A 57,671-nucleotide genomic window follows, 5' to 3' on the forward strand; every position below is an offset into this window, starting at 1 on the left:
CGATTTGTCACGCTATGCGGCCAACGTGCGTCTGGAATATACAAATAGGGAGAAAAAATCATCAAAAGAACGAATTTTTATCCAATATTTTTGTAAATAAATGCGTAATGATAATTATTTTCGGTAAGTGTTCCGGTAGAAAAAAATTAGAAAATTATCGCGCTAAAAAAACGAATTTATAGAGGTTCCCAATAGATAAAAAGTGGTTGGTATACGACCGACTCTTTCACAGTTATTGATTTTCTTGGCAATGGCTTCAGCAATATCAGTAAGGTCATTGCTACTTTTGTATTTTAAACTGGCTATCGCTATGGTGCTACTACGCTCTTTGGGTAATTTTCCATCTTTTACAAATTTAACATCCCATTCTTGTCCATTCCGACTGGCTTTATATAAGCCAGGTTTTTGACGCCGTTGTTGTAATTCCGAATAATTGAAATCCGCTTCTAATTCAGTAATGTGAAAATAGTTATCTTCTTGTTTCTCTACCGTAGCCCTAACACCGGGAAAGACCATACGGTAAAGCTTATATCCTTCTTTTGAGGTAGAAGTTGAATCGATATACAACGCATTGATGTCAATGCGGCCTTTCGCTAGGGTATTTAGCCCGTTGACGGCTACGATGGCCCAAGAATGATCTCTGCTGGCTTCTTTTACCAGTGATTCATAAACAGTGCGGTGTGCATCAGACATACGCACGTATTTTCCACCGGGGTGGTTGGCAGAGAGCTTGTTCCCTGCGGTTTTTTTGCGAAACATGTTTAGTCCTTTTTATTAAATAATGCAATGGATATCGGCTTTTAAACCCAATACGTATCCAGGCCCTATGGGTGTGACAGGTGCTTTGTGCTCTCTAAAACAAAAAGGAGAGTATTTAATAAGATTTCTCATAATGCCTTTTAAAATTGTCCCTAAATAAAAAGCCCAGATTAAACTGGGCTGAAGAGCTGCATTGTTTAATGATTAATTTTGTTCCTCAGAATGCTCTAAGAGATCCGCCGCCGCGCCCGTTTGTTTTAACCAATCATCTGGGTGCATAGGAAAATTCAGAGGGGCAAACTCTTTAGTTAAACTCATATCTGGGCACTGAGCCTTAACCGCTTCAAATTGTTTGAGTGATTCTCCTTGGAGCTTGAAATCAATGGAGTTAATGATATCCTCTATTAGTCTCCATATGTCGGTATCATATATCTTTTCATTTTCTGGTAGTTCGATGTTCTTGAGTCCAAACCTAAACCAAATGCTGCAAATAAAATTATTACTTATTGGGAAAACCAATTCATGAATTAAAGTTGTGTACGCAACATTAGGTTCAATGTTAAAGCGTGCACATGGAACGGGGAAATTACTATATGGGGTCCAATTAGTCGGTCCTTTATATAAAGCTCGAGTTTTATCATCTTCTTCAGCCTTTCCCCATTTGTCAGCTAAATAATGAGCAAGTGTATGTTCGAATGCCCTTGGGTGAAATAATGAAATATTTTCGTGTAATTTAGTTGGTTGATAGATATCTAAATTAAAGTGGAGTCTCGCCATTTCGCCTGTAAACCAAGGCCCAAAGAATCCCCATTTTTGATATGCATAATTATGATTGACAAAAGGTTTATTTGAATTGGATTCAATATATGGTTGTCCATTTTTCTCAGGGCCGACAGTGCATAATCTACTATATGATGAATGTTTTGCATAATGTAGAGGCAGCTTTATTTGGCATTTGTTTTCTCCTAGATTAAATGTTCTGTTAAAGGAAAATTCCATTCCTGGGCCGATAGGGGTAATTGGAGAGGTTTGCTCTCTAAAACAAAAAGGAGAATATTTTATTAAATTACGCATAGCTTATTTTTTATTTCCAATATGTTTTTTGTGAAAACCTGGAGAAATAAATTGAACAAGAGAGTCAGCTGTTTTTAATGCTTTCTCCTGAGCTACTATAACAGGAACTGCTATTGCTAAAAAAGTTCCCACTGCGGGAGCAATAGCGGTAACGGTAGCGCCAGCCATAGCACCTACAGTGGCGATAGTAGTTCCTCCTACTAAGAGAGACGCTGCGCCATAACCGGTTTTGTACAGCGTATAACGATCCATCCATGCCTTTAGTTTGCTATAGCTATGCCCATTCTTTCTTTCTTCTAATCTCCTATTAATGGATTTAAGTTCATCCATATTTCCTACATAGCTTAAAACATGTGCCTTTTTATATTTTCGATCGACATCCATTTTTATTCTGAAAGCTTGCTCGACGCCTACGTCTGGATTGCTATAAGGCCAAACCATAAAGAAACTCTGACTGGCATTACCAGAATCTTTTCCCAACTTAAATCCTGTATCTGCCAAAGCTTTCATAGCTTGTGTGAGAACGATGGATCCATGTCTTTCAGAGCACCAAGTTACGCTCGGAATTTTTCTAGAATTATACATGGTTTTTGCGAGGGCCATGCTTGACTCAATTGTATCAGTTATGTTGAGAGGGTGACGAGCTTCTTTTAAGCTTATATTTCCTCGCAAAGTTTTTCCTTGACGAGGAGTAAGATGGATATCAAAGCCATCTCGTTTTAATTGGTCGCCAGTAGTGCCTGGCATTTCAGATACCTGATCGTATACTGCTTCTGCAATATCATTCAATTCCATTGAATTAGAATAATCAGTATCTGCAATAGCAACGAGTCTTCCTTTTTCGTTTGTAACCTCTCCACTTTTCTTTGATCGGACAATCCATTGCCTGCCATCCCAATAAGCTTCGTGTATCCCAGGCTTTTTATTTTGTGCGTGTAATTCATCATAATCTAGACTTGCCGTCAAAGCGGTAATATAAAAAGTATCATCTGGTCTTTTTTCGGTAGTAGCTGTTATTCCTGGTAGTATCATTTCATATTCTTCATGACCTCCATTTTGATAGGTGGCTTTAGAAACGAAAAGATTGTTCTTATCGATAGTCCCAGTGGTTAAGGAATTAAGGCCATTCACAGCAACAACGGCCCAATAGTTGTTTTGACGGGCTTTGATAACTAGTGCTTCGTATATGCCGCGATACTCATCGCTCATGTAAACGTGCTTACCGCCATGGTGGCCTGCGACAAGCTTTTTTCCAGCAGATTTTTGGCTAAACATTAGTTCATCCTTTTACATTTCATTTTACGGACTGTTAAAGACTCACACGAAGTGAGTGGCGTCATTTCCCAAGACGAAGAGTGAATTATTAGAATGCTGTAAATTCACCACTGAAATAAGGTGGCAGAGACAGGGTAAATTACCGGAAAGATCGTTCAAAAAACAGGCTCTTTTAGGGCAGTTTTGCTATAGATAAACCAAAATCGAGAACGGTTCTCATTGTTTTATGTTTGTCGCGTAGAGAGACGGTTATTTAAGACGCCATTGAGAATAAGGCGATAGAAAGGCTGTGACTGCGAGGGAGGATTACTCCCCTCCCCCCAGTGATTTAGCGATGTTTTCCAGCTCTTCGGCTGAATTCATAATGTTTTCCATGGTTTCGATAAGTTTGTTTTCGTCCAATTGTAAGGCTGCCAACAATTCCCGGTCGATAGGTTCGGCTGGCATATTGCCGATGCTGCGTTGGCTTAAGAGCGTTTGTGTTAAGCACATCAAATTGGCATAAACGCTGTGCTCACCTCGGTAGGCTGGGTTATTTTGATGGCGTAATGCTACCACCACTTCTTCAGGCATATTCCACACTTCCATCAGCCATGAGGCTAATTCAGCACGGGTAACACCTAAATGATGTTTTTCGATGATTTGCTGATTGACATGGGGATTGGATTCCCAGGCATTCACCAACTGGTGGTAATGAGGTGGAAAGATTTCAGCAATAATGAGATAGCCAAAGTTGTGGAGCAGACCAGACAGATAGGCCAGCCCAAAGCCGGGGCGACTTTGGCGAGGCATGGCGGTGACCAAGCCTTCCATCGTGGCGGCAGCGTAAACGGCAGATTTCCAATAAGGGGGTGAGCCATAGGGGCCGGTGCGAGGAATGGTTAGGGTTTTACTTAACGCAATTCCCAGGGCCAAGTTAAGCACCATGTCAAAACCCAATACCCGCACGATGGCATCATGGATGGAGCGAATTTTACCGGGGGCAGAGTAATAGGGGCTGGACGCCCAACTTACCACTTGTGCCGCCAAGCTTGGGTCTGTTTCGACGATGGCGGAAAGGTCGCTGATGTCGGCGTTGGGGTCTACCCGCAATTTGATTATCTTTTGAGCCGTTTCTGGCAATGGTGGCAGCTCTAGAGTGTCTTCCAAGCGTCGTTTGATGCGCAGTTGCGTAAAATTGGTGACGGCTTGAAAAATGTTTTTTTCGGAATCGTCTTTATTGGGCGTGGTTTCCAGCGCCTCAATGGGGCTGGCAATGTCGAGTGTTTGGGCGTTATCACTGAGCATCGATTGCAATGCATCGGCTTCGACTTTCAGTAGATGAGGCGATTTTCCCGTATCCATCAAGATGGCATCGGCCTTGGTTAGGCGGGTGTCGATGATGGTTTCTAAACCACTGATATTGGGAATGGCGGGAATACCATCCAGTTTTTTGGATGTGAGAAACCGTTCAACTTCGGCGGGTTTAACGGCTTGCAGTTGTCTTCCGGTTAATTGCATCAATCGTTGTACGTCTAACAGACAGTTGCCCGGTAAGACCACCTGCAATTTATTGCCATCCTGATCCTGTAACAGCACGGCTCGGGCAACGCCATCTTGGCGCATGTAATGATCCCTGAAGTTAGGGTCTTCGGCTTGTTCTTTGGAAAGTTTGGTCACGGTAAATGCTACTTCTCTCGATTCCAGGTGCTTTCTGATGTTGCTAGGAAAGTGCACGTATAGGCCCTCAAAAGCGTTAAGGCGTTACAACCTCGCTTCATTGTAGTGTAGACGACATGTAAGACTAATTGTAAAGGGATGCCGTTTTGTCATGAAAAGTTGAAAGTGTGCTCAATTAATGATCATTTCAGACGGCAGCGAATGAATTATGACCTCAGAAAGGTATGAGTGTCATTTAAACCTTGTTGTTATAAGTTTTTATTTCAGTGTTGCCTGTTATCCGATGAAAACAGTATCAAATCAAATAATTTTCTTATTGATAAAGGTTAAACATGCCAAATTCTTGGCTGCGACCAAACCAACGCTCGATGATGTAGAAACCATCGTTGCTGGTTCTAAGCACTTTGAGACGCTCTTTGCCGGTTTTGGAGAGCGGTGGGCTGTAGAGCAATACGCAATGACTCTCGATACTGCCTCTCCCTACTCGGCCCCGCCATTGGTGAAGTTGGGCGAGTCCCAATCGCTCTGGGTTGTCGATAATCATCAAGCTGGCGTTGTGGGTACATTCACCCCCACTTCAATCACCGTAGTGGCCACTAGAACATGGGTTTCACCGGCGGCAAATCGTTGCATTACTTCGTCTTTTTCTTGCGGGCTCATCCGCCCGTGAACGAGCCCAACTTGTAGGCCGATCAGTTGTGAGCACAGTTGCTCCCAGGTGCGCTCAGCGGCTTCGCGAGTTATTCAAATAATTGAACTGTTCAAGCCACCGCCACAGACGGATGATGACTGTAAAAACTTGAGCTTGGACCTATGAAAACTATGGGACAGTAGTGGTGTTATATACTTTTTATTTTTAATTGTTGATAATCCAGACAAGTGGTATTTATCTGTCTGAGTACAGTTAAAATTTTTAATGATTACATATTTATTACTATTAAATAGTGGTGTGTGGAGATTGGTGTGACGAAAAAATTATGAGATCGTTACAGGTGATTTAAATTCAGACGGACTTGTTGATATTTATATTAGAGAAAATCCACAAATTATTCTCCTGCATGGAGATGTTTCAATTCCAATTGTTCTTCCTGCAAATATAACTGAATTTGTACTACAGCAGAACTCGAACGATGGATATGATTTAGTTTCAGGTTTTGATTCTCTTCAGAGGCAAAAAATAAGCGAATGGAAAGCTGATTCACGGATTACTTATCTTCTAAGTGATCTAAATTTTGATGGTTACAATGATATTGTTATTAAAGGAATTGGTGAAGCAGGTATCGGTTCATATGATCAGATTATATTTACAGATTCGTTAAGTAATCAGTTACCAAAACATATCCGTTCAATAGATGAAGATTATCGTTCATTTATTGAAGATACTTATCGTTGGATTGAAAACCAATCTTATTTTAATAATGCTTCACTCGAAAACGGATGGTATAGCATTGAGGAAGGAGAAGCTAGTTTGGCTTGGTGGAGTGCTTCATATCTGAGGTTTTGGGGTTTTAGCTTAACGAGTAATGGACAAACTCTAGTTCAGCGTGATGAAGATCCTTTCGATCAGTCTATACAGCTAAATGCCTGTATTTGGGTTGATTGTTTCTTTGATGTGAATGAAGGCGTTTGGAGAATGTTGGTTAGCGTTCAAGAACTTACTTTAATCTATGATGATTTTTATCAGAATTTTAACCATAGTGCATTAGCTTTTGGATTTGAACAAAAAAATGGATTAGAGAATTTGATTGACATTATTAATGCGAAAATGGAAGTCGAAATCGGTGGAGCTGAAATTACCTTAGTTGGACATGAAGATGACTTTGATTTAACTGAAGTTTTTTGGCAAGACTTGTTAATGAGAATTGTATTGCACGATAATTTTTGTGCAATTTCCAATAATAATGCTTGTACTACGGTTGAAGATGTAACGAGAGTAGATATGATTGTGGAGAGAAAAATAGAAGGAAATTATTTTTCCGGAACTTGTAAATCCAATATTGATTATACTAGCGGTGAGTATGAGTTGAGCGGATCAAATGGAGTATTGTTGACGGGTTATACCCTTGAGCGTGGGGGTCCCGATTCAGATACTCCAGCATTTAATTCCGATGTTTGCACTAATACTCCAAAACGCATCCCTGCCGGAAGCTACAATTTTACTGTGGGAAGTACAAGACGATATACAAATATTCCTATTATTGATAGTTCCAGTTTTGGTAGAACAGGCATATTAGTTCATAACTCTGCAGGTGCATATGGTACTATTGGCTGCATATTAGTAGGCAAAACATCAAGCGCTTCAGGTGTTTTTGCAGGCAATGCAAGTCAGTCATCTCTTCAAGCTTTAAACGAAATTAGTCAGGCATTAACTTATTCTACAAGTGGAGCTGATAAATTTTTATTTAAATATGGAGTGCTAACAGTTGAAAATAATATCAACTAAAGCGTTAAAATATACCCTAGGTTTTTTGGCTGGTCTGCTGTCCTTTTCTTTGTTTGCGGACCCGCCACCTAGTTCATATATAGGGTTTGAGTTAACCGTTACCACACAGGATCAAGTCTTTGCTGAGTTATCCGCAACGAAGGAGACACGTCTTCTCACGGACCCAAAAATGAGAGGATATTGTTACCTCTCGAATAATGGTGTTTATGCGGCATTTGGGTTTAACCCCAACAGGGAAATTGAAACTATTGAGATTTCCGAGGAGATTTTGGGCGCAAGCTGTAAATTGATTGATAAACCTCTTGCGGCGTGTCTCGGAGAGCTTTGTTTGGGGCAAAATCGGAAAGACGTTCAGGCAAAAGTGAAGGAGCGCATAACCCGCATTGACGACCCTGCAAATAGCACTTTGGAAGCGATTTTCTATCAATACTCTATGCCATTGAGTGAGGAGCAGCAGCGAAGATTCAACGACGAATATAGCGAAGCTTATGTACTCCACAATATTTGGTTGAAATTTGATCGTGACTCTTTGGTTTATTTAGGGGCGATTAAAAAGCTCGATTTGCCTTGAGATTCGCCGGTTAAACATGAGCAAATTCCTGACTGCGCCCAAGCCATCGTTCGATGATGGCTTGAGCTTGTTGCGGGTGTTTCTGCCACAGAATTTGTGCGGTGTTTTTCACGGAGGTGAGTAGGTGGCCGTGTTGTTGTAAGTCGGCAATTTTGAATTGCAAATCTCCGGTTTGACGGGTGCCGAGGACTTCTCCGGGGCCGCGAATTTTGAGGTCTTGCTCGGCGATGTAGAAACCATCGTTGCTGGTTCTAAGCACTTTGAGACGCTCTTTGCCGGTTTTGGAGAGTGGTGGACTGTAGAGCAATACGCAATGACTCTCGATACTGCCTCTCCCTACCCGGCCCCGCAATTGGTGAAGTTGGGCGAGTCCCAATCGCTCTGGGTTATCGATAATCATCAAGCTGGCGTTGGGTACATTCACTCCCACTTCAATCACCGTAGTGGCCACTAGAACATGGGTTTCACCGGCGGCAAATCGTTGCATTACTTCGTCTTTTTCTTGCGGGCTCATCCGCCCGTGAACGAGCCCAACTTGTAGGCCGGTCAGTTGTGCGCACAGTTGCTCCCAAGTGCGCTCAGCGGCTTCGGCGGTGAGGGCTTCAGACTCTTCAATTAAAGTACACACCCAATAGGCTTGGCGCCCCTCGCCGCAGGCTTTGGCGATGCGCGCTATTACCTCATTTCGTCGTTCGTTGCTGATGACGGCGGTAGCAACGGGGGTGCGACCGGGAGGGAGTTCGTCGATCACAGAGACATCCAAATCCGCATAGGCGCTCATGGCTAAGGTGCGAGGAATGGGGGTGGCGGTCATGATCAGTTGATGGGGCTTGGCCACTTGCCCTTTGTGTTGCAATGACAAACGTTGGTGTACGCCAAAACGATGTTGTTCGTCAATCACGGTGAGGGCTAAGTCGGCAAACACCACGGCGTCTTGAAACAGGGCGTGAGTACCAATGGCCACTTGTAATTCCCCCGAGGCCAGTTGAGCCAAGGTGGTTTGCCTTTCTTTGGTTTTTTGTCGTCCACTGAGCCAACCCACTTGAATCCCTAGAGGCTCGAACCATTCTGTGAATTGTTGGCGATGTTGTTCTGCCAGAATTTCCGTTGGCGCCATGATAGCGGCTTGTCGCCCATCACCCACGGCTTGTAACGCTGCCAGAGCTGCGACAACGGTTTTACCGCTGCCCACATCCCCTTGCACTAAACGCAGCATAGGCTCGGGTTGTGCCATATCTTGGGTGATGTCAGCCCAGACTCGCTGTTGTGCGCCGGTGAGTGAGAAAGGCAGTTGTTCGAGAAAAGTCGAGGCCAAGGCCTTTGGATTTGGTAAGGGGTGAGCGGCTTGTGAGCGGGCTTTGAGTCGCGCTTGCCAGAGGCTCAAATTGTGGGCGAGCAGTTCTTCAAAAGCCAAACGTTGTTGAAATACATGGTCGCCAGTGGTTAACACATCAGAATTGGCCTCCACCGGAGGGCGATGTAAATATCGTAAGGCGTCGTTGAGCGGCGGAAATTGGAGGGGTGCCAAGAGCTCCGTTGGAATTAATTCGGCCACAGGGTGAGCCTCTACCCGCTCAAGGATTTGATCGGTCAGACTTCGCAATCGGGCTTGAGTGATGCCTTCGGTTGCTGGGTAGACGGGCGTGAGTGTGCTTTCCAGTGTGGCTCCATTGCGTGTTTCGAGCGTTTCGGTTTCAGGGTGATAAAACTCTAAGCCACTGGCGCCACGTCGGGTTTCACCGTATACCCGAAGGCGTGCGCCTTTTGTGAAGCGCTGTTTCTGCGCGGCGGTAAAATGAAAAAATCGGAGGCTGATGATGCCGGACTCGTCGCGTAATCGGCACAGCAAGCTGCGACGACGACCATAGCTTACCTCAGCAGACATCACCTCTCCTTCCACGACCGCGTAGGTACTTGGGCGCAGTGAGGCAATGGGGGTAAGGCGGGTGCGATCCATGTAACGTAGAGGCAGGTGGAAGAGTAGGTCTTTTAGTTGAAACACCCCCATTTTCGCGAGCTTCGCCGCAAATTGTTGGCCTACGCCCTTAAGTTCGGTGACGGGTTTTAAATAGGGGTTATCGGGGGATACCGTTGTGCTCATGCATAAAAGTTTCGTTTACAAAATCTGACACTGGTTGATGGCTTGCCGGAGCATATCAATCGCTTTATGGCGAGGAAAGCTGGCACGCCAGGCCAAGGCGACAATGCGTGTGGGTGGGTGGATATCAAATGATCGTGTTGTGAGTAAGTCGTTGCTGTAGAACCGATGGGTAGCCGCTGATGCCGGTAAAATGGTAATGCCGAGTCCAGAGGCAACCATATGACGTAAGGTTTCCAGTGAGCTGCCTTCGGCTGCGGTGCGTATTTTCGAGCGGCTGTTTTGATGGTTGTCTGGATTGCTGCGTAAGTTGGGACAGGCTTCAAAAATTTGATCGCGAAAACAATGCCCTTCCCCTAACAGTAAAATATTGTGCTGGTCTAATTGTTCACGGCTGACGGTTTCATAAGCCGCGAGTGGGTGGGTCTTTGGCATTAAAATGACGAAAGGTTCTTCATACAACGTTTGGGTGACGACGTCGGCTTCGGTAAACGGTAATGAGACAATGATCGCATCCAGTTCTCCATTACGAAGGCGCTGTCGTAAGGTGGCGGTATAACCCTCTTCTACATACAAAGGCATGTCTGGTGCACGCAGTTGCAATTCAGGAATAAAGTGCGGCAGTAAATACGGCCCGATGGTAAAAATCGCCCCAACCTGTAATGGGCTATTGAGTTGATCTTTACCCGCTGTGGCCATGTCTTTGATGGCAGAGGTTTGCTCAAGCACCAGTTGTGCCTGATTGACGATGGTTTCGCCAAGGGGAGTGGGTTTAACGCGAGTTTTGGAGCGCTCAAACAAGGCAACACCCAGTTCTTCTTCAAGTTTTTTAACGGCAATGCTTAAGGTGGGCTGGGAGACAAAACACTTTTCGGCGGCACGACCGAAATGTTGTTCTTGGGCCAGCGTTACGATGTACTTCAATTCTGTCAGCGTCATGGACCACTACCTAATGGGTCAGTAGGCTCTTTTTGGAAGACTGATGTTGCAAGCCTGGTTTTGGACATCTGGTTTTGAAAACTTGGTTTTGTAAACCCGAGCCCGGAAGACTAATCGAGCATGTCGTTTTTGGCTATGGATTCTACCAAATCGATTTATTTTGTATTGTATAAGATATCGCTAAATTTCAGTGGCGAATAGTCCATTCCATTATTGCCAGTTCAAAGAGGCTCTCTGATGGCGCAAAAATACGCACTTTTATTGGGTTGTGGAGACATCGCGACTCGCCTCGTTGCACAACATTCATATCGATTGCCTTATCAACAATTTGTCGGGGTGCGTCGTCGTCCAGAGAACATTCCTTCCCCCATTCTCCCGATTGGCGGAGATTTAACGGATAAGGCCATTTGGCATTCTCTTGTGGAGCGCTTTCCGTCACAGCATACCGATTTGGTGTTTACGCTCACACCGCCGGAGCGCTCTGATGAGGGTTACGCTAAAGGGTATGTTGAGCCGGTTGCGGTTATGTTAACGGTATTGGCTTCCACCGGTTGGTGCCCTCGGCGGGTGGTGTTTGTTTCCAGCACAAGTGTGTATGGGCAAAAAAATGGGGAGTGGGTGGATGAGTCGAGTGAAACGAAGCCTGAGCACTTTTCGGGTAAGCGCCTACTGGAGGCGGAAGCGTTATTGGAATCCTCTGAGTTTGAAACGGTGATGGTGCGTTTCTCAGGCATTTATGGACCGGGGCGTTTTCGATTATTGCAGCAAGTACAGGCCGGTGATGGTGGGTTACCAGAACCGCCGCAATTTACCAATCGTATTCATATTGATGATTGTGCTGGTGTGGTAGCCCATGTGTTATCCCTTGAGACGCCTGAGAGCCTTTACCTAGGGACAGACTCTGCCCCGGCGCCCATGTGGGAGGTAAAACAGTGGTTGGCGAAGGAAATGGGGTTGCCCCCAGGGCACTTGCAACACACGACACTCAGTCGTGCGTCCAAGCGTTGTCGTAACCAACGTTTACTCGACTCGGGGTATCAATTCATACATTCGAGTTACCAAAGTGGTTATCAACCGATTGTGAAAACGTTTCTGGAAGTGTGAGATGGGTGTCAGTCGTTCATTGGTATTAATATCAATTAAATAACCGCAATTAAATAACCGCAATGCCGTCCGCTTCAATCAATGAGCCCTTGGGTAATTGGTTGATACCAATGGCGGCACGGGCCGGGTAAGGTTCAGAAAAGTACTGAGCCATCACTTCATTGACGATGGGGAAATTATCCAAGTCGGTAAGATAGATATTGAGTTTCACAATGTTTTTCAGGCTGCCATCGGACGCTTCCATTACAGCACTGAGATTTTTAAAGACTTGATGAGCCTGTTCGGCGAAATCCTCAGAGACCAACGTCATGGTTTCAGGAACAAGGGGAATTTGGCCAGATAAATACACGGTGTTACTGGTTTTGACCGCTTGAGAATAAGTACCAATGGCGGCAGGTGCATTGTCGGTGTGGATAATGGCTTTATTGGTCATAATTATTTTTCCGTTATTGCGTCTACAACGTTTTTTAAACGGCAAATCTGAGTGACGCTTTTCATTGTGTTGGTTTAATTTTTAGAGCGAGCCACTCGAATGACGGAGTGCATTACCCGGACTCGTCGCATAATGTTGGCTAAATGTACCCGATTACTCACCGCTGCGGTCAACTGAACCGTCATATTGTGGGCATCGCGCTCGTTCACCTGAATTTTCTCAATACCAGCGCCCTGCTCTGAAATTCGAGTGGCCAAGCTGGCAATAATGCCGCGCTCGGATTTCACCTCTACCCGAATGCTCACTAAAAATTCTCCACTGACGGTCTCTGCCCAACTGATAGGGCTGATCGTATCCGGTTTACTATTGCGAATTTCCAATAAGTTTCGGCAGGACTCCTGATGCACTACCAAACCTTTACCGGCACTGGTGTGGGCGGCAATATTATCTCCAGGGATGGGGCGACAGCAGCGTGCGAAACTGATCATTAACCCATCAGCGGAGTCAATGGTCAGCGGGGCAAACATTTCGTGGCTGTCTTCTTCCGCGTGCTGGCTGGCCAGTAATTTCGCCACAGACGCCGCCGAGCGATTGCCCATGCCCACGGCTTCAAGTAGCGATTCCATCGAGCTTGCTGCTGAGTCTTTGACCAACTGTTGGGCTTGATCTTCCGTCAGTTTTTCCAAGCTCAAATTCACGCTTTTCAGTGCTTGGTTCACCATGCGCTGCCCCAATTCCACAGATTGATGACGACGCTGGCTTTTTAAGAAATGACGAATGGCACTGCGGGCTTTTCCAGAGACCACAAAATTCAGCCAATTCGGGTTGGGCTGGGCGTCTTCTGAGGTAATGATGGTAACGCGTTGTCCGCTCTGTAGTGCTTGCGACAAAGGCGCCAGTCGATCATTAATTCGACAGGCAATACAGCGATTACCAATATCGGTATGAACGGCGAAGGCAAAATCGACCGCCGTGGCACCGGCCGGGAGTTCGACGATTTTTCCTTTGGGTGTGAAAACATAGACTTCATCAGGGAAAAGGTCGATTTTGGCGTTCTCGATAAATTCTAACGAGTTGCCTGCTTGTTGCTGAATTTCCAGTAAGCCTTTCACCCATTTGCGAGCACGGCTGTGCCCCACTTGAATATCGTCGTCGTTGGCCTTGTACAACCAATGAGCGGCAATACCGTAGTTGGCCAACTCATCCATTTCTTTGGTGCGCAATTGCACTTCGATGGGCATACCGTGAATGCCCACCAAGACGGTGTGTAACGACTGATAACCATTGGCTTTGGGAATGGCGATGTAGTCTTTAAATTCTCCGACCACCGGCTTGTACAAATTGTGAATCGAGCCCAGCGCCCGGTAACAGGTATCCACTTGGTCGACGATAATGCGAAAGGCATAGACGTCCATAATTTCTTTGAACGACTTCTTCTTGCTGCGCATTTTTTGATAAATGCTGTAAAGGTGTTTTTCGCGGCCTTCCACAATGGCCACAATGCCGTCACGAGCCAAGCGAGTTTCGATGGCATCTTTAATGGTATGAACGAGTTCTTTTCGGTTACCTCGCACGGTATTTAAGGCGGCTTGCAAGCGGCTTGAGCGTAATGGATGTAATGCGTTAAAACCTAAATCTTCAAACTCAATGCGCATGTCATTCATGCCCAGTCGTGCAGCAATGGGGGCATAAATTTCCAATGTTTGACGAGCAATGCGGCGCTTTTTCTCTGGGCGTAGCGCGCCCAGTGTGCGCATGTTGTGAAGACGGTCGGCCAGTTTTACCAAAATAACGCGAATGTCTTTGGCCATGGCCAAAGTCATCTTACGGAAGTTTTCCGCTTCTTTTTCGGCTTGGGAAGAAAATTCAATTTGAGTCAGTTTACTCACACCGTCTACCAAATCGGCAACGGTTTCGCCAAATTGGCTTTGTAATGCGGGTTTGTTAATGGCGGTGTCTTCGATGACATCGTGCAACATGGCGGCCATGAGGCTTTGGTGATCCATGTGCATTTCAGCCAGAATTTGGGCAACGGTGAGGGGGTGAGTAACGTAGGGTTCGCCACTGGAGCGACGCTGCCCTTCATGGGCTTGTTCAGCGTACAAATACGACCGTCGGACAAGGTTCACTTGGTCGGGTTCAAGATAGGTGGACAGTCGCTGGCTTAATTTCTCAATGGTTCCCACAAATACACCTTATTTATCACGTGGCTTGTACAGAGAGTAAACGAAATAAGAACACCAAAAAAGGGACGAGTTACATAATCCACTGTGGATTATGTCATTCGCAGCGGGTGTGTGTATTTTTAGGACAATAAAGCCGTTTTGATGGCTATATGTGTCGTAGATAAGTCGATGGTGAAAAGTGTTTATTGGTTCGGTTGAAGCGGTTTGGGGGTAAAAACTTTGAGGGTAAAAACTTGGGGGATAAAAACAAAGAGCTGTAAAAAGGGAGTAGAAAGTAAAGCAGTGAAAAGTAAAGAGGAGAAAAGAATATGGTGCGCCCTAAAATGTAGAGCGCACGCGAAGAGAACAAGATTACGAGGTCAGTTCTGATAACTCGCTATCGGTAAAGCCATCGTCGGTTTCTTCCTTCTCATTCAATATGCTCGCATCAACATAGCCTTCTTCAATTTCGCGCAAGGCAATAACGGTTGGCTTGTCGTTTTCTTCTGGCACCATTGGGGTTTTTCCGCCCACCGCGATTTGGCGAGCGCGCTTGCTACCAACGATAACCAATTCAAAACGGTTATCGACGTGATCTAAACAGTCTTCTACGGTAATTCGGGCCATGGGTCTTCCAGTGTTTAATGGTTTAATGATCAAAGGTGTAATTTAAAGATTACACAAATTCAAAAAGGGCGCCAGTGTACGCAAATTGCGCAACTGGAACAACCAATACGACCAGCCTACGACAGTAATTGTTCCAGTAGGAGGGAGTGCCTAGCTTGCTGGTTGTCTAAGGTGAGACGCTGGGCACGAATAATGGCTTGTAAATCGTGCAATGCAATACCGAAGTCGTCATTCACCACCACATAATCGGCTTCGATGTAGTGTGTCATTTCATTAATGGCCTGCTCCATGCGGCGTTGAATAATGTCGGCTCCGTCCTGCCCGCGTCCGGTCAATCGTGATTCTAAGGCTTCACGAGACGGCGGGAGGATAAAAATACTCACGGTGTCTGGCATTTTAGCGCGTATCTGATCAGCGCCTTGCCAGTCGATTTCTAAGATGACATCCACACCGCTGTTGAGGGTGTCTTCCACCCATGATTGAGCTGTACCGTAGAGATTGCCAAACACTTCGGCGCTTTCTAAGAAACCGCCTTGTTCGACTAAAGAGAGGAATGCCTCTTTACTGACAAAATGGTAATTGACGCCGTTGGTCTCGCCAGGACGTTGCGTGCGTGTGGTATGGGATACAGAGACGTTGATTTGAGAATCGGCCTCGATCAAGGCTTTTACTAAGCTGGTTTTCCCAGCGCCGGAAGGAGCTGAGACCGTATAAAGGGTACCGCGACTGCTCATAATACGTTGTGTCCTGGGATTGAAAATAGCGAGATAAAGGCCGTCAAAAATGTTGTAAAACGAAAAAGCCTCGCAACCAATGGCGAGGCTTGAGGATCATTATACTGTAATTTGAGGTGATTCGCCTCTGCTGGCAGGCTCCGTTAACAAGCCTGAAATGTGGTAGATATGAGACGAGAGCGAGAGAGCTACTGAGCTTGCTGTAACCGAATATCGTCGTACAGTAATACGCTGTCTGGTTGAGAGTATAAGTCTGAACCTACCGTCAATTTTACGTAGCGCACATCCGGTGGGAAATAAAACTTCTCTTGGTTTTGAATAGCCAACTTACTATAGGTAACCCACTCCATTGGTGCTGATGACGCACTGGCCAACTGCAAGTGTGCATAAGGGCCCTGTGCTTTGGTGAAGTCTCGGGTGTAATACTCGATAAACAGATGGCCATACGTGCTACCAACATTGGTTTTTCCTCGGGCACTGAAGAAATAGGGTTGGCTGCTGTCGACAGCAAGAAATTCACTTTCAGCGTATTCATTGGGCGCAAATGCGTAAACGAAACCCGTCTCCGTATGAATGACAGACGCCGGTTCACCAGCCTGTTTCAACTCCCCAGTCATTAATAAAGGCAGGCTGTTGTCTTCTGCATTGAAGTGATAGTTCGTACGATTTTCAATAGACCCTTTGTATTCCAGATGAACGTTGTCTACGTAGCGTGCGGTTTTATCTGATGTGATGTCGTCAATCATGGGGGGGGCTGATAATACCGATAACAAGACAAAGTGTGTTTTCTCGCTCATGGAAAACAGTTGATGGCTTGAATAGGTCTGCAATGTGGTTTCTTTAAGAAATTGATGCTTCGCGCCTAATTCGGTAATGGACAAAAATCCAGTGGCAAATAGCCTGCCGGCTTCGTTTAGAAAACTGGCGGAGTATCGGTAAACACCTCCAGGTGAGACGGGTAGCATCCCGCTATTAATGCCCACCTGTTGATAAGGAGCAGGAGATAATGGTGTGTTTTGCACTATTTTTGGCAATCGATATGCGGTGCTGCCGCCCACCATTGTGGTTTCGGCATTGAGGAACCGATCCGAGTTTTCTTCACCATCAAACTGGTAGTGATTTTCACGAATTGCCCATTCAAGGGTGGTCTGTGGGCTGCTTTTTTGAAAGCTAATATAGTGAGCTGCTTGGTTTGGCCAGTCGTCTGCCACTTCAAAATAATCCTGGTGATATAAGCCATTTCCGCCAGCGTTTAGGGGTTCTGTCCGGGTATTCACGATGGTTTTGGGTTGGTCGGCAGAAGAGGAATCGGAACGTATTTCCGTGGTTTCGGTATAGACAATCACACCATTCCCTTCTCGTGACAAGTACTCCAGATTAAACCCAATTTCTCCGAATAGAGCGACTTTCGGGTTAAAAATATCGGTGCCCTGACTAATGCCTTCAATATCGCTGTGGTAGCTTAACTGTCCAACGTGGTCGCTGTAGAGTGTGACTTTGTATTCCATATCGCCTTGCCCAGAGATACCCCCTTGGTAAACTTGCTCCCACGTATTCAACCTCATTGAGGTTTCTTGACCTAAAGAAAGCCAGCGCGCTTCGTCGTTGTCGAAATCAATTTCATATTCGTCATCGTAAGGTGCGTTAGGAGGTCGCTTTTCAGCTGCCACTTCCAGGCGCAGCGAAGAGGTCATGGCGCTATGTTCGATGGTGCCTGCGGTTGCGGCTTGGTGGCATAGTGCAGTGAAGTGTACTGTGAAGAGGTATACAGTAAATAAAGCGTATTTCATCGGATCAGTCCTTGCTGGTGATTACCCAGTTGCATCGACATCATTGAGGTATGGAAAAACGAGCGGACATGCTGTGTCATGCCCACTGTTTTTGTTGTGCTTATTTTGTTGTTCCTATCTTTTTGTGCAGTTTTTTGTGCAGTGCCTATTAGAGAGAAAGTGAGATCTTTAGTGGATGATTACTTCAAACTCCTGGCCGGTTTCAAAGACAAACGCCCGCCCTGGGCAGCCAGTGGAAGGGTTAAAGTCATACCACCTAGCGTGTAAGTTATCGGGTGTTTTCGTGTAACCACAGCCACGGTTTTCATCGGGTTCATTTTTATTCCAATGCACTTCGCAATCGTTTTTCACAAACCCCGTTGAGGTGGCGACATAGCGACAATCACTTGGCCAGATACAGCTTAATGTCCATGTTCCAGCGCAACGAATGGCGCTGGTGTCTGTGGCGGCCAAATCGTTTTCTACCTTAATTTCGCCATTCTTTGAGTAAATTTCATCGGCGGTGGCAGACGCCACTCCCATGAACCCTAAAACTCCCATGAACCCTAAAATAGTTAACCCTAAAACAGACACTGATTGTTTGATAAAACGGCGCATAACCTAGAACTCCATTTTTATTGATGTATGACAGTGTTAAATACTGATTCGTCGCCGGATTGTGTTAGGCGACGATGGGAGTCTAAGGCCCGCCGTTACTGATGTGTTGGCGATGCTCGGTGTCTGATAGAGAATGCACGATATTTGATAAAACCTCTGAAATAGCAAAGCATCTCGCTACGTCGTGGGTTGGGCAATCGGTTGTGTGTGATGGGATTGTTCGGCGTACTGTTTGGGGGTGAGCCCAAAATAGGCTTTAAAACTGGATCCCATGTGAGAAGGGCTTGAAAACCCAGCGCTGAAGGCCGCTTCTTTCAGGGAGTGTCCTGAGGTGATGAAATGAGCTGCGGTTTCAATTCGCAATAGTTTCAGAATTTCTTGTGGTGTGTAACCAGAAATCCCTTTTAGTTTGCGTCGTAATTGCGACTCTGACAGGTGTAAATCTTGGCTCAGTTCTTTAACTCCGTATGCATTGTCGGATAAATTCTTTTTTAGTTTTTGAATGACGCGTTGCAGAAATTCTCGCTCTTGTGGCGCGCAATTCTGCATGACTTGGATGGAGGGTTTTGAGGCGTCATTAGGCGTGAGTTCAGAGTCATTCGCCGTGGCAGTGTGTGAAGAAGAGACGCCGATTGATGTACTAATCGGTGTACTAATAGATGTACTAAACGTACGTCGGAGCAGAGAACGTAATTGAATTAATGCATCGACCTTCACACGTAATAATTGCGGCTCATAAGGCTTGGTGATGTAGTCGTCGGCCAGAGACAAGAGCCCTTCGTTGTGGCTGGCACGATCATTTTTTGCGGTAAGCAAAATAATGGGAATATGTGAAAGCAATTCATGACGGCGACAACGACGAACCAACTCAAATCCACTTAACTGAGGCATCATCACATCCGAAATAATCAGATCAGGAAGCGTTTGCTGCGCATGTTCAAACGCCGTAATCGGATTTTGAAAGGTGTTGACTTCAAAGTGTGGTGAGAGCTGTTCATTAAGCTGTGCCAATAAATATTCGTTGTCATCCACGCAGTAAATCAGGTTGGTTTCTTTGTCATCGTATTGCTCAACGGCGTGTGAAGGTGGCTCTGGGCAAGGGTGTGTTGAAGAAACATCCAAACCGAGCAAAGGGGCGATATGCGCTTCATTGATCTGTTCCGTGTCGATATTATTAATCGATACAACAGGCGTTTTTTTAGAATGACGTAATGATTCTTTTGATTCGCTCGCTACGGGAAGGTGAACCGTCACGCGAGTATGTTGTTCATTTGAATCAATTGTGACGCCACCGCCACATTGTTCGGAGAGTTGTTTTACCAAGGGCAACCCTAAGCCTAAGCCAAAAGTATTGTTGTGCTCCCCTAGCCGTACATACCGCTCAAAGATCGCATTGAGTTTCTCGGGGTGAATTTTATTGCCAGTGTTGGTCACTGAAAAAGACCAAAATAGGGATGGCGAAGGGTTAAATGAGGATGCTGTTTTCACATAAGTTTCTACCGTAATGGCAGAGTCATTCGGAGAATACTTCACCGCATTGTTCAGTAAATTGGTGATGATGGTATCGAGCGTGTCTTTTTCAACCTCTACCACTGCCGATACATTTTGTTGTAGTTGCAATCGTTGTGGTGTAAGTAAACGAGCGTAGGCGTCACAATAAAATGCCACCCATTCATGGGCATAAAAGCGTTGTGTAGTGCGACTCCCCGTTTTTTCATAAGGTGTAGAAAGAGCAATCATGCTGTCGATTAACACATTCATTCGGTGAATAAACCGTTGCATTAAGGATGCTTTTTCTTGTCCTTCCCTCTGGCTTTTTACTGTGCCTAACATCAACGTGAGTGGTGTTTTAAGTTCATGAGCGACATTGGCCATAAACTCTTCTTTATAATGAAGTAGCTGCTCTAGCTGCGTGTTCTTAGATTCCAATTCAGAAGTTTGTGAGTCCACGCGTTCTTGTAATTTTCGGTTTGTGGCGATGATGTGGCGTTGACGGAGTTTTAAGATGAAAAACATGAACCCAACGTTGAGCGCGCCATACGTGAGCCAAGCGTACCAACGCATCCAAATTGGGGTTTCAATGTAAAAGCGAAATGATTGCGGCACGCCCCAAACGCCGGAGTTATTGCTCGCCTGTGCAGTCGCGGTGTATTGGCCTGGAGGTAAATTGGTATAACGAACTTGGCGTTGACCAGCCGGAAGCACTTGCGGCATCGAGTCATACCCAAGCAGTTGAAAACGAAAGCGATTATGCGCTGGGTTTGCCTTTGAAGAAGAGGCGAATTCGAAGCTGACGTTATTGTGCGTTGACGATACTTCGACAGTGTTGGTTAAACCTTTCGCAGAGATCGTGTGAGCCGGTGTATCGTTGTTGGTATCAAAAAATTCCGCAGATAAGGTTGTCGTTGCAAGATAGGCATTTTTTTTCAGCTGTGTGGGGGAAAAATAATTCAGCCCACGTTTGCCCCCAAAATACAACGTGCCTGATTGGCTTAAGTAACTCGCCCCGTGCACAAAGGCGCCGGGTTGAAGGCCATCGTGTTTTTCAAAATGCGTTAGTACACGGTTTTGTTCGAAATCGTAGATGGCCAGTTGGGTTTCGGTTGAAACCCAATACAGGTGCTCATCGACTCTCTCAATGCTCAGAATTTTACCAAGACCACTATCCGCACGAACTGGAGGAAGCCTTTGCCCTGTTTGTGTATCAATGCGCTGTAACCCTGTACTGGTGCCAAGAATAAGTTGATGAGTATTGGGGGTGTTTGCAATGGCGAAGACTTGTTGGTTATAGGGCGCTTTGTTCCTACTTGGTTGAGACTCGCCAGATTTTGTGGTGTCAGATATCAGCCGCCCACTGTGAGACAGTGATTCGTGAATATAAGCTACTCCTCCGGCTAACGATCCAATCCAAATCATTCCATCAGATGTTTGGGTGATGCTCATAATTGGGCCATTGGCGAGGGTATCGAATCGTTGAATTTCGAAACCCTGATCGTCATAAACAGCGACACTGTCTTGGTATCCCACCCACACGCGTTGTTGCCGATCTTCGAACAACGTTGAACTGTACCGCGTGATGATGTTCGACGATCGATCTTGCAAAGATTGAAACGAGTAACCCTCACTTGTCGGTAAGGTTGAGGGAAGAAATTGCGTACCCTGATCCGTAGCAACCCACAGCTGGTCCTTTCGAGTGATCAACATTGAGCGAATTCGATTGCTGCGCAGCCCACTGACCGATGGGTTTTGTATCGATAAATGTTCTGAAGGAATATTTTGCGAAGTGCGATGATTCGGAATTTTTAAAATCCCTTTTCCTATGGTGCTGATCCAGAAGTCATCATCGTTCTCGGCAAAATCGGAAATTTGCACATCACCGATGTTAGAAAAACCCGGTACGTTATTCCAATGCGCCGCTTGAGTGCGTAGCTCGGCGTAATACAAGCCGTCAAAGGTGGCGAGCCATATAATGCCTTCTTTATCGATATGAATATCTTGAATATTCAGAGATTGATTGGGGCGGTTAATGTCTGTATTGATCTCTATTTTTTTGAGAGTGTTATCGTGGTCGAGCAAAAATAAGCCCTGATTGCGTGTCGAGATCCAAACATTGTTGTCGTGGAAATAAAGATCTTGAACATAAGCTTTATTCAGTGCTCGGGCATGAGATGTGTCGTTAAGTTTGAGCGTTGTTGTTTCAAGAGATACCAACCCAGAAGTGATCGACTGATTGTTCACTTTCAACGGGCCCGCGCCATAAGAGGCTGCCCAAAATTTGCCAGTAGGTGAGGAGCTGATGGCGTAAATACCGTACTGCTCATCAGGAGCAATGGTTGGTTGTTTTAATTGTGTGAGGGTGTGGGTGTTTGTATCAAATTGAAATAATCCCTCGCCTTTATTCACAGACGCGATGAACACTGTATTGTCTGGACCAATGGCAACATCAATGTAGCTATTGCCACGGGTGCTCTCGACCCAAGTCAGTGGTTCATCATCAGAGTGCCAGACCAATAAACCTTCGGTGGTGGCGACCCAAAGTTTTCCCTCTTCATCTTCTGCTATCGACGCGCAGACGGCTTCTTTTTGATCCGTTGAATGGGTTTTATTCTTCGCGGTGGAAAAGGGAAAAACCGTGAAGTCATCGGAAGGCGAATTGAATCTCTGAATGGCCCCTGCTCCACATACCCACAGTTGATTTTGTCCGTCAACGAAGAGTTTTGTCGTCAAGTTATTGTGAAGGCTTTTTGGGTTATTCCATTCATTGGAATAGGTCTTCAATGTATAGCCGTCATAGCGTACTACTCCTGAATAGGAGGCTAGCCAAATATCGTTCCGGTATTCCACAATGTCTTTGAGCGATTGAGTCGGGAGCCCATCCTCTACAGATAAACGTTGAAAACGCAGGCTTATTCGATCTGTGAGGAAGTCTCTGGTGTTGGTTTCAATGGAGGCGGCTTGAGCTTGTTTAGAATTCGCGAACGAATTTTCACTCAGTAAGAACACCATGATAACCAGAGTCATGTTTAAAACCCCATTCCTCAGAGCAGTAAATGAGGTGGGGGCGATTAAACTGGTTTGGATAAAACGTCTACCATTATTGTGTGATGAACGAAAAAAAGCGGCTATCGAGTTAATGAAATCCATGGCGAACAATGCAAGTGAATGTATTGGCATTTTCCGCGAAGTCTGAGTGCTTTTTGAGGGCCTTTCAACTCAATGGTTGACGAAAAAATTCAGACGTCATCTAAATGTTTCTGATTAAAAATAGTGTAGAATTTCCCGTCATTTCAGTATGTGTTATGGCCGCTGCTTTCCACTTTCTTGACAGCGGCTTTTCGTTTTATGGTTACTCGGATTATTTTCAGGGCGTATAGACTTTTATGAACAAAATGGTATTGGTGTTAAATTGCGGCAGTTCTTCCATTAAATTTGCCATTATTGAGGCGGCAACCGGTGATGCGGCCCTGTCTGGTTTGGCAGAAAGCTTAGGGAATGACGACGCAAAACTGACCATCAAGGTGAATGGCGAGAAAAAAGCCTGCCCGATTGATGCCAATGCCACTCACCAACAAGCGTTGAATGCCATCGAGTTGGCCTTAGAAGCGTATCAAGAGTTGCAAAACAGTTTGGTGGCGGTAGGGCATCGTGTCGTGCACGGTGGTGAAACCTTCACTCAATCGGTATTAATTAACGATGACGTGAAAAGCGCCATTCGTGAAACCGCCCATATGGCACCGTTGCATAACCCGGCGAATTTATCGGGTATTGAAAGTGCGGAGGCGGCCTTCCCGAATCTACCCCATGTTGCGGTGTTTGATACGGCATTTTTTCAAACCATGCCAAAACACGCCTACCTCTATGCCCTACCCTACGAGTTGTACCAAAAGCACGGTATTCGTCGATATGGCTTCCATGGCTCCAGCCATTATTTTGTGAGCCACAAAGCCGCCGAAATGCTGAGTAAGCCTTATGAACAATGCAATTTGATTACTGCGCATTTAGGTAACGGGTGCAGTATCGCGTCCATTCATCAAGGCCGTGCGGTGGATACCAGCCTCGGTTTTACGCCGCTCGAAGGTTTGGTGATGGGCACTCGTTGTGGGGACATCGACCCAAGTTTACCGACCTTTTTAATTGAACAGCTGGGCTATAGCGAAAAAGCGGTAACGGCCATGCTCAATAAAGAATCGGGTTTGTTGGGTATTTCCCAGTTAAGTAACGATTGTCGAACGTTGGAAGAGCAAGCCGAACAAGGCCATGAGTTGGCGAATCTTGCCTTAACGATTTTCAGTTATCGTTTGGCGAAATACATCGGTTCATATTTGGTTTCTGCAGGGCCGCTGGATGCATTGGTCTTCACCGGGGGCATTGGTGAAAACTCAGATCGATTGCGTGCCGATACGCTCAAGTATCTTTCCCATTTGGGTTTTGCAGTGGATGCCGATAAAAACACCGCCATGCGCTTTGGGCAGTCTGGGCCGATTCATCAAGAAGGCAGCCACAACACATTGGTGATTGCCACAAACGAAGAGTGGGTAATTGCACAAGACGCGATGCAATACGTGTAATCGCGTTTTTACCTCAGCCTTTTTATTTTTATTGGCCGCTTGCTATCGATTTTTCATCAACGGCCACCATTCGTTTTCGATTTTTTGAGGTCTACACGGCCTCGATGACGCTATTTTTTATGAGGTGAATATGCCGCGCCGAATTATGTTGATTCCCGCCGGTCGTAGCGTGGGTTTAACCACCGCTAGTTTGGGTTTGGTAAGAGCCATGCATCAACAAGGGTTGAGTGTGAATTTTTTCAAACCCGTTGCGCAACCCCGCCATGGCCAAGCCGAAGGAGAAGAACTCTCCAGTGCTATTGTGACACGCATTGCCAATTTGAACCCCGCCGAGCCCATTCGTCCAGCGATGGTGGAAGACATGATGAGTAAAGACAAGCTGGACGAGCTGCAAGAAGAAATTATTGCCCGTTATGAAAACGCCTATAACGGTGAAGATATTACGGTGATTGAAGGGTTGGTGTCGAATCCTCGTTACCCTTATGCTGTGCGTGTGAATCGTGCGGTGGCCAATGCGTTGGATGCACGAATGGTGTTGGTCGCCAACCCCGGTGGCCAAACCAAAAATCAAATCAACGATACTTTAGAAATCGTGGCCGATAATTACGGCGGCCATCGCAGTCGTAAAGTGATGGGCTGTATTTTTAATAAAATAGGCGCACCATTGGATGAAAAAGGGCGACTTCGACTAGACCTACAAGAAACCGTGAGTTTAGAAGGCGGCTCTAACGATGAGCATGAGCGCGCGGTAGAAGCATTAAAACAATTACCGATTTTTCATAAAAAATTCTCATTACTCGGGGCCATTCGTTGGGAGCCTGATTTATTAGCCCCACGGGTTCAAGACTTACGAAAATACCTGCACGCAGAATTTATTAATGCCGGTGATTACGAGCATCGTCGTTTACGCAGTGTGCATTTTTGTGCTCGTGAAATTCATAATATGGTCAGCGTTTTAAAACCGGGTGCCTTATTAGTGATTTCGGCAGATCGCAGTGACGTGATTGTTTCTGCCTGTTTGGCGGCAGTGAGCGGCACCAAAATTGGCGCACTGTTATTAACCGGCAGTTACGAGCCTGCCCCAAGCGTTATCGAACTATGCCAACAAGCCTTCGCAACGGGTTTACCCGTCATGCGCGTCCCCGATAATACCTGGCAAACGGCACTGAATTTACAGGCATTTAATTTAGAAATTCCGGCCGATGACGATCAACGATTGAATCGCATGATGGACCACACGGCGTCCTGTATTGAAAGCGACTGGATTACCACCTTAACGCGCGGTACGGCACGCAGTTTACGATTATCACCCCCCGCGTTTCGATATAAATTGGTACAAAGTGCACGAGCGGCCAATAAAACCATTGTGCTACCAGAGGGTGACGAACCGAGAACAATTAAAGCCGCTGCCTACTGTGCCGAGCGTGACATAGCCACCTGTATCTTATTGGGTGAGCGCGAGGAAATTCTTCGTATCGCAGAACAGCAAGGGGTGGAACTGGGTGAGCGTGTGCAAATTGTTGAGCCGGAATCCATTCGGCAAAAATACGTTGCGCCAATGGTGGAATTGCGAAAACACAAAGGGTTAACCGATGTGGTTGCCGAAGAACAACTGTTGGATAACGTCGTACTCGGTACCATGATGTTGCAACAAGGGGATGTCGATGGTCTGGTTTCAGGCGCTGTGAATACCACCGCCAATACCATCCGCCCTGCCCTGCAATTAGTCAAAACCGCACCGGGTTCGTCGTTGGTATCGTCCATTTTCTTTATGCTCTTGCCCGAGCAAGTATTGGTGTATGGGGACTGTGCCATTAACCCCGACCCGGATGCCGAGCAACTGGCTGACATTGCCATTCAATCGGCAGACTCCGCCAAACGATTCGGCATCGACCCTAAAGTCGCCATGATCAGTTACAGTACGGGTGAGTCTGGTACCGGTGCGGACGTAGAAAAAGTCAAAGCGGCCACCAAAATAGCCCAGCAAAAGCGCCCAGATTTAACCATCGACGGCCCATTGCAATACGACGCCGCCATTATGGAAAACGTCGCCCAGAAAAAGGCCCCCAACAGCCCTGTGGCCGGTCAAGCGACGGTATTTATTTTCCCCGATTTAAATACCGGTAATACCACTTACAAGGCAGTGCAACGAAGTGCCGACTTAGTCAGTATCGGGCCGATGTTGCAAGGTATGAATAAACCGGTGAATGATTTGAGCCGTGGTGCGTTAGTAGATGATATTGTGTTTACCATTGCATTAACCGCGATTCAGGCTGGGGATTGATTTCCCCCGTTGTGAGCGTTGTTTGTTTATTATCAGATTTCGGTAAGCACAATGTTGTCGGGCCGAAAAAATAGAACAAAATAATAATTAGTGAAAAAGTAATTAAAAAAGTGATTATTTTTTTCATTTTCAGAATTTCTTTTGAGAATCTTAATGTTTATGTTCCTAGCATTAGTCCTTTTAAGTTAGAAAAACTTGGAATTGATGCAAAGGAATAACTGGATGTTGGCATAAACCACCAAGATCCAAAAGCAACTAAAGCAAATACAATCGACGCAGGGATGCTGTCTAAATCAATGGGTTTTATTGCCGTCCCGAAAGATCGTTTGATGGTCATTCCCGATAAATCAACCGAATACAATTCATCCAACAGTAAGTGGGTGATGTACCCGACAAACATCATAAACCCAATGGCCCAAGCGTAATTGATTGAGGCTGCAAAAATTTTATAACTAAAAAAAGTGGTACCTAATCCAAAACTGACCGCCGCGATCAATGAATGAAAAGCCCCTCGATGAACGGTCAATTCTTTAAAAACCCAAATGAGCGGTACCCGCACAATAAAAAACGCGGCCATCATTGCTAGCCAAATAGTAAGCAAAGGTAGCCCTGCTAATTTTTGGGCAGTAAGAAAAGAGGCCAAAGCCCCGAGCCCGGTAAACATGGCGGAGACAGCGTGGGAATTGTCGGAGTCCACATCCGGCATAATACCGCCGAGCATACCCACTAACCACAAGGTGGCCGCTTGCCCAATGGTGATAAGTTGAAAGCTCAAAGCGCCGGAAACGGTGATGCCGGCAACAACGGCAGCGCCAGCGAGGTGGGTATTGAAATTGGCCATATTTTTGTTCTTAACGTATCTCTGGGTCTAATTTTCAAAATTAGAATGCAGTTTGTATGAATAAAAAGTGAATAAGCTGCCATAGGGTGCTAACGGGCTGCTATTGATTCTGTAGATCTATCGCCTATTTTATGTATAGATTTTTTAATTTTCTATATATGATTTTAGTTATATGTATAGATTTCTAAACTTTCTATATGTATCTTGTGAGTGTATGCATAGTTTTCAGGGTTTTATTGATATGTCCTATACGATTGGCATGTTACCTATCATTGGGGTAGAAAAGTGGGAAACCTCCGCTGTATTACGTAAAACGGCCGAGGCTCATCGGTATCTTGGGGAGTTGAAAGGCGTTGCAGCCAGTATTCCGAATGAGGCTATTTTGATCAACACCCTCTCTTTACAGGAAGCGAAAGACAGTTCTGAAGTAGAAAACATTGTGACCACGCACGATGAATTGTACAAAGCGGGTGTGTTTAGTGAAGCTAAAGTAAACCCTGCCGCTAAAGAAGTGCAAGATTACGCTTATGCGCTTAGATATGGCTTTCAAGTGGTAAGGCAACAAAAACTCATTCGTTTGTCTGATGTATTAGAAATACAGCAACATCTTGAACATAATCGGGCAGGCTTAAGACGGCTACCTGGTACAGACTTAAAAAACTCTCGTACTGGTGAGGTTGTGTATACTCCCCCACAGCATGCGGATGACATTGAAAAATTAATGGATAACTTGATTCATTATATTAATGATGATGAATTATGTGGCTTAGATCCACTCATTAAAATGGCGATTATTCACCATCAATTTGAAAGTATTCACCCGTTTTATGATGGTAACGGTAGAACTGGGAGAATTCTCAATATTTTGTATCTTGTAGCGAAAGATTTATTGAATTTACCTGTTCTGTATCTAAGCCGATTTATTATTCATCATAAATCTGAATATTACGATCAATTGCAAAGGGTGAGTGATGCAGAGGATTGGGAATCGTGGTTTTTATATATTCTGCAAGGGGTGACTGAAACGGCTCGAAACACTATTTCTTTAATACAAGAAATGAAAACACTTATGTCGTCAACCAAGCATCGTATGCGTGATGAATTACCAAAAATATACCGGCAAGATTTACTTAACAATATGTTTAATCACCCGTATACCAAAATAGAATTTGTTGTGGATGATTTAAATGTATCTCGTATTACTGCGACGAAATATCTAGAGCAATTGGTTGAGAAAGGGTTTCTGGAAAAACAAAAAATAGGTAAAGGCAATTACTATATTAATAACCCATTGTGTGATTTGTTAATGGCACACAGCTAATTTTTCAGCTGTGCTATAAAGAAGTTTTGCCTTTATCAGAAATGACCAGTCTTTATGCCTTTATTGGTGCTTCGCCAACCACCGATCAAGCTGGTTGGCAAAAGCTTGTTTCTCCTGCTGACCAAACGGCGGTGGCCCACCGCTATTGATACCGCTGCTACGAAGGGTGTCCATAAAATCCCGCATATTGAGCCGCGCTTTGATGTTCGCTTTCGTTAGAGATTCACCACGAAAGTTAATCACCACCGCCCCTTTATCAATCACTTCTGACGCCAAAGGAATGTCGGATGTGATAACTAAATCATTCGCTTCTGCGCTTTGAGCTATAAAATTATCAGCCACATCAAAACCGGGTTCTACACGCAGAGCACGGATACTCTTAAATGGAGGGTGCGAGACGGTCTGGTTAGCAACGAAAGTCATCTCCACCCCCGTCCTTTCTGCTGCGCGGAATAGAATTTGTTTAACGGCATTGGGGCAAGCGTCGGCGTCGATCCAAATGGGCATAGTTTTCTACTTAAGATGAGTTTGTGTATTATTAGTGTATATCAAATTAATCTGCAGAAGGTTCCAGTGGAGAATCTGTCAATAAATTCAAAAGCTCTTCAGAACTGATGCTAGTAGTTTTATTGTTATTACTTTCGTATACTGCATCGGCAATCGCTTGCTTTCGTTCTTGTAAGCTGAGTATTTTTTCTTCGATAGTGTCTTCGGCAATCAGTTTGTAAACGAAAACAGGTTTGTCTTGCCCTATTCTGTGTGCTCTATCCGTGGCTTGTGCTTCTGCGGCAGGGTTCCACCATGGATCAAAGTGAATAACAGTATCTGCTTCAGTTAAATTAAGGCCGACTCCCCCTGCTTTTAGACTAATGAGAAAAACGGGAATAACTTCGGTTTGAAACGATTGGATTACTTTATCACGTTTGCGAGTTTTTCCTGTAAGCATTGTGTAATCTATTTTAGATTTCTCTAACTCTTTTGCTATATGGTCTAGCATGGATGTAAATTGTGAGAAGATTAAAATTTTACGGCCCTCGCTGATCATTTCAGGGAGTATTTCCATTAAGAAGGTTAATTTTGCCGATTTTTTTTGTTTTTTCGCAGATGGAATGCTGAGCAGTTGGGGGTGGCAGCAAGCTTGTCTCATTTTGAGTAGTGCATCTAATATTTCTATGTGGCTTCTGGCTAATCCTTTTTTTTCCATTAAATCACGAATCTTTTTCTCCATTGTAATTCGAATTGATTCGTATAATTTTCTTTGGGCGGGAGGGAGAGCAATTTTGTGTACAATTTCGGTTTTAGGAGGCAGCTCTTTGACAACATTGTTTTTTGTACGTCGCAATAGAAAAGGTTTTATTCGATGATTGAGTTCTTGTTGTCTAGCATGGTTGTTATGCTGTTCTATCGGATTTCTGAACAGTTTTTTGAAGCTGGATTGAGAGCCTAAAAAACCATGCATCAAAAAATCAAATTGAGACCAAAGCTCACCTAGGTGATTTTCAAGAGGGGTTCCAGTTAAACAAAGTTTTGAATCGCTCTTAAGTAAGCGGACAGATTGGGATATTTGTGCATTTGGGTTTTTTATGTATTGGGCTTCATCAAGCACTACAATGTTGAAGTCAATAGGAGAAAGAACCTCAATATCTCTTGTTAAAATAGAATAACTTGTGACGATAATATTATATTGTAAAATATCAGAAGTTTCTTCATGTCGCTGAGATCCATAATGGCAATGAGAGTTCAAGTGTGGGGCAAAACGCCTGAGTTCACCCATCCAATTTCCGAGTAAACTGGTCGGAGCCACAATAAGTGCGCATCGGCTAAGTTTTCGCCGCTCTTTCAGTTTGGCTAAATGAGCAATAGTTTGTAAAGTTTTTCCCAGCCCCATGTCATCGGCTAATATACCTGAAAACCCAAAATCTGTGAGAAATTGAAGCCAGTTAAGGCCTTTTTGTTGATAATCTCTCAATGTTGCCTGTAAACGTTTTGGGGGTGCAACTTCCTTAATCCCTGAGAAATCTTTCAACTTGTGCGCTAATTTTTTAATCTCTTTATCGCCTTTCCAGAGAGTTTCTTTCTGGTCCTCACTCAAGTTTTTTTGTAACGTGAGTAAAGATAGGCTGCGTGATTTTGGAAGAGTCAGTTCTCCATCTGGTGATAATTGAGATTCGTTATCATATAGCTCAATGAGCACATTAGTAATAGGGGCTAGGCTTTCTTCGGAAAAGGTAAGCCAGTGATTTTCTTTTACTTCGACTAAGAGTGGTGCAGAAGTGCTATTGTTTTGGTTTTTTAACCAAGAGTGTAAAATAGGCAATAGTGGTACGGTATGTCCGTCAATGACAACATCCAGTCCTACACTGAACCAATCCAGACCGTGTTGTACATGACCATTAAAGTTACTACTGTGACTGAACTTCAGAGGAAAGCTATCGTCAATATGAACTTCCCAACCCTGATTTTTTAGTGTTGGCAAAATGTCATAAATAAATTCATGCCACAGCAGTGCGCTAACTGATGGAGGTAAACTCGGTGAAAAATGATAAAGGCTGAAATTGTGTTCAGTATTATTTTTGCTTAAAGTTTCAGAAAGCACGCTTGCTGCGTTTTTCTCTTCTTGTAGATTACGAATAATTTCAATGTATTCATCGTCACTAGAGACATGAATCACTGGATTCTTTTCTTCAGAGGATATTCTTTCTGAATCGTATCGGTATTCTAATGTGGCAACCGGGTGTATCTTTTCTTGAAAAGTCGATAGTGATGCTCCTAAAAGGGTTAAGATCGGTACAGGTGAAGTCTCGATGGTTCGAGTATGTTCATGATCAAGAGGTAAAGGAAAAGTAATAGGCAATGTTCTAAGGTGAGATTGTAGTTCCCTAGCTTCCATTTGTGTCAATATTGGCATGTTTGTTAGAGCGATAACGGTGTCACTGTCTAAATGGCTGCTGTAAATATGACATTCTTTAGTATCGGTATCAATAACGCAAAGTGGCAGCGTCGGTAGCAATATTAAATTTTTCTGATTTAAAGGTAAGTTATGATGTAGCTGAAATTGCCCGTTATTTTCTTCCCAGTGTAACTCTAAACTATGCGTTTTTGCGAAGCGGATTGGTTCTGACGATGTGTGTGATTGCCAAAAGCAGCGACCTGTGGTTATTAAAAGCTTTAAAATTAAGAAGCCTTCTTCATTTTTGAAGATCGATTCAGGTGAGAAAAGATTATTTTTTTGGGCAACAAGTTCAACAATTTGGCTTTCTATAGAGTTGAAATTTCCTGGCCATAGATTACGCCAACTGGTTTTATCTCTATTGATAATTTTTCCCCAACTCGATTTCCCGAGTCTTTGCTCATAAATGTGTAAATCCAATATTTTATCTAGGCTGGATTTTAATTCGAAATACAGCCGAGCTCTAATCTCGGAGATCGAAGAAGAGCTTGTTTGAGGGTTGTATTTTTGAAATGCAGATATCCATGAATCAATGGGTTTAATGTTTTTTTCTTCATCAATTGCAAAATTTTGAGAGGACTGTTCCTCTAATACGGCATAGAGAATTGCAGCCGTATGTTTGCAATTATAACCCACTGGGCAAGAACATTCAGAGAAATAGCTGGAAAAATCTTCAATGTCGATTGTGATATCGTAGGTCTGGCGGTGAGTACCTAATACTCTTCCGTAGATCACATCATCTTCTTCAATAATATAGTCAAGAACATTCCCTTTTTTGAAATAATTTTTCCCTCGTTGAGCATAGGTTTTTCCACACAGTTTTTGAATAATTTTTTCGCTAAGACTAATCATGATGCCTATTTTAAAGACTCTGAAAAAAGGAAGAATGTGATTTGAATGAATGATTTTCCCCTATGTTAAAGGGGATTTGTAAGTTAGATGGTCAGTTTTACTTTGACTGACCACTTATGATCGATAGAAATTTTGTTTCGAAAATGAAATTATTCAATATTCTGAACTTGCTCGCGCATTTGCTCAATTAATACTTTTAATTCCACGGCAGCTTGAGTGGTGTCACTCACGGTTGCTTTGGAAGATAGGGTGTTCGCCTCACGATTTAATTCCTGCATTAAAAAATCTAAGCGCCTACCAATGCCCCCTTTTTGTTTTAAACAATTTCTGACTTCCGTAACGTGTGTATCGAGGCGGTCTAATTCTTCGTCGACATCGGATTTATTGGCAAGGTAAACAATTTCTTGCTCTAGGCGTTCTTTATCAATTTCAACAGATAATTCTTCAATTTTTGTGGTGAGCTTTTGTCGCTGATTGGCGGCGATTTCTGGGAGTCGCTCTCGGACTAGCTTTACTTGTTCGCTCACTCCGACGAGCCTTTGTTCGATCAATGTGGAGAGTTCTTTGCCTTCACGTTCTCTGTGTTCTACTAAACCGGTCAAGGCGCAATCAAATTCTTCCAATAAGCTTTTGTTGAACAGTTCGGTGTCGATAGTGGCTTCTTCCATGACACCCGGCCAACGTAAAACTTCCAGTGGATCGATAGGGGCGGCATTGACCATCATTTGATTCAGCTGGTCAGCGGCGGCAATGATTTGTTGAGCGAGCTTGGTATTGACGGCAAGGTGATTGTCGTCTGAGCCCATGTGTAATTGTAAGTTAACTTCGATTTTCCCGCGTTGCAGTCGATGACGCAGTTTTTCACGCAGATGGGTTTCTAAGGCACGAGCATTTTCTGGCAGTCGAAAATGAGGTTCAAGGTAGCGATGGTTCACGCTGCGAATTTCCCAGGTGATGGTTCCCCAGGGTTGTTGACTTTCGTGCCGAGAAAAGCCGGTCATACTGCGTGGCATTGTGAGATCCTTATGTGATGATGAGGAAAACAAAAAAAAGGGTGAGTTCATTACTGCCCCGTCAATCTGTCATGGTAACACACTGGTAGTGGGTTATAATTTGCGACCCAATGATAGACAGTTAAGAGACTTAGTTATGCAACGACCCAGTGGCCGTCAGCCTGATCAGCTCCGCAAGATCACCCTCACTCGTCAGTACACAAAACACGCTGAAGGTTCCGTTCTCGTTGAGTTTGGTGATACCAAAGTGCTCTGTACTGCCACTATCGAGGAAGGTGTACCTCGTTTTATGCGTGGCGAAGGCCGAGGTTGGGTAACGGCAGAGTACGGCATGTTGCCACGCTCCACCGGCACTCGGATGGGGCGTGAGGCCGCACGAGGTAAACAAGGTGGGCGTACCGTTGAAATCCAGCGCTTAATTGGCCGATCGCTCCGGGCTGCCGTGAATTTGGAGGCCTTAGGCGAAAATACCATCACTATTGACTGCGATGTTCTGCAAGCGGACGGTGGTACTCGAACAGCTTCCATAACGGGCGCCGGTGTGGCGTTGAGTGATGCCTTAGCGGTTATGAAAGAGCGTGGCTTGTTGCCGGATGCAGACGTCCACCCTATGCCGAATATGATTGCGGCGGTTTCGGTGGGTATTTTCGACGGTGAAGTGGTCTTGGATTTGGATTACCCCGAAGACAGTGCCGCTGAAGCGGATATGAATATTGTGATGTGTGAAGGTGGTGGTTTGGTGGAGGTTCAGGGGACGGCTGAAGCAGATCCGTTTACGGAAGCTCAGTTTGCCACCATGTTGTCGATGGCCAAGAAGGGCATTAGTGAATTACATGACCTTCAAAAGGCGTCACTGGAAGGGTAGTTTCCCCAATGTCGATATCGAGCCGTTAGAGCTCGATATCGTAATCAATAATTAAGGGGAGGTGACTGGAGAAAAGCTTGTTTTTGTAAGTAACCCCATACTCCACTCGATTTTTTAGGTTCTCAGACACCACTTGCAGGTCGGTACGCCATCCATCGCCATTTCCGACTTCTCCGCTGGGCCACCAAGTGTATTCATCGTTATCTTTATTGACTCGACGAAAGGCATCTACATAACCAATTTGATTGTAGAGTTGGTCCATCCATTGGCGTTCATGCTCTAAAAAGCCTGAATTACCGGCGTTCTGTTGTGCGTTTTGAACATCAATGGCTTTATGAGCCATTTGCCAGTTACCGCAAAAAATAAACTCCCGGCGCTTGCGGGTAATTTTATGCAGGTGTGCCTGAAAGTCGTCAAAAAAGCTGGTTTTTACATCTACAGACTCCAGCTCGGAAGAGGCACTTGGCGCCAACAGCGAGCCTATACTAATGTTGTCGTAATCCGCTTGAAGGTAGCGGCCTTCCATATCGACACCACTTGAAAACCCAAGCCCATAAATGAGGGCTTTAGGTTGGTGGCGTGTGTAAATGGCGACTCCGTTGTAATGTTTGGTACCAGAGTCAAAAAAATACGCGTGATACCCTTCCGGATGAAAGATGTCATGGTCAAGTTCATACTCCAGGGCGCGTAGATCTTGTAAACAAATGATGTCGGCGTCTTGCTCAGACAGCCAGTCATACAGCCCACGTTGGGCGGCTTGAAAAATACCGTCCACACTGAGATTGATAATTCGCATATTAGCCCCTTGATAACGGACTGTGTATGATACCGGGCTTTGACCGTTTTTGTTAGATCGTTCTTTTTCGAATGTGTATACGTAGTGAGACTCAGATGCAGCAATACCAAAAAGACTTCATTCAGTTGGCCTTAAACCACGGTGCACTATGCTTCGGTGAGTTTACGTTAAAGTCCGGTCGGGTTAGCCCTTACTTTTTTAATGCAGGCAAGTTTCAAACCGGCGCGGCTTTAGCTGAATTGGGGCGCTATTACGCTGCCGCATTACAAGATGCTAACTTATCGATAGATATGATTTTCGGTCCCGCTTATAAAGGTATCCCTTTGGCGTCCACTACGGCAGTAGCATTGGCTGATCATCATGATATGGATTTGCCGTATTGCTTCAACCGTAAAGAAGCAAAAGGCCATGGAGAGGGAGGCACTTTAGTAGGGGCACCTTTGCAGGGAAAAGTGCTAATCATCGATGATGTCATCACGGCGGGAACGGCTGTTCGTGAAGTGGTTGAGATTATTCGTCAGGCAGGGGCTGAACCTGCGGCGGTTTTAATTGGTCTAAACCGCCAGGAACGGGGTAAGGGTGCCTTAAGTGCCATACAGGAAGTGGAGCGGGATTATGGTATCCCTGTCATTAGTATTATTGAATTGAATGACATCATTACGTTTTTGGAACAGCAGTCCGTAAATGAATCGTCTTTAGATCAAGATGATATGTTAGGGCGTGTACGTGCGTATCGAGATAATTATGGAGTGAGGTAGTAGAGCAAATATGGTGGCTCTTCCTGCGAACAAATTCACCCTTCAAGTTGAGGTCGTATTGAATAGCTTGCGACGTTTTTGGGGTGTATACGTACTGTTTATGGTTATCGTGGGCCAGTTTGGTGCTGCCAGTGCGACTTGGGCACAGTCCGGTGTTATGTACCGTTACACTAACAATGAAGGTGTAAAAGTGATTAACCATACGGTGCCGCCGGAATATGTGCAAAATGGCTATGAGGTCATTAACAGTCATGGCGATGTTATACGTGTTATCGAGCCAAGCTTGACCGATGAGCAATTGGAGTTGAAGGCAGAACAAGCCAAACTAGATGAGTGGGATCGAGACCTGATGCGCCGTTACAGTACCGTCTCGGACGTGGAGGCCGCTAAGGCGCGTCGTTTGAAAGAAATCGACACCAGTGTGGCGATTTTGAAAGGAAACATTCGTGGTTTTGATGCTCAAATTGCTCGTGAGCAATCCAAGGCGGCAGACTTCGAGCGCAGAGGGCGCCAAGTGCCTGAAGCGGTGCTGATTAATATTAAAAACTTCAACGAAGAAAAATCTGCAGCGGAACGTTTAATCGAAGCTCGTAAAGAAGATTATCAGCGTGTTGAAGCTCAATACGATAAAGATATTGAGCGTTTTCGTCTGATTGTGGAACGCCGAAACTCAGTATCCGTATCGGCGGGCAATGGCCGTTAAGCGACGATTTTCAGTTTCTGCCAGCTCTTAGACTTCAGCCAATACTTCGCCAAAAATGCCACTCAGTAACAATGGCCATTGGTCAGACCAGTATTCGGTAGGCAATTTTTTAAATTCGCTTCGAACATACTGCGCTATGCGCCCTTCCACGGCAGACATCATTAAATTAGCCGATGCTGTGACAGTGATTCTCGGACGAACGCCTTCCCTCACTTCCGCTTCTCTCAAGATTTGTTTCAGTTGAGTTTCTAGGCGATCAAAAAATTGCACGACACGATCGTGAAGCCTGCCATTCTCTCCTTGTAATGCATCACCGGTCAGGATACGAGTAATCCCCGGATTGCGCTCGGTGAAGGTGAGTAAGAGCAATAAGATTTTTTCGCAACGATCTCGAACGCCAGGCTCATCAGCCATGATCAGGTTAATTCGAGTGAAAACGGTTTCTTCGATGAACTCAATCAACCCCTCGAACATTTTGGACTTGCTGGGAAAATGACGATAAAGAGCAGCTTCAGAAAAGCCTACTTCTTTGGCCAAGCCAGCAGTGGTGATTCTCGCTCCAGGTGATACTTCGAGCATGTGGGCCAGCGCTTGCAGAATTTCTTCGCGGCGAGATAGTTTGTTCTCTGCTTTACTCATAGCGACTCATTAAAGGTTGGTGAGCGACTGCGTAATCGTGTGGCTTACTTAAGCTTGCTAAGCCATACGTCGTAGAGCACGCGTTTCGATGTCAAATAACGGCGAACCATTGCGCAAAATTTGCCTATGGACATTACTTATAGCTTTCGCTTATATGTTAATGGCCATCAAATCTATCCTAGCGATATATGTGACAGCCTTCAATAATACGATGTGGGTTAACGCAATGGTTTTCGTCGCTTTCACTGATTCCATGGGTATTTACGACGTCGTTAGGTCAAATTTTGATTGTTGGTAATCAAGGTGCCGACCCCGGCATCGGTGAAAATTTCTAGTAACACGGCATGATTGACACGTCCGTCAACAATGTGAGCAGAATTGACACCACCTTTCACGGCATCGAGCGCGCATTGGATTTTAGGCAGCATACCGCCGTAAATAGTCCCGTCTTCAATAAGCGCATCGACTTGCTGTGTGGATAGTCCTGTTAGGACACTGCCAGATTTGTTTTGGAGTCCAGAAACATTGGTGAGCAGCATTAGTTTCTCTGCCTTAACGACTTCAGCAATTTTTCCAGCGACGAGATCCGCATTAATGTTGTAGGCACTGCCATCATTACCGACCCCGATAGGTGCAATCACAGGGATAAAGTCACTGTTGACCAACATTTCAATCACGGAGGTGTTGATGGATTGAACCTCTCCTACATGGCCAATATCAATAATTTCAGTGGCTTTCATGTCTGGAGTTTTACGGGTCACGGACATTTTCTTAGCTCGAATCAGTTGGCCGTCTTTCCCGGTAATACCAATGGCTTGGCCACCGTTGTGATTGATCAGGTTAACAATGTGTTTATTCACACTGGCGCCAAGCACCATTTCGACCACATCCATGGTGGCGCTGTCGGTGACGCGCATACCGTCCACGAATTCAGACGTGATATTCAATTTTTCCAGTAGTTGGCCAATTTGTGGGCCGCCGCCATGGACGACTATGGGGTTCATGCCCACCAGCTTCATTAAGACAACATCCCGTGCGAAGCTGTTTTGGAGGGCCTCATCAATCATCGCATTACCGCCAAATTTGACGACAATGGTTTTGTTCGTGAAGCGCTGAATGTATGGCAGTGCTTCAGTAAGCACTTGGGCGATATTGAGAGCAGAAGAGCGGTCCAGTGACATAGCAAGATAGGTCCTATTGAACAACAAGTGGGCAAGATTGAATGAGGTTGAGTGGTTGGGTTGTGCGGGGCATGGGTTAGAAGTCCAGAGTCAGGTCTTTGGCTACTTTGGCGATTTCCCGTTTGAAGAGCGCTTTTAGTTGATCAATCACGTCTTCAGAATCCCCTTCAAAACGCAGAGTGAGTTCGGGGCCGGTATTTGAGGCTCTGATGAGTCCCCAGCCTTTGGCGAATTCAACGCGCAGTCCATCAATGGTAGAGGATTTACCACTCTGGAAATCACCGGATTCCACCAGCCGCTCAATGACTTCAAATTTTTCTTCTTCGGCGACCGGGATTCGAATTTCCGGGCTAGCAGGCAAGGCAGGGAATGATTCAAAGATACTGTCCAGATCTTGCTCCCGTAGGCTCATAATTTCAAGTAAGCGTGCGGCGGCGAACATACCATCGTCAAAGCCGTACCAGCGATCTTTGATGAAAATATGGCCGGAGTATTCCCCGCCCAGTAATGCATCGGTTTCGATCATTTTGGATTTAATATGGGCATGGCCAGTTTTCCACATGATGGGACGGCCGCCGTAGCTGCTGATCAAAGAGCTGAGCTGGCGAGTGCATTTTACATCGAAAATCACGTCAGCCCCTGGGTTGCGAGATACGATGTCTTTGGCAAAGAGCATCATTAGCCTGTCAGCAGAGATGATTTGTCCAGATGCGGTCACAACGGCAATACGATCTCCATCGCCATCAAAGGCAAAGCCTAAGTCGGCCTCTTCTTCTTTGACCGCATTAATCAATTGTTGCAAATTCTCAGGGTTGCTCGGATCTGGTTCGTGACTTGGGAAGTTGCCATCAATCGTACAATTGAGAGGCACGACCTCACAGCCTAATTCTTCCAACAATTGAGGGGCTATGTCGGCTGTGGCGCCATTGCCGGCATCGACGACAACCTTGAGTACGCCCATTAGTGCCACATCCGATAAAATGGCGTCAATATAATCATCGGTAATGTCGCGGGAACTCATTTCACCTTGTCCGGTTTGGAAGTTCCCCAGCTCCATATCGCGTTTGAGGGACTGAATGCCGTCATCGGCCAGTGGTTTGCCGTCCAGCGTCATTTTAAAGCCGTTGTGATTGGCACCATTATGGCTGGCGGTGATGATAACGCCGCATTTGATTTGTTCGTCGGTGGCAATGGCGAAATACAATAGTGGCGATGGTACTAGGCCCAAATCGATGACGTCACAGCCTGTGGATAACACACCAGCGGTGAGAGACTCGAATAGTTCCGGGCTGGTAATGCGGCCATCTTTGGCTACAAAGAGATTATCGAAGCCCGCCTCCAAGACTCGTGTACCAAGGGCTTTACCCAGTGTATTTGCCAGCTCAGTATTAACGTGCTCGGGGGATAACCCGCGAATATCGTAAGCGCGAAACGCTTCTGCGGCGAAGGTGGCTTTGACTTCTTGTTCTTGCTCTCCACCCGCGCCTGCTCGATCTTGGCGATCACTGCTCAGTAATTGGGCATCTTCTTCGGCGATATCCACGTCTAAGACGCTGCTCATGGGGTAATTTTGGTGTCCACCGCCAGTGCTGGTTTTTGAGGTGGAGCCAGGCACCGAAACAGCACCAATGCTGGGATCGAAAGACATGCTTTCTTGCAGTCGGCGACCAAAAACCCAAGCCACACTTAAGGTAATACCGGCAAAAACCAGTAACCCTAAGTACAAAAAAATCGGGAATACGCTGGCTTGACGCTTAATATCAATACCGGCTTGAAATTCAATCTTCCAAATCTCGCCAGGGAGGTTTGCGGTGACGGAAGGTCCATGGCCTTGCCCGACACTCAATAATGTATTGGAGTTGGTATTTCGATAACTTTGTACCAGTCGAGTCTCTCCCTCGGTTGGCGGTATTTCTGCTAGTACACCTGCCAGCATGGAGATGGGTAATCGAATTAATATCGTGCCTACCGCTCTGACGGAGTTGTTGTCGTCACTTTGAGGGGTAATACCAGAGACGAAGTTAATCACCCATTGATCACCCACCTTGCTGGCCTCCGGAGCCAGTGTTTGCCCGCTTTCAGCTCGGTTGATCATGTCTAGCTCGGTGAAACGGATAGGAGAAATGTCATTATCACGCAGGACAGCTTTATTTTCTCGAAAGACATCGACACTGACGGCCTGTCGAAAGGCGGTTTGTAGGCTTGACCGCCAAATCTCAAGGTCCGTTTCAGTGCTTGAAACCGCATCAATGAGGCCTTGTCGTTGTGAGAAGGTTTGTAGTTCTTTTTGGATTGAATTGAGCTGTGCCGATAACTTTCCTGCCTGTCGCGATGCTTGAATATTACTGAGCTCTAGAATATTAGCGGCTTCGGCTTGCAGTTTAAAGTGGTCGTAGCTGAAGTAGCTGACCACCGCAATAATGACTATGGCTGCAGCGAGAGCGCCATGAAAAACAGGCTTGATGGGTGATACTTTTTTTTCTTTTGGTGATGACTTAGCGCGCTTATGTTTATTAGCCGGCACGTCAGGTTCCTTAACGTCTAAATAACAACAGAACAGTATTAGTGACAAACTCTGTTAATAAGGTCTGTATTAATAACAATAGATCGGCACCGATCAAGGTTTTGCTAATCATTGCAATTGAGAAAAATATAAAATGGGCAGTTTACCATACTCATTTTAGCGTCACTTTTGGATGAATTTTGGCAGAAAACAACGGGTATGTGTGTTTAATTATGGATAATTACCACTAAATGAGGAGCCCTTCCCTGTCCTATCGATCCATTGCTGATTGGAACGCGTTGGCAATCGTTTGAATCAAGGCTTTTGCTAATCGATCCTTGCTTTGGTGGGGAAAATGGATTTCGTCATACTCGCTAAAAACCGTCACTTCATTGTGCTCACTGTTAAACCCGATTTCGGATCGTGACACATCATTGGCAATGATCATATCCAGATGTTTTCTGGTGAGCTTATCTCGTGCGTATTGGTCAACATTATTCGTTTCCGCCGCAAAACCCACAGTGAACGGTTTGGGAGTAAGAGCGGCAACATTTGCGATAATGTCGGGATTTTTAATCAGCTTAATGACCATGGCTTCTTCGCCGATTTTCTTTTTGAGTTTGGTGGAGGCCACGTGTTCAGGCCTAAAGTCGGCTACGGCAGCGGCGCCAATAAAAATGTCCGCTTTTTCAGCGTAAGCCATTGCTGCTTCGTGCATGTCAGTCGCACTGATGACATTGATTCGAGAGACATTTTGAGGGGGAGTAAGCTGAGTGGGGCCGGAAATCAACGTCACCTCCGCGCCACATATTGCAGCGGCTGCCGCTAGGGCATACCCCATTTTCCCAGAACTTTCATTGCTGAGATATCGCACTGGGTCAATCGCTTCCCGTGTGGGGCCTGCGGTGATCACTACCCGTTTTCCGTTTAGTCGGTTGATGGTGTCTGCATTGGTTGAATAAGAAGAGCAGTGTTCAACGCATAAATCGACCAATTCTAAGGGTTCAAGCATTCTTCCGTAGCCCACATCGCCACAGGCTTGCTCTCCTTTTCCTGGGCCAAAGATAGAGATGCTACGGGCTTCTAGGGTTTGTATATTGCTCTGCGTGGCTGGGTGTGACCACATGGCTTGATTCATGGCTGGTGCAATGGCGATGGGAGATCGGGTGGCGAGCACGATTGTCGATAATAAATCATCGGCCATACCGACGGTGAGCCGGGCAATAGTGTCTGCACTGGCAGGTGCAATGAGAACAAGGTCGGCCCAGCGAGCCAGTTCTATGTGCCCCATTCCGGCTTCGGCGTCTGGGTCGAGTAATGTGGTGTGTACGGTATTACCTGAGACCGCTTGCATGGTCAGTGGAGTAATAAATTCCATTGCAGCCTTTGTCATTACAACTTGAACGTTGGCTCCTTCTCCCTTGAGCTTTCGAACTAGGTCGGCGCTCTTGTACGCAGCAATACCGCCGGTAATGCCGACAACGATGTTTTTGTCATGAAGTGTGCTTAGAGGAGTGGATTGGTCGGTCATAAGGTACGGTCTTAAGTTGAAGGTGATCGTATCAGAGGAAACATTAAGATTAAGTTATATTGTGGCTTACAACCTTTATTGAATAAATGAAATTTGTGAATCGGTGCCAATGGTCATTCAATCTTGTCGTTAAAATCCTCAGTGCATTGCGTTAGCCCATGAGAATAAATCGCATGAGAACAGTTATTGTTTCTTATTCGACACTGGGTGTTTAAGTTTCAATCGAATCAAGGAGGATGTGATGGCAATTTGTCATTGGCCTGAAGGTGAACGACCGCGAGAAAAGTTATTGCAACGTGGCCCTAGTGCACTGTCGGATGCAGAATTACTGGCTATCTTTTTGCGGACGGGTTGCAAAGGTAAATCGGCGGTGGACTTGGCTCGCGATTTACTTACTCAATTTGGAGGCGTGCGAACGTTACTCTCGGCCGATCAGTCAAGTTTTTGCCAAGCACATGGACTGGGGAGTGCAAAGTACGCTCAACTTCAAGCTGTACTGGAGTTATCACGTCGGCATTTGGCCGAATCGCTGACTCAGGCGGACGCTTTCACTAACCCTATAGTGGTAAAGCGCTTTTTAATGTCACACCTCCAAGATCGCGATCGAGAGATTTTTGCGGTTATCTTTTTAGACGCTCAACTTAGAATGCTCGCGTATGAGGAGCTGTTTCAAGGCACTATTGACGGTGCTCGAATTTACGCACGTGAAGTAGTGAAGGCCAGTTTGCAGCACAACGCCAGCAGCGTCATCATTGCCCATAACCATCCCTCCGGTGATCCTGAGCCTAGCCGGGATGACAAAGTAATGACTGAGCGCTTGAATGAGGCGTTGGCGTTGGTCGAGATTCGCCTACTCGATCATTTTGTTATTGGTAACGCAGACGGCGTATCTTTTTCAGAACGAGGATGGTTGTAAAGCAGAGTGGGTTGATGAAGTCGGGGGGTTGATACAGAAGACAGAGGGATTTGATAAAGTAAAAATGTTGCCCAAAAAATCAACGTAAAGTTGATATTGATAAACGCTTCTGGTATAAAACGCCGCTCTTTAGCGACGGGTACTGATTTCTGGGTACGACTTCCACGAAAATCCAGCAGGTCGCACTCCATAGTGTTTTTGAAACATGGTTATTAAGCAGGCTCTTTGAGTCGTATCGCCGTTTCCTGGCACAGAAATTGGCACCAAAATTGAAAGAGGCAATAAAATGTCTAAGGTATGTCAAGTTACTGGTAAGCGTCCAGTAACCGGTAACAATGTATCTCACGCAAAAAACCACACTAAGCGCCGTTTTTTGCCAAACTTGCACACTCACCGTTTTTGGGTAGAAGGCGAAAAGCGTTTTGTGAAGCTTCGTGTTTCCACCAAAGGTATGCGTATCATCGATAAAAAAGGCATCGATCAGGTGTTGGTTGATATGCGCGCTCGTGGCGAGAAGGTTTAATTTAAGTCTTTAAAGGAAGCTAAATCATGCGTGATAAAATTCGTTTGAACTCAAGTGCTGGTACTGGTCACTTCTACACGACGACCAAAAACAAACGTACCATGCCAGAAAAAATGGAAATCAAAAAGTACGATCCAGTTGCTCGTAAGCACGTGATGTACAAAGAAGGTAAGATCAAATAGGTCTTTACTTTCTTATTGGATGATTTTCATATCTTGATTCTTCAGTGAGTCAAGTTATCCAAGAATAAGCCCAGCGATTTTTCATTGGGCTTATTTTTAGTTCTTCCTTCTGATGTATCCACTCTTTTATTAGTTATTCTAAAATTTTCCCCACGCTTATCCACAGGTTTCGGTGGTGTTCTCTTGTGTGTAAGTCTGTTGTTAACTTCCTGGGTCATGGTTTAGAAAGTACTATGCGCCTATTGTCTGTTAATAATAGTGACCATTCGCAATAATGCCTGTGAGTTCTTTTTGTCTTATTTTTGATCTTTTTTCTGAAAAACACTCACATTTTATTATCTGATTAAGAGTTTCCTCTCAAAATCACCTTATTTTAGTCACTCAATTTTCACATACGCCTCAATTTCTTCTTGTTTAGGTTCTTATCGTTGATGTTTCTGATTTCCTTCAGCTATTTTACTTGCTTGGTGATAAGTTCTCTTTTTGCTTGAATCGAGCACAAGAGTTTAAAAGTTATCCACATTGTTTCATGCCAAATGTGTAGGGGGTTTCTGATGGTGTTTTGGGTATGATAGAAGCGATGTGCAGTTAACAACAAGAGTTGAAAATACAGACAGTAAGAATCAGAAATAGTCAGTAAGAAATCGTTATGCCTGAACTCCCAGAAGTTGAAACGACTCGACGTGGTATCGCTCCTCATGTTGTGGGGGAGCATATTGTTGATGTGATTGTGAGAAACCCTAGCCTTCGGTGGCCAATTCCTGCTGAATTACCAGATCGGCTAAAGGGGCAAGTGGTCAGGTCCCTTGCGCGCCGAGGAAAATACCTATTGATGGGGTTTGATGTAGGCACTGCTCTTTGGCATTTGGGCATGTCTGGCTCGATGCGTATTATTCGCAATAATGAGGCACCGGCTAAGCATGATCATATTGACGTTCAATTTAAAAATGGCAGTTTACTGCGGTTTAACGACCCCCGTCGTTTTGGTGCATTGCTTTGGACAGAAGATGATCCTTTCACACATGAATTGATTGCCCACCTTGGCCCGGAGCCGCTCACCGATTGCTTTGATGTGGATTACCTCTTTTCCATGTGCCGAAAGCGTACACAAGCGATTAAAACTTTCTTGATGGACAGCAAAGTGGTTGTGGGGGTCGGCAATATTTATGCTAATGAAGCGCTCTTCGCAGCGGGTATCAAGCCCACCAAAGCTGCAGGCCGGGTAACTTATGCACAATGTGAACGGTTGATTCCTCAGATAAAAAAGATATTACAGCGCTCTATCGATCAAGGGGGAACGACGCTAAGGGATTTTGTGGGAGGTGATGGTAAGCCGGGTTATTTTAAACAGCAGTTATTGGTCTATGGGCGTGCGGGAGAGCCTTGCAAAACGTGTGACAAACCACTGAAGGAAGTGCGGTTAGGGCAGCGCTCAACGGTGTATTGTACACGCTGCCAGATCTAACGAGCGAAATTAGTCTTGAGAAAACTTCTTTTTGAGGCTCTCAACGATTAGAGGGGGAACAAATTTATGGACATCGCCGCCAAGTGATGCGATTTCTCGTACCAATGATGACGAAATGTAACTCAAGTGCTCGGCAGGGGTGAGAAATAAACTTTCCATTTGAGGTGAAAGAGCGCGATTCATATTGGCCAGCTGGAATTCGTATTCGAAGTCAGATACGGCTCGCAATCCTCGTAATACACCATTGGCATTTTGCTCTTTCACAAGATCGGCGAGAAGAATGTCAAACCCAATCACCTCAACGTTGTCCAAATGGGATAAGACTTGTGTTGCTTGTTCAACGCGCTCTGTTAGAGAAAACAGTGGGTTTTTCCGTGTGCTGGCTGCGATAGCCAATACAACATGGTCAAACAGTCGGCAAGCGCGTTCTACCAAATCGATGTGTCCGTTGGTAATCGGGTCGAATGTGCCCGGATAAACCACTTTTTTCATTCTTCTTCCCCTAAGACAAGCATTCTAAAAACAAGAACAGTAGTTGTTTTATTCATCTTTTTCGCCTTTAAGCGAGAGATATAAGATTTATAACGATTCTCTATGACAGCTTAACTTCGGCGTTATATATGGTATCAAGACCGGAGTGGTTCACAAAATATAATACGTTAAATGGCATGAAACGTATGGTTACACTTGCTACTTTCCCTGTGATGGCCTTAGGTATGACTCTTTATGTGTTGTTGAAGAGTTAGGTTAAGTAGTAAAGGTAGCAACAGACATTGCCAGAACGTTTATGTCTATGCAGGGACCAAGAGTTGGGTACAGAAAAGTGGGCATTAATGGGGGCTTCAATGTAAATCGCAGCGCCTTGGCTTAAACCATGGGACTTTTCTAGGAGTAATAGAGTTTCGTCCCAAAGTTCGGCGGCAAAAGGGGGGTCAATAAAGAGAATATCTATGGATTCTTCAGGAGGGGTTTGTTGAAACATACGTAGATACCCCAGAGCATCTTCGTTCAGTACAGTTGCGTTGTTGCAATCAAGTTTAGTCAGGTTTTCTCGTAGCTGTTGAATCGCAACCGGGTGGTTATCCACAAACGTGCAATGTCTCGCGCCTCGGGATAACGCTTCTAGCCCTAGCGCACCGGACCCTGCAAACAAATCCAAACAGTTAGCTTGATGAATATCTATTTGAAGCCAGTTAAACAATGTTTCTCGCATTCGGTCACCGGTTGGGCGAAGCCCTTCTATAGAAGGGAAGGGCAGCTTTCGGCTTCGCCATTGACCGCCAATCACCCGTAACGTTTGTGATACTTGAAGGGTGTTGGTGTTTTTCTTTACTCCCGACTTTTGCGAGGAGAATTTACTTGAAGGCTTTCTTGACACGATACTGAGTTTTTCCTCAATGGGTGTGGGTATAAAATCGCTACGATGTTGAATCGTATTCTGGCGGTGATGGCTCGCGTCAATGATGGTACGATACCCCACCTTAGATACTGAAACTCTGCGCCCTATCTTCCATTATTCCGTTTAAATACATAATTTGCGCCTTAGCTGACGGGTTGTTTCCTTTACGCTAGGAGGTCACATGACGGTTAAGCGGCAATTTCGGAGCCGGATAAATAAGAGCGCAGTCTGCCCACTTTTCATGAAGTTCTCCAGTGGTGAGTAATTAATAGATGTTTTTCAGACGTAAGAAAAAGAAACCCGAAGAGTCTGCACCGCAAACTCAAGCGAGTGAACAGAGCCCGATATCGACGGATGAGGTGATTGTTACCGAAGGCTCTCTCGAAGAAGAGATCACACCCGTTGAACCGCCCCCTGTGAATGAAGCGCTCTCTGTTGAGAGGGAGTTGGTCGAAGCCGTTAAAGAAAAGCCCAAAAAAGTGGGTTTTTTTGAACGCATTAAACGTGGGTTATCCCGTACCAGCAGTCAGTTGAGCGCAGGCCTTGCCAATTTATTATTGGGCAAGAAGGAAATCGATGACGAGTTGCTTGAAGAGCTGGAAACTCAATTGCTCACCGCAGATGTTGGGTTGGAGGCAACGACCGAAATTATTGATGAGTTGACCGATCGTGTGGCAAGAAACCAACTCAAAGACGGTGATGCTTTGTATGCGGCATTGAAAGAATTGCTGTCAGGCATGTTGGAACCGGTAGAAGCGCCTTTGGAATTGGATAAGAGTAAATCGCCATACGTACTGTTGGTGGTGGGCGTAAACGGTGTGGGTAAGACCACCACCATTGGTAAATTGGCAAAACGTTTTCAATCCCAAGGCAAGAGTGTAATGCTCGCAGCTGGCGATACTTTTCGCGCAGCAGCGGTGGATCAGCTGCAGGTTTGGGGTGATCGAAACAGTGTTCCTGTAGTTGCTCAGCACACAGGGGCTGATAGTGCATCTGTTATTTTCGATGCCATTTCTTCTGCCAAATCCCGTGGTGTGGATGTGGTTATTGCCGATACTGCAGGTCGTTTACATAACAAGAGTAACCTTATGGAGGAGTTGGCTAAGGTGAAGCGTGTCATGGCAAAGCTTGATGATACTGCACCACATGAGGTTTTGTTGGTCTTAGATGCGGGCACTGGCCAGAATGCGTTGAATCAGGCACAAACTTTTCATGAGGCAACCGGCGTGACAGGGCTTGCTCTTACGAAGTTGGATGGCACAGCTAAAGGCGGGATTATCTTTGCCTTAAGTAAACGCTTGGGGTTACCTGTACGCTTTATTGGTGTAGGTGAAGGTATTGAGGATTTGCAACCGTTTGCCGCCAAGCCTTTCATTGATGCCTTATTTGATCAAACCGCGAACCATGAGTGAGTCAAAGGAATGATTCGCTTTGAGCATGTATCCAAGCGCTATGATGGTGGCCAAGACGCATTAACGGATTTGAGTTTCGAGTTACCCGAAGGTGACTTTGCGTTTCTCACTGGTCACTCCGGTGCGGGAAAAAGTACCCTGCTCAAGCTAGTGATGCTTATGGAGCGCCCTACCCGTGGTCAGGTCATCGTTAATCATCAAAACTTAACGCAAATGCGATCAGGGCAAATCCCTTATTTGCGTCGTCATATTGGTGTGGTATTTCAAAACCATCAGCTGTTATTTGACCGCACGGTCTACGATAACGTCGCCCTCCCCTTGATTATTTCAGGCTTTCAGCCCCGTGATGTGGGGCGTCGAGTGCGTGCCGCCTTAGACAAGGTAGGTTTACTTGATAAGGAAAAGAAAAACCCTATTGCGCTGTCTGGCGGTGAACAGCAGCGTGTGGGAATTGCACGAGCGGTAGTGAACAAACCTCCTCTACTTCTTGCGGACGAGCCAACCGGTAACTTAGACCCTGAGCTTTCTGAGGAGATCATGGGTTTGTTCCAGCAGTTCAACGACGTCGGGGTAACCGTCTTGATTGCCAGCCATGACATTGCATTGATTACTCGATTACAGCGTCGAGTTTTTGGCCTTGCGAAAGGTCGCTTAGTGCATGATGGGGTGTTAAGGCGACAAGCTCATATGGCATAGAGTAAAGGGGTTGTATGCCTTCTCCGTTGCTGAACAGACCGATATCGTGAAGAAATCATTCAAAAGTATTAAAAAACGAGATTAAACGTGTCATCCGCTAAGAGATCATCAAGGGCTTCCAGTAGAACATCAGTACAAGAGCGTAATCCTGCGGTAAGCACTTCGGCAACAGGGGCCAGTGCGGCCAAAATCGGCTGGAGAGATCGACTGGGCGCGTATAAATCTCATCATCGTCTCACTGCTGAAGATGCGCTGAGCCGGCTTACCTCTTCTCCCGTACAAACCGTATTAACGTCATTGATGATTGGTATCGCCCTCGCACTCCCTGCCATCTTGTTTACACTGCTTAGCAATGTACAGCTTCTTAGCGGGGCTTGGGAGAGCCAGTCTCGTTTATCGGTCTTCCTGAATCCACAAGCGAGCAGTGCGGCGATCAATCGGCTACGACAGGATATAGAGCAGTTGCCTGGTGTCTCTGCGATCGAGTTTATCAGTGCTGCACAAGCGTTACAGGAATTTGAAGACTATTCTGGCTTCGGTGAGTTATTGTCATCTTTAGATGAGAACCCTCTACCGCCAACGTTTTTGGTGGAGCCTGTAGTCTCGACACCGGATGAGCTAGAGAGCTTGGTGTCTGCCTTAAGTGAGGATCCGATAGTCGACCTCGTGCAGTTGGATATGGAGTGGTTGAAGCGATTACAAGGTATCGCGTTATTAGCAGAGCGATTTGTGGTCACGCTGGGGTGTATTCTGGGTATCGGTGTATTACTGGTCATTGGCAATATCATTCGTTTGGCCATTGAGAATCGCAAAGACGAGATTATTGTCCAAAAGTTAGTAGGGGCGACCGATGCCTTTGTTCGACGACCCTTCTTGTACACCGGGACTTGGTATGGATTAGGCGGTGGCGTAATGGCGTTATTACTGGTGCTGATCACACAGTTGTTGTTATCAGGCCCGGTGGATGAACTAGCGACCGCTTATGGGAGTACCTATTCACTTGAAGGTATTGGATTCGATGGAGGCTGTAACTTGGTTATTGCCTCTGCTGTGCTAGGCTGGTTGGGTGCTTGGTTGGCTGTTGGACGGCACTTGTCTGATATTGAGCCTTCATAGGGCAGTGAGTGATATCTAGAGAGGAGATAGTTTGCTCACTTGTAAAAATAAAATGAGAGCTAGCGCCAAGTTTTTAGTGGTTTATCAGTATTGTTATCAAAAGGCGTCATGCATCAAGGAACTTTATGGATGTTGGATATCTAATAGGCTAATGCTAAAATTTCCCAATGAACTACAGAGAGACATAGTCAAAGGCTTGGAGGTCAACTATGGGAACTAGCTTGCAACCTTTGCAGGTAATGGCACCAGGGCAAAACCTGAATGCTTACATGCAGGCCGTAAACAGTTTTTCGATACTGTCTGCTGAGGAAGAAAAAGAACTCGCTGAGCGTCTCTATTATGAAAGTGACCTAGAAGCGGCACGTCGTTTAGTCATGGCGCATTTACGTTTCGTCGTGCATATTGCTAAGTCCTACAACGGTTATGGCTTAAGTCAATCAGATCTTATCCAAGAAGGTAACGTGGGTCTGATGAAAGCCGTTAAGCGCTTCAACCCAGAAAAGGGTGTACGTTTAGTTTCTTTTGCTGTGCACTGGATCAAAGCGGAAATTCACGAATTCATTTTACGTAATTGGCGTATTGTCAAAGTGGCAACCACCAAAGCTCAACGTAAGTTGTTTTTTAACTTGCGTGGTGCGAAAAAGCGTCTGGCCTGGTTGACTAACGATGAAGCGAAGGCCGTTGCTGAAGACTTGAATGTAGACGTAAAACACGTTCGAGAAATGGAAGGTCGTTTGTCGAGTGTTGACATGGGCTTTGATGCCGGTGCCGATGAAGACGACGAAACTGCTTATCAAGCACCAGCGAATTACTTGGAAGATACACGTTATAACCCGGCAACTCAGCTTGAAGAGGCTGACTGGGAACAAAACAGTGTCTCTAACCTAGAAAATGCCTTAAGCAAGTTGGACGATCGTAGCCGTGATATTCTTAAGCAACGTTGGCTGAGTGAAGAAAAGTCCACATTGCACGATTTGGCGGCTCAATATGGTGTATCCGCAGAGCGTATTCGTCAGCTTGAAAAAAATGCCATGAATAAAGTTCGCGGAATGCTCGAAGCATAAATCTGCGACTTTTTATCGGCTGCTGATGCTCGGTACAATAAATTCAGCACGAGAAATTCAGCATAAGAAATGATGGAGCCGTACTCGTTTGGGTACGGCTTTTTTATTGCCTCACTGTTTTCACACAAGGTAGATCACTATGGGCCGATGGTTTCTGATGATCGCAGCGGTTAATGGCGTATTGGCGGTGTGTTTGGGTGCTTTTGGGGCTCATGCCTTAAAAGACATTTTGTCGTCTCAGTTATTGTCTGCCTACCAAACGGCCGTACAGTATCAGTTTTACCATTTGCTGGCTCTCGCGTTAGTGGGGGTGATGGCAAGTATTCCTCATAAAAATGAAAATCCCTTGTCTCTGTGGATAAGTGGTTGGTGCTTTACCGTAGGAATAGCGCTTTTTTGTGGAAGTTTGTATGGATTAGCGTTGGGTGCGCCCCGTTGGATTGGCCCAATTACCCCGGTGGGTGGGCTGTGTTTTATTTTGGGGTGGGTTTCACTGATCTACTGGCTATTCAGGGCTAAGTCGATTCAATAGAGGAATGCCTTGCGATTCCCAGCCAGTTAGCAATAATGCGCGACCCGTGCAGAGTCTGTACGATTTATCTAACCTTCGACAAAACCACAAAGCGCTCTGAGGTTCAACGTGAACGCGAACAACAACGACAAACAAGAAAACTCCAACGGTTCAACCCAAACCCAATCCGATAACACACTATCTACTAACGATAAGCCTGTGTTTAAGCCCGAATACAAAAAGAAATCTATTCGCAGTTTTGTCATCCGAGCTGGGCGTATGACTGATGGCCAAATCAGAGCGTTTGAGCGTTGGTGGCCAGAATATGGCTTAAGCTTATTTGATGGTTTGATTGACCAAGAAACCTTGTTTGGGCGAAAGGCTCCATTAGTGGTTGAAGTCGGTTTTGGTATGGGGGAGTCATTAGTAGCGATGGCTCTTAATGAACCGGATAAAGATTTTATTGGTATCGAAGTTCACCCACCGGGGGTGGGCCGTCTCATTAATTCGGCAGGCGAAGCGGGTGTTAAAAACCTTCGGGTCTATATGGCAGACGCGAAAGACGTGCTGGAAGATTGTATCCCTGATTCGGGAATCAATCGTATGCAGCTTTACTTTCCTGACCCGTGGCACAAAAAGAAACATCATAAAAGAAGAATTGTGCAGCCGGAGTTTGCTCAGCATCTTCGCCAGAAAATTGCCATTGGTGGTATTTTTCACATGGCTACCGATTGGGAGCCTTATGCTGAGCACATGATGGAAGTGATGACCTTGGCCGAGGGCTATTGTAACCATCAAGGCGAATATGTCTTTGCCGAAAAGCCAGACTATCGTCCAAATACCAAATTTGAGCAACGAGGCGAGCGCCTTGGCCATGGTGTTTGGGATTTATTATTTGAGCGAGTTGATTAGGCTCAATCAATAACGATCGCTTGTACCACTCGTGATTTGCGCCACTCTACTTTTGCGCCACTCTACTAAAACAAGAAAAGGAACTATTTTATGCGCAGTACAGGTTTTGGGGATTCATCTTTCTGGCGTTCACCTTTTTGGGGTTTACCGTCGTCTGCGTTGAGGTCGGTTTTTTTATCGATTGTATTTAAGGGATTTGTTGCGCTTAGTTTGATCGTTGGAGTATCTGGGTGTGAAACCGCCTATTACGCCACGCTTGAGCAGTTTGGTTTTCATAAGCGTGACATCTTGGTGGACAGTATTGCGGATGCCAGAGATTCACAAACTGATGCAAAAGAGCAGTTCTCATCGGCTTTAGAGCGATTTCGGGCTGAATTGGGTACTCCAGAAGGTGATCTTTCCGATAAGTATGACTTACTGAGTGATGAGTACGAGCGTAGTGTTGATAAAGCCGACGCCGTACGTGATCGCATAGAAACAGTAGAAAACGTTGCAGAAGCTCTGTTTGAGGAATGGGAAAGCGAGTTGAGTCAGTACACCAGCGCCGATTTACGTCGTCGTAGTCGAGAGAAATGGGTTGAAACCCGTTCAAAATATGAAGCGATGGTCTCTGCTATGCACAGAGCAGAGGTCAGAATGGAGCCTGTACTCAACACTTTTAAAGACCAGGTCTTATTTCTTAAACACAACTTGAATGCTCAAGCGGTAGCCTCTTTAAAAACCGAATTTCAAAGTCTTGATCGCAGTATTCAAGGGTTGGTGGGCGAGATGGAAAAATCGATTCAAGAAGCTAACCAATTTATAGACTTGTTAGAGTCAGATGGCAGTAGTGCTCAATAGGCCTTTTCTGCCGAACAATAATGATTCAGATCAGAGAGCACGGTGAAGGTTATGTCGAAAAAAGTCGCGGTCGTTTTATCTGGGTGTGGTGTGTTTGATGGTGCAGAAATCTACGAGTCGGTACTGACCTTATTGCGTTTGGCCGAGTCTGGGGCAGAGGTGTCTGTTTTCGCACCGAATATCCCGCAAATGCATGTAGTGAATCATCTCACTGGTGAAGTAATAGAAGGTGAGACACGTAACGTCTTAACGGAAGCTGCCAGAGTGGTTCGTGGGGAAATCAGTGATGTGGCGAGCGCAAAAGCGGATGAATTTGATGCGTTGGTGGTGCCCGGTGGGTTTGGGGCGGCAAAAAATTTATCTGATTTTGCGGTGAAAGGGGGTGATTTGACGGTGAATGAAGACTTTTTAGCCTTTGCAAAAGCGTTTCATTCTGCCCAAAAGCCGATAGGCTTGATTTGCATTGCGCCTGCAATGGCGGCAAAAATTTGTGGCGAGGGAGCTCAGTGTACAATTGGTAATGATGCTGATACGGCCGCCGCGATTAATGCCACTGGTGCGCAGCATTGTGATTGTTTGGTAACGGAATTTCATTTTGATGAAACGAATAAGCTCGTCACAACACCGGCGTATATGCTGGCAGGAAGCATCACTGAAGCGGCCACGGGCATAAACAAGCTGGTCGATAAAGTGCTCTCTTTGGTGTGAGAGGTTTTGGTGTTAAAGGTTTTTAGTGATCACAATGTATTCGTTTCACAATCAATCTTATTTAGGGCTTCTGAGACAGCGTAAACCAAAAACCGTTACTGGCTAAAGCGTGGTAACGGTTACGTTTTTCGTCAAAACCCACTGCAAGAACGGCGGCGGAAGTTGGCTTCCATTGGCTGCGTTTATCCAGCGCCCAGCTAGATTGCTCCTCTGTTGTTTTAACATTCCAGAGTTGGACAATGTGATCTGGCCTCCCTGTTAGCAGGTATTTCCCATCGGTTGAAAACTCGGCGGATGTAAAGCGTATTCCTCGCTTTAAATGTTCTTTCCTCAGTGGAATTTCTCCAATTATTGTTTGATCCGTCGTCCGCCAAATGACGGCCTTATCGTACTTTGCGGCCGAGAGGGCCAGCGTGCCGTCTGGGCTGAGGCGCACCATTTGAACGTCTTCATCGTGAGCCACCTCCCCTAATAGTTGGCCGGTTGAAACAGACCAAAGCCGGGCTTTGCCATCTTCAGATCCGGTAATGGCGAGGGTGCCATCGTCACTAAGATCAACAGAGCGAACTCGGTTGGTATGAGGAAGTTTATGACCCATGGCGCCACGACGGACATCAAAAAGAATCGCTCCAAAGTCGGCAAGACCAATTAGCGCAAAATTGCCGTCGGGCGCAAGTGCGATATCCAATACCTCCCCAGGTACGCTACGATAGCCGACGGAGCGTCCGGTTTGTGTATTCCATAGAGAGACGGCGTGTCGTTCTGCCGTGACTGCCCAGTTACCTTCCGGGGATAGTGCAACAGCAAGGAAAGTACTGGGTTCTTCCTGACGATGATTCCAATCAAAAACGCGTTCGCCGTTTGCATTCCACAAGCTGCCACCATGATAAATCGAGCCGATCACCCCTAGCTTGCCGTTATTGCTTAATGCCGCCGAGTGTAGCCCTTTAGCCGCTATTTCCTGTGCTGTATCCACTGGAGAGCGGTGACCGCAAGCCATGAGTAAAGAGCACAGTAATGATAACAAAAGTACTGACACCAAAAGCGGTGATGAGAGAGAAATGAATAAGGGGGATATCGGTAGAGAGTATCGTGAAGTGTGCTTTTGCATTCTAACCTTTCACCGTTAAGCCAAAAAACAGTCAAGCCAAAACAAGGAATGCTTGTTGATTGTGTTGAAAGGGGGTTGCACCTCTCCTTTCAACACAGGTTAGAATAATCGTAGCACTTAGAGGGCGCCTTCAGTCATCGAGAGACTTGACTACCTGTGTTAGGTCACCAGATTTTTGTGGGCGGTGTGCAGTACAGCGATCATTTTATCTTCGGCTTCAAAGCGTGTTTCCAGACTTTCCCCTATGCTCGAAAGATCCTCTGTTAACGTACTTAAATCGTCGATTTCTTGATACTTGTCATTAAAATCCAACAATTGCTCAGTGGTCTTATCCACCACTTGATACAGTTTGGCTGCCGCTTTTAAGGCGTCGGTGTCATCGAAGTCTTGAGCTTCTTTAATGAGCTGTTCATAGACTTCAAAATGCCCGGCGGACACGTAATCTACCGTCAATTGGCATAGGTGACGTAGCTTAGGGCCATTTTCAGGGTCGTTATCTGAAAACTGTTTAACAGCCGATAATCCGCAATATTCGACGAGTAGTTCTTGACGTTCTTGTAGCCAACGGTCAATGAGGTCGTTAACTCCGCCCCAACGTTCCTGCGCAGATTGGCAGTTATCTAGCATTGTGTAATTCCTTGGGTTGTGATCATGGATTTTGGCGTGAGTAACACACCTACTCAAAGTGCCGTTCACCCTGATATTTGTGGAATGTCTTTGGCATTCCTTCATTATGGTAGCTGGTTTCGATTATAAGCAATGAATATGGTTTTTTACGCCAAATTGGCCCTACGCATTAGGCTGTGTTGGACGCTCGCCCTTTATATGTATTCGTAATACACACCATTTATAGATAAAAACGTTCGAGTCGCAACGAAAAATTGCATTCTGAATGAAATTTGTGGGCATGTGTTGCCTTCAAAAGGGTCGCTTGCCTACTTTGTCGCCGTTTTTTACTTTTTATTTAATAGGGCTTTTGCTTTTTTGTGTCCTATCAATAGTCTCATAGCATATCTGCTTTAGTGTCAGGAAAAAATCCTAAACAGCGTTTATTTCTAACGTGAGAATTTTACAAAAACAAACGCACTAACATGGGTAAGACGAACGCGCTGAATGCGCCAGTGAGCCCCATTGCCAGCCCAGAGAGTGCGCCGCAAGTTGCACTGATTTCAAAGGCCTTAGCCGTGCCAACACCGTGAGCATTGACGCCTAGTATCAGCCCTTGAAGGCGATCGTCTTGTAGGCCGACAAGACGGAAAATAGCTGGGCCGACCAATGCGCCGATAACGCCAGTAAATACCGTTACGCCTGTGGTTAAGGCGACAACTCCGCCAACGGATTCAGTGATGTTGATCGCAATGGGTGATGTCACCGATTTGGCAATAAGGCTTCGTAATACAGCTTCATCAGCACCGAGCACCCAGGCACAGATGATTGACAGAATTGGGGCCAGGAGGGAGCCAATGATCACTACAAGCAGTGAGGGTAGAGTGATGCCTTTGAGCTTTTTTATTTCTCTGGCCAGCGGTACTCCCAAGGCAACGACCACTGGGCCTAGGAAAAAGGTGATGAGAGCATTGTGATCTCGGTATCGTTCATAGGTGATTGGTAACAGGGCCAATACCACTGTGATGACAAGTGAGCCAATCAATACAGGGTGTGCTAGAGCATGATTATGGCAACGAGCATAAGACCACACGCCAATTTGAAAGCTGATGAGAGTGAGTAATAAAGAAAATAACGGTTGCTCAAGGGCGGTGGTGAGTATCGTCATATTACGTGGGTTACCAGTAGGCTTACTGAATTGTAATACGATAAGACTGGTAGGGGGGAATGAGTTTTATGGCTTGAACAGTTTAAAGTAGACCTTGAGTAGCAGGGCGCACAATAAAATAGACATGCAGGTGCCAATAATCAGCGCGCCTAGTAGTGGCACCCATTGGTCCAATATGGCAGAAGGGAGAAAGAAAAAACCCGCTCCAGCGGGAAGGAAAAGCAAAGCCATGTACTTCAATAGCAAGCTTGAAGTCGCCTCCAATGTTTCTGGTATACCAAAAAACAGCAGCCATAAGGTAATCATCAACATGCCTAATACTGGCCCAGGTATTAGGGTGCCTGTATAGAGATGTATCCACTCGGACAGAACATTTCCCAGCCATTGAAAAGCAAGCAGTATGATTAAACCGATAATCACAAGATTAAGCCCATCATTAACCTTCCAAGTTTTTAACGCATCGGTTGAG

The 57,671-nt window shown here is 45.5% G+C and carries 50 protein-coding genes and 1 pseudogene; 22 read left to right on the forward strand and 29 right to left on the reverse strand.

Features of this window, described 5'->3' with window-relative positions; translation table 11 throughout:
* Positions 1-162: 162 nt before the first annotated feature.
* From LU351_RS04165 to LU351_RS04185, 5 genes and pseudogenes are all read right to left on the reverse strand, one after another.
* Positions 163-759, reverse strand: coding sequence for a hypothetical protein (locus LU351_RS04165; protein WP_232592795.1), 597 nt, complete (start codon positions 757-759; stop codon positions 163-165).
* 204 nt (positions 760-963) lie between these two features.
* Positions 964-1,833, reverse strand: a complete 870-nt coding sequence (locus tag LU351_RS04170; RefSeq protein ID WP_232592796.1) for a hypothetical protein — start codon at positions 1,831-1,833, stop codon at positions 964-966.
* 3 nt (positions 1,834-1,836) lie between these two features.
* A complete protein-coding gene (locus LU351_RS04175; RefSeq protein ID WP_232592797.1) occupies positions 1,837-3,108 on the reverse strand; it encodes a hypothetical protein in 1,272 nt (423 codons plus the stop codon).
* A gap of 306 nt (positions 3,109-3,414) precedes the next feature.
* A complete protein-coding gene (locus LU351_RS04180) occupies positions 3,415-4,767 on the reverse strand; it encodes an aminoacyl-tRNA deacylase and HDOD domain-containing protein (RefSeq protein WP_232592798.1) in 1,353 nt (450 codons plus the stop codon).
* Positions 4,768-5,128: 361 nt separating this feature from the next.
* Positions 5,129-5,502, reverse strand: a pseudogene (locus LU351_RS04185) (helicase-related protein); the annotation flags it as partial.
* Positions 5,503-6,235: 733 nt separating this feature from the next.
* Here LU351_RS04185 and LU351_RS04190 point away from each other — a divergent pair.
* Both LU351_RS04190 and LU351_RS04195 read left to right on the forward strand, forming a co-directional pair.
* Positions 6,236-7,210 carry a DUF5675 family protein gene (locus LU351_RS04190; RefSeq protein WP_232592799.1) on the forward strand — a complete coding sequence of 325 codons (975 nt, stop codon included), beginning with the start codon at positions 6,236-6,238 and terminating at the stop codon, positions 7,208-7,210.
* Positions 7,191-7,781: a hypothetical protein gene (locus LU351_RS04195; RefSeq protein ID WP_232592800.1), complete on the forward strand. Its 591-nt coding sequence runs from the start codon at positions 7,191-7,193 to the stop codon at positions 7,779-7,781. Before LU351_RS04190 ends, LU351_RS04195 begins: the two co-directional genes overlap by 20 nt.
* Before the next feature lie 10 nt (positions 7,782-7,791).
* Here LU351_RS04195 and recG read toward each other — a convergent pair whose 3' ends face one another.
* Both recG and LU351_RS04205 read right to left on the reverse strand, forming a co-directional pair.
* On the reverse strand, positions 7,792-9,882 hold the full coding sequence (recG, locus tag LU351_RS04200; protein WP_232592801.1) for an ATP-dependent DNA helicase RecG: 2,091 nt from the start codon (positions 9,880-9,882) through the stop codon (positions 7,792-7,794).
* 15 nt (positions 9,883-9,897) lie between these two features.
* Positions 9,898-10,818, reverse strand: a complete 921-nt coding sequence (locus LU351_RS04205) for a hydrogen peroxide-inducible genes activator (protein WP_232592802.1) — start codon at positions 10,816-10,818, stop codon at positions 9,898-9,900.
* Positions 10,819-11,055: 237 nt separating this feature from the next.
* On the opposite strand from LU351_RS04205, the gene LU351_RS04210 reads away from it, so the two are divergent.
* Positions 11,056-11,922, forward strand: a complete 867-nt coding sequence (locus LU351_RS04210) for an SDR family oxidoreductase (protein ID WP_232592803.1) — start codon at positions 11,056-11,058, stop codon at positions 11,920-11,922.
* A gap of 49 nt (positions 11,923-11,971) precedes the next feature.
* On the opposite strand, the gene LU351_RS04215 is transcribed toward LU351_RS04210, so the two are convergent.
* From LU351_RS04215 to LU351_RS04245, 7 genes are all read right to left on the reverse strand, one after another.
* Complete coding sequence (locus tag LU351_RS04215) at positions 11,972-12,355, reverse strand: RidA family protein (RefSeq protein ID WP_232592804.1); 384 nt, start codon at positions 12,353-12,355, stop codon at positions 11,972-11,974.
* A gap of 74 nt (positions 12,356-12,429) precedes the next feature.
* A complete protein-coding gene (locus LU351_RS04220) occupies positions 12,430-14,541 on the reverse strand; it encodes a RelA/SpoT family protein (protein ID WP_232592805.1) in 2,112 nt (703 codons plus the stop codon).
* 351 nt (positions 14,542-14,892) lie between these two features.
* Positions 14,893-15,147 carry a DNA-directed RNA polymerase subunit omega gene (gene rpoZ / locus LU351_RS04225; RefSeq protein WP_232592806.1) on the reverse strand — a complete coding sequence of 85 codons (255 nt, stop codon included), beginning with the start codon at positions 15,145-15,147 and terminating at the stop codon, positions 14,893-14,895.
* Positions 15,148-15,263: 116 nt separating this feature from the next.
* Positions 15,264-15,881: a guanylate kinase gene (gene gmk, locus LU351_RS04230; RefSeq protein ID WP_232592807.1), complete on the reverse strand. Its 618-nt coding sequence runs from the start codon at positions 15,879-15,881 to the stop codon at positions 15,264-15,266.
* Positions 15,882-16,069: 188 nt separating this feature from the next.
* Positions 16,070-17,671: a hypothetical protein gene (locus tag LU351_RS04235; protein ID WP_232592808.1), complete on the reverse strand. Its 1,602-nt coding sequence runs from the start codon at positions 17,669-17,671 to the stop codon at positions 16,070-16,072.
* A gap of 168 nt (positions 17,672-17,839) precedes the next feature.
* Positions 17,840-18,268 carry a hypothetical protein gene (locus tag LU351_RS04240; protein WP_232592809.1) on the reverse strand — a complete coding sequence of 143 codons (429 nt, stop codon included), beginning with the start codon at positions 18,266-18,268 and terminating at the stop codon, positions 17,840-17,842.
* 177 nt (positions 18,269-18,445) lie between these two features.
* Positions 18,446-22,789, reverse strand: coding sequence for a response regulator (locus tag LU351_RS04245; protein WP_232592810.1), 4,344 nt, complete (start codon positions 22,787-22,789; stop codon positions 18,446-18,448).
* On the opposite strand from LU351_RS04245, the gene LU351_RS04250 reads away from it, so the two are divergent.
* From LU351_RS04250 to pta, 3 genes are all read left to right on the forward strand, one after another.
* Complete coding sequence (locus LU351_RS04250; protein WP_232592811.1) at positions 22,788-22,958, forward strand: hypothetical protein; 171 nt, start codon at positions 22,788-22,790, stop codon at positions 22,956-22,958. The genes LU351_RS04245 and LU351_RS04250 overlap by 2 nt on opposite strands.
* A 190-nt stretch (positions 22,959-23,148) precedes the next feature.
* Positions 23,149-24,336: an acetate kinase gene (locus LU351_RS04255; protein WP_232592812.1), complete on the forward strand. Its 1,188-nt coding sequence runs from the start codon at positions 23,149-23,151 to the stop codon at positions 24,334-24,336.
* A gap of 130 nt (positions 24,337-24,466) precedes the next feature.
* Complete coding sequence (gene pta, locus LU351_RS04260) at positions 24,467-26,620, forward strand: phosphate acetyltransferase (RefSeq protein ID WP_232592813.1); 2,154 nt, start codon at positions 24,467-24,469, stop codon at positions 26,618-26,620.
* A gap of 157 nt (positions 26,621-26,777) precedes the next feature.
* Here pta and LU351_RS04265 read toward each other — a convergent pair whose 3' ends face one another.
* Entirely contained in the window at positions 26,778-27,461 is a 684-nt protein-coding gene (locus LU351_RS04265) for a metal-dependent hydrolase (RefSeq protein WP_232592814.1), read from the reverse strand.
* Between the two features lie 214 nt (positions 27,462-27,675).
* Here LU351_RS04265 and LU351_RS04270 point away from each other — a divergent pair, with 214 nt between their 5' ends.
* Complete coding sequence (locus tag LU351_RS04270; RefSeq protein WP_232592815.1) at positions 27,676-28,782, forward strand: Fic family protein; 1,107 nt, start codon at positions 27,676-27,678, stop codon at positions 28,780-28,782.
* 60 nt (positions 28,783-28,842) lie between these two features.
* Here LU351_RS04270 and LU351_RS04275 read toward each other — a convergent pair whose 3' ends face one another.
* The 3 genes from LU351_RS04275 to LU351_RS04285 all read right to left on the reverse strand — a co-directional run bounded on the left by LU351_RS04275 (position 28,843) and on the right by LU351_RS04285 (position 33,597).
* Positions 28,843-29,289, reverse strand: coding sequence for a YaiI/YqxD family protein (locus LU351_RS04275; protein ID WP_232592816.1), 447 nt, complete (start codon positions 29,287-29,289; stop codon positions 28,843-28,845).
* Positions 29,290-29,335: 46 nt separating this feature from the next.
* The gene (locus tag LU351_RS04280; protein ID WP_232592817.1) at positions 29,336-32,584 is read right to left on the reverse strand and encodes a DEAD/DEAH box helicase; all 3,249 of its coding nucleotides are present in this window, start codon (positions 32,582-32,584) and stop codon (positions 29,336-29,338) included.
* A gap of 149 nt (positions 32,585-32,733) precedes the next feature.
* Entirely contained in the window at positions 32,734-33,597 is an 864-nt protein-coding gene (locus tag LU351_RS04285) for a YicC/YloC family endoribonuclease (protein ID WP_232592818.1), read from the reverse strand.
* 136 nt (positions 33,598-33,733) lie between these two features.
* On the opposite strand from LU351_RS04285, the gene rph reads away from it, so the two are divergent.
* Complete coding sequence (gene rph / locus LU351_RS04290) at positions 33,734-34,462, forward strand: ribonuclease PH (RefSeq protein ID WP_232592819.1); 729 nt, start codon at positions 33,734-33,736, stop codon at positions 34,460-34,462.
* A 25-nt stretch (positions 34,463-34,487) separates the two neighbouring features.
* On the opposite strand, the gene LU351_RS04295 is transcribed toward rph, so the two are convergent.
* Positions 34,488-35,258: an exodeoxyribonuclease III gene (locus LU351_RS04295; RefSeq protein WP_232592820.1), complete on the reverse strand. Its 771-nt coding sequence runs from the start codon at positions 35,256-35,258 to the stop codon at positions 34,488-34,490.
* Between the two features lie 95 nt (positions 35,259-35,353).
* Here LU351_RS04295 and pyrE point away from each other — a divergent pair, with 95 nt between their 5' ends.
* Both pyrE and LU351_RS04305 read left to right on the forward strand, forming a co-directional pair.
* Positions 35,354-36,016, forward strand: a complete 663-nt coding sequence (pyrE, locus tag LU351_RS04300) for an orotate phosphoribosyltransferase (RefSeq protein ID WP_232592821.1) — start codon at positions 35,354-35,356, stop codon at positions 36,014-36,016.
* Positions 36,017-36,026: 10 nt separating this feature from the next.
* On the forward strand, positions 36,027-36,719 hold the full coding sequence (locus tag LU351_RS04305; protein ID WP_232592822.1) for a hypothetical protein: 693 nt from the start codon (positions 36,027-36,029) through the stop codon (positions 36,717-36,719).
* Between the two features lie 27 nt (positions 36,720-36,746).
* Here the strand turns inward: LU351_RS04305 and slmA are convergent, their stop codons facing one another.
* The 4 genes from slmA to coaBC all read right to left on the reverse strand — a co-directional run bounded on the left by slmA (position 36,747) and on the right by coaBC (position 42,573).
* Positions 36,747-37,358 carry a nucleoid occlusion factor SlmA gene (gene slmA, locus LU351_RS04310; protein WP_232592823.1) on the reverse strand — a complete coding sequence of 204 codons (612 nt, stop codon included), beginning with the start codon at positions 37,356-37,358 and terminating at the stop codon, positions 36,747-36,749.
* Between the two features lie 272 nt (positions 37,359-37,630).
* Positions 37,631-38,539 (reverse strand): acetylglutamate kinase, encoded by a 909-nt coding sequence (gene argB / locus LU351_RS04315; protein WP_232592824.1) that lies wholly within the window; start codon positions 38,537-38,539, stop codon positions 37,631-37,633.
* A gap of 76 nt (positions 38,540-38,615) precedes the next feature.
* Positions 38,616-41,063 carry a phosphomannomutase/phosphoglucomutase gene (locus LU351_RS20875; RefSeq protein ID WP_232592825.1) on the reverse strand — a complete coding sequence of 816 codons (2,448 nt, stop codon included), beginning with the start codon at positions 41,061-41,063 and terminating at the stop codon, positions 38,616-38,618.
* Between the two features lie 250 nt (positions 41,064-41,313).
* A complete protein-coding gene (coaBC, locus tag LU351_RS04325; RefSeq protein ID WP_232592826.1) occupies positions 41,314-42,573 on the reverse strand; it encodes a bifunctional phosphopantothenoylcysteine decarboxylase/phosphopantothenate--cysteine ligase CoaBC in 1,260 nt (419 codons plus the stop codon).
* A gap of 241 nt (positions 42,574-42,814) precedes the next feature.
* On the opposite strand from coaBC, the gene radC reads away from it, so the two are divergent.
* The 4 genes from radC to mutM all read left to right on the forward strand — a co-directional run bounded on the left by radC (position 42,815) and on the right by mutM (position 45,659).
* Positions 42,815-43,489, forward strand: coding sequence for a RadC family protein (gene radC, locus LU351_RS04330; protein ID WP_232592827.1), 675 nt, complete (start codon positions 42,815-42,817; stop codon positions 43,487-43,489).
* 286 nt (positions 43,490-43,775) lie between these two features.
* Positions 43,776-44,012, forward strand: a complete 237-nt coding sequence (gene rpmB, locus LU351_RS04335; protein WP_232592828.1) for a 50S ribosomal protein L28 — start codon at positions 43,776-43,778, stop codon at positions 44,010-44,012.
* 26 nt (positions 44,013-44,038) lie between these two features.
* On the forward strand, positions 44,039-44,194 hold the full coding sequence (rpmG, locus tag LU351_RS04340) for a 50S ribosomal protein L33 (protein ID WP_232592829.1): 156 nt from the start codon (positions 44,039-44,041) through the stop codon (positions 44,192-44,194).
* A 649-nt stretch (positions 44,195-44,843) separates the two neighbouring features.
* Positions 44,844-45,659: a bifunctional DNA-formamidopyrimidine glycosylase/DNA-(apurinic or apyrimidinic site) lyase gene (gene mutM, locus LU351_RS04345; protein ID WP_232592830.1), complete on the forward strand. Its 816-nt coding sequence runs from the start codon at positions 44,844-44,846 to the stop codon at positions 45,657-45,659.
* Positions 45,660-45,668: 9 nt separating this feature from the next.
* On the opposite strand, the gene coaD is transcribed toward mutM, so the two are convergent.
* Together coaD and rsmD are read right to left on the reverse strand one after the other, a co-directional pair.
* Positions 45,669-46,151, reverse strand: a complete 483-nt coding sequence (coaD, locus tag LU351_RS04350; RefSeq protein ID WP_232592831.1) for a pantetheine-phosphate adenylyltransferase — start codon at positions 46,149-46,151, stop codon at positions 45,669-45,671.
* Positions 46,152-46,401: 250 nt separating this feature from the next.
* The gene (gene rsmD, locus LU351_RS04355; protein ID WP_232592832.1) at positions 46,402-47,139 is read right to left on the reverse strand and encodes a 16S rRNA (guanine(966)-N(2))-methyltransferase RsmD; all 738 of its coding nucleotides are present in this window, start codon (positions 47,137-47,139) and stop codon (positions 46,402-46,404) included.
* A gap of 191 nt (positions 47,140-47,330) precedes the next feature.
* Here rsmD and ftsY point away from each other — a divergent pair, with 191 nt between their 5' ends.
* From ftsY to elbB, 8 genes are all read left to right on the forward strand, one after another.
* Positions 47,331-48,470 carry a signal recognition particle-docking protein FtsY gene (gene ftsY, locus LU351_RS04360; protein ID WP_232592833.1) on the forward strand — a complete coding sequence of 380 codons (1,140 nt, stop codon included), beginning with the start codon at positions 47,331-47,333 and terminating at the stop codon, positions 48,468-48,470.
* Between the two features lie 9 nt (positions 48,471-48,479).
* Complete coding sequence (gene ftsE / locus LU351_RS04365; protein WP_232592834.1) at positions 48,480-49,166, forward strand: cell division ATP-binding protein FtsE; 687 nt, start codon at positions 48,480-48,482, stop codon at positions 49,164-49,166.
* A gap of 87 nt (positions 49,167-49,253) precedes the next feature.
* The gene (gene ftsX, locus LU351_RS04370; protein WP_232592835.1) at positions 49,254-50,282 is read left to right on the forward strand and encodes a permease-like cell division protein FtsX; all 1,029 of its coding nucleotides are present in this window, start codon (positions 49,254-49,256) and stop codon (positions 50,280-50,282) included.
* A gap of 209 nt (positions 50,283-50,491) precedes the next feature.
* On the forward strand, positions 50,492-51,346 hold the full coding sequence (gene rpoH, locus LU351_RS04375) for an RNA polymerase sigma factor RpoH (protein WP_232592836.1): 855 nt from the start codon (positions 50,492-50,494) through the stop codon (positions 51,344-51,346).
* A 139-nt stretch (positions 51,347-51,485) separates the two neighbouring features.
* On the forward strand, positions 51,486-51,878 hold the full coding sequence (locus tag LU351_RS04380) for a DUF423 domain-containing protein (RefSeq protein ID WP_232592837.1): 393 nt from the start codon (positions 51,486-51,488) through the stop codon (positions 51,876-51,878).
* A 258-nt stretch (positions 51,879-52,136) separates the two neighbouring features.
* On the forward strand, positions 52,137-52,769 hold the full coding sequence (gene trmB, locus LU351_RS04385) for a tRNA (guanosine(46)-N7)-methyltransferase TrmB (protein ID WP_232592939.1): 633 nt from the start codon (positions 52,137-52,139) through the stop codon (positions 52,767-52,769).
* Positions 52,770-52,859: 90 nt separating this feature from the next.
* Complete coding sequence (locus LU351_RS04390; RefSeq protein ID WP_232592838.1) at positions 52,860-53,609, forward strand: DUF2959 domain-containing protein; 750 nt, start codon at positions 52,860-52,862, stop codon at positions 53,607-53,609.
* 51 nt (positions 53,610-53,660) lie between these two features.
* Entirely contained in the window at positions 53,661-54,317 is a 657-nt protein-coding gene (elbB, locus tag LU351_RS04395; RefSeq protein ID WP_232592839.1) for an isoprenoid biosynthesis glyoxalase ElbB, read from the forward strand.
* A 61-nt stretch (positions 54,318-54,378) separates the two neighbouring features.
* On the opposite strand, the gene LU351_RS04400 is transcribed toward elbB, so the two are convergent.
* The 4 genes from LU351_RS04400 to LU351_RS04415 all read right to left on the reverse strand — a co-directional run bounded on the left by LU351_RS04400 (position 54,379) and on the right by LU351_RS04415 (position 57,622).
* Positions 54,379-55,344, reverse strand: coding sequence for a WD40 repeat domain-containing protein (locus LU351_RS04400; protein ID WP_232592840.1), 966 nt, complete (start codon positions 55,342-55,344; stop codon positions 54,379-54,381).
* Positions 55,345-55,587: 243 nt separating this feature from the next.
* Positions 55,588-56,055: a sigma D regulator gene (gene rsd, locus LU351_RS04405; protein ID WP_232592841.1), complete on the reverse strand. Its 468-nt coding sequence runs from the start codon at positions 56,053-56,055 to the stop codon at positions 55,588-55,590.
* A gap of 442 nt (positions 56,056-56,497) precedes the next feature.
* Positions 56,498-57,202 carry an LrgB family protein gene (locus tag LU351_RS04410; RefSeq protein ID WP_232592842.1) on the reverse strand — a complete coding sequence of 235 codons (705 nt, stop codon included), beginning with the start codon at positions 57,200-57,202 and terminating at the stop codon, positions 56,498-56,500.
* A gap of 66 nt (positions 57,203-57,268) precedes the next feature.
* Entirely contained in the window at positions 57,269-57,622 is a 354-nt protein-coding gene (locus LU351_RS04415; RefSeq protein WP_232592843.1) for a CidA/LrgA family protein, read from the reverse strand.
* Positions 57,623-57,671: the final 49 nt, after the last annotated feature.

Origin of the sequence: Marinibactrum halimedae, from assembly GCF_021234875.1 — a bacterium.
GTDB classification, from domain to species: domain Bacteria; phylum Pseudomonadota; class Gammaproteobacteria; order Pseudomonadales; family Cellvibrionaceae; genus Marinibactrum; species Marinibactrum halimedae.

Bases quoted from the DNA above. Each gene is read 5' to 3' on its own strand.
- argB (WP_232592824.1), bottom strand. From the start codon at position 38,539: ATGTCACTGGACCGCTCTTCTGCTCTCAATATCGCCCAAGTGCTTACT.
- LU351_RS04210 (WP_232592803.1), top strand. From the start codon at position 11,056: ATGGCGCAAAAATACGCACTTTTATTGGGTTGTGGAGACATCGCGACT.
- rpmB (WP_232592828.1), top strand. From the start codon at position 43,776: ATGTCTAAGGTATGTCAAGTTACTGGTAAGCGTCCAGTAACCGGTAAC.
- LU351_RS04215 (WP_232592804.1), bottom strand. From the start codon at position 12,355: ATGACCAATAAAGCCATTATCCACACCGACAATGCACCTGCCGCCATT.
- pyrE (WP_232592821.1), top strand. From the start codon at position 35,354: ATGCAGCAATACCAAAAAGACTTCATTCAGTTGGCCTTAAACCACGGT.
- gmk (WP_232592807.1), bottom strand. From the start codon at position 15,881: ATGAGCAGTCGCGGTACCCTTTATACGGTCTCAGCTCCTTCCGGCGCT.
- ftsY (WP_232592833.1), top strand. From the start codon at position 47,331: ATGTTTTTCAGACGTAAGAAAAAGAAACCCGAAGAGTCTGCACCGCAA.
- rsd (WP_232592841.1), bottom strand. From the start codon at position 56,055: ATGCTAGATAACTGCCAATCTGCGCAGGAACGTTGGGGCGGAGTTAAC.
- mutM (WP_232592830.1), top strand. From the start codon at position 44,844: ATGCCTGAACTCCCAGAAGTTGAAACGACTCGACGTGGTATCGCTCCT.
- LU351_RS04265 (WP_232592814.1), bottom strand. From the start codon at position 27,461: ATGGCCAATTTCAATACCCACCTCGCTGGCGCTGCCGTTGTTGCCGGC.
- recG (WP_232592801.1), bottom strand. From the start codon at position 9,882: ATGAGCACAACGGTATCCCCCGATAACCCCTATTTAAAACCCGTCACC.
- slmA (WP_232592823.1), bottom strand. From the start codon at position 37,358: ATGAGTAAAGCAGAGAACAAACTATCTCGCCGCGAAGAAATTCTGCAA.
- LU351_RS04240 (WP_232592809.1), bottom strand. From the start codon at position 18,268: ATGCGCCGTTTTATCAAACAATCAGTGTCTGTTTTAGGGTTAACTATT.
- LU351_RS04305 (WP_232592822.1), top strand. From the start codon at position 36,027: ATGGTGGCTCTTCCTGCGAACAAATTCACCCTTCAAGTTGAGGTCGTA.
- rpoZ (WP_232592806.1), bottom strand. From the start codon at position 15,147: ATGGCCCGAATTACCGTAGAAGACTGTTTAGATCACGTCGATAACCGT.
- LU351_RS04255 (WP_232592812.1), top strand. From the start codon at position 23,149: ATGAACAAAATGGTATTGGTGTTAAATTGCGGCAGTTCTTCCATTAAA.
- LU351_RS04205 (WP_232592802.1), bottom strand. From the start codon at position 10,818: ATGACGCTGACAGAATTGAAGTACATCGTAACGCTGGCCCAAGAACAA.
- coaBC (WP_232592826.1), bottom strand. From the start codon at position 42,573: ATGACCGACCAATCCACTCCTCTAAGCACACTTCATGACAAAAACATC.
- LU351_RS04295 (WP_232592820.1), bottom strand. From the start codon at position 35,258: ATGCGAATTATCAATCTCAGTGTGGACGGTATTTTTCAAGCCGCCCAA.
- LU351_RS04170 (WP_232592796.1), bottom strand. From the start codon at position 1,833: ATGCGTAATTTAATAAAATATTCTCCTTTTTGTTTTAGAGAGCAAACC.
- LU351_RS04390 (WP_232592838.1), top strand. From the start codon at position 52,860: ATGCGCAGTACAGGTTTTGGGGATTCATCTTTCTGGCGTTCACCTTTT.
- rpmG (WP_232592829.1), top strand. From the start codon at position 44,039: ATGCGTGATAAAATTCGTTTGAACTCAAGTGCTGGTACTGGTCACTTC.
- LU351_RS04165 (WP_232592795.1), bottom strand. From the start codon at position 759: ATGTTTCGCAAAAAAACCGCAGGGAACAAGCTCTCTGCCAACCACCCC.
- pta (WP_232592813.1), top strand. From the start codon at position 24,467: ATGCCGCGCCGAATTATGTTGATTCCCGCCGGTCGTAGCGTGGGTTTA.
- LU351_RS04270 (WP_232592815.1), top strand. From the start codon at position 27,676: ATGCATAGTTTTCAGGGTTTTATTGATATGTCCTATACGATTGGCATG.
- LU351_RS04410 (WP_232592842.1), bottom strand. From the start codon at position 57,202: ATGACGATACTCACCACCGCCCTTGAGCAACCGTTATTTTCTTTATTA.
- LU351_RS04250 (WP_232592811.1), top strand. From the start codon at position 22,788: ATGTTTAAAACCCCATTCCTCAGAGCAGTAAATGAGGTGGGGGCGATT.
- LU351_RS04380 (WP_232592837.1), top strand. From the start codon at position 51,486: ATGGGCCGATGGTTTCTGATGATCGCAGCGGTTAATGGCGTATTGGCG.
- coaD (WP_232592831.1), bottom strand. From the start codon at position 46,151: ATGAAAAAAGTGGTTTATCCGGGCACATTCGACCCGATTACCAACGGA.
- elbB (WP_232592839.1), top strand. From the start codon at position 53,661: ATGTCGAAAAAAGTCGCGGTCGTTTTATCTGGGTGTGGTGTGTTTGAT.
- rph (WP_232592819.1), top strand. From the start codon at position 33,734: ATGCAACGACCCAGTGGCCGTCAGCCTGATCAGCTCCGCAAGATCACC.
- ftsE (WP_232592834.1), top strand. From the start codon at position 48,480: ATGATTCGCTTTGAGCATGTATCCAAGCGCTATGATGGTGGCCAAGAC.
- trmB (WP_232592939.1), top strand. From the start codon at position 52,137: ATGACTGATGGCCAAATCAGAGCGTTTGAGCGTTGGTGGCCAGAATAT.
- LU351_RS04175 (WP_232592797.1), bottom strand. From the start codon at position 3,108: ATGTTTAGCCAAAAATCTGCTGGAAAAAAGCTTGTCGCAGGCCACCAT.
- LU351_RS04235 (WP_232592808.1), bottom strand. From the start codon at position 17,671: ATGAAATACGCTTTATTTACTGTATACCTCTTCACAGTACACTTCACT.
- LU351_RS04245 (WP_232592810.1), bottom strand. From the start codon at position 22,789: ATGACTCTGGTTATCATGGTGTTCTTACTGAGTGAAAATTCGTTCGCG.
- rpoH (WP_232592836.1), top strand. From the start codon at position 50,492: ATGGGAACTAGCTTGCAACCTTTGCAGGTAATGGCACCAGGGCAAAAC.
- LU351_RS04280 (WP_232592817.1), bottom strand. From the start codon at position 32,584: ATGATTAGTCTTAGCGAAAAAATTATTCAAAAACTGTGTGGAAAAACC.
- LU351_RS04275 (WP_232592816.1), bottom strand. From the start codon at position 29,289: ATGCCCATTTGGATCGACGCCGACGCTTGCCCCAATGCCGTTAAACAA.
- LU351_RS04285 (WP_232592818.1), bottom strand. From the start codon at position 33,597: ATGCCACGCAGTATGACCGGCTTTTCTCGGCACGAAAGTCAACAACCC.
- radC (WP_232592827.1), top strand. From the start codon at position 42,815: ATGGCAATTTGTCATTGGCCTGAAGGTGAACGACCGCGAGAAAAGTTA.